The organism is Melioribacter sp. Ez-97 (assembly GCF_051488665.1).
Lineage (GTDB): Bacteria > Bacteroidota > Ignavibacteria > Ignavibacteriales > Melioribacteraceae > Melioribacter.
Genome location: NZ_JBPSEG010000005.1, coordinates 1 through 57,671 on the forward strand (window position 1 = coordinate 1; position 57,671 = coordinate 57,671).

The 57,671-nt window shown below is 41.8% G+C and carries 51 protein-coding genes and 1 tRNA gene (1 of these 52 running past the window's edge); 13 read left to right on the plus strand and 39 right to left on the minus strand.

The annotated features are described in order from the left end of the window. Window positions 1-70: 70 nt before the first annotated feature. The 3 genes from hemW to recN form a co-directional block, all read right to left on the minus strand. Window positions 71-1,204 carry a radical SAM family heme chaperone HemW gene (gene hemW, locus ACSSWA_RS07435; protein ID WP_437355932.1) on the minus strand — a complete coding sequence of 378 codons (1,134 nt, stop codon included), beginning with the start codon at window positions 1,202-1,204 and terminating at the stop codon, window positions 71-73. A gap of 13 nt (window positions 1,205-1,217) precedes the next feature. After that, window positions 1,218-2,291 (minus strand): DUF6588 family protein, encoded by a 1,074-nt coding sequence (locus tag ACSSWA_RS07440; protein ID WP_437355933.1) that lies wholly within the window; start codon window positions 2,289-2,291, stop codon window positions 1,218-1,220. 67 nt (window positions 2,292-2,358) lie between these two features. Further along, a complete protein-coding gene (gene recN / locus ACSSWA_RS07445) occupies window positions 2,359-4,065 on the minus strand; it encodes a DNA repair protein RecN (protein WP_437355934.1) in 1,707 nt (568 codons plus the stop codon). Window positions 4,066-4,227: 162 nt separating this feature from the next. On the opposite strand from recN, the gene ACSSWA_RS07450 reads away from it, so the two are divergent. Then, window positions 4,228-4,300 (plus strand) — tRNA-Met (locus tag ACSSWA_RS07450). 257 nt (window positions 4,301-4,557) lie between these two features. Here ACSSWA_RS07450 and tnpA read toward each other — a convergent pair. Continuing rightward, entirely contained in the window at window positions 4,558-4,965 is a 408-nt protein-coding gene (tnpA, locus tag ACSSWA_RS07455) for an IS200/IS605 family transposase (RefSeq protein WP_437355935.1), read from the minus strand. A gap of 1,034 nt (window positions 4,966-5,999) precedes the next feature. Then, window positions 6,000-8,441: a GH36-type glycosyl hydrolase domain-containing protein gene (locus ACSSWA_RS07460; RefSeq protein ID WP_437355936.1), complete on the minus strand. Its 2,442-nt coding sequence runs from the start codon at window positions 8,439-8,441 to the stop codon at window positions 6,000-6,002. A gap of 238 nt (window positions 8,442-8,679) precedes the next feature. Between ACSSWA_RS07460 and ACSSWA_RS07465 the strand changes: the two genes are divergently transcribed. The 3 genes from ACSSWA_RS07465 to ACSSWA_RS07475 all read left to right on the plus strand — a co-directional run bounded on the left by ACSSWA_RS07465 (window position 8,680) and on the right by ACSSWA_RS07475 (window position 14,151). Then, window positions 8,680-10,071 carry an alpha-L-fucosidase gene (locus ACSSWA_RS07465; protein ID WP_437355937.1) on the plus strand — a complete coding sequence of 464 codons (1,392 nt, stop codon included), beginning with the start codon at window positions 8,680-8,682 and terminating at the stop codon, window positions 10,069-10,071. A 49-nt stretch (window positions 10,072-10,120) separates the two neighbouring features. Continuing rightward, the gene (locus tag ACSSWA_RS07470; protein WP_437355938.1) at window positions 10,121-12,907 is read left to right on the plus strand and encodes a TIM-barrel domain-containing protein; all 2,787 of its coding nucleotides are present in this window, start codon (window positions 10,121-10,123) and stop codon (window positions 12,905-12,907) included. Between the two features lie 83 nt (window positions 12,908-12,990). Then, a complete protein-coding gene (locus ACSSWA_RS07475; protein WP_437355939.1) occupies window positions 12,991-14,151 on the plus strand; it encodes an MFS transporter in 1,161 nt (386 codons plus the stop codon). Here ACSSWA_RS07475 and ACSSWA_RS07480 read toward each other — a convergent pair. After that, entirely contained in the window at window positions 14,138-15,307 is a 1,170-nt protein-coding gene (locus ACSSWA_RS07480) for a class I SAM-dependent rRNA methyltransferase (protein ID WP_437355940.1), read from the minus strand. The genes ACSSWA_RS07475 and ACSSWA_RS07480 overlap by 14 nt on opposite strands. A 101-nt stretch (window positions 15,308-15,408) precedes the next feature. Here ACSSWA_RS07480 and ACSSWA_RS07485 point away from each other — a divergent pair, with 101 nt between their 5' ends. Next, window positions 15,409-16,104 carry a GW dipeptide domain-containing protein gene (locus tag ACSSWA_RS07485; RefSeq protein WP_437355941.1) on the plus strand — a complete coding sequence of 232 codons (696 nt, stop codon included), beginning with the start codon at window positions 15,409-15,411 and terminating at the stop codon, window positions 16,102-16,104. Window positions 16,105-16,189: 85 nt separating this feature from the next. Here ACSSWA_RS07485 and ACSSWA_RS07490 read toward each other — a convergent pair whose 3' ends face one another. The 6 genes from ACSSWA_RS07490 to bshB1 are packed head-to-tail and all read right to left on the minus strand — an operon-like array spanning window position 16,190 to window position 22,256. Further along, complete coding sequence (locus ACSSWA_RS07490) at window positions 16,190-17,719, minus strand: alpha-N-arabinofuranosidase (protein WP_437355942.1); 1,530 nt, start codon at window positions 17,717-17,719, stop codon at window positions 16,190-16,192. A gap of 18 nt (window positions 17,720-17,737) precedes the next feature. Further along, entirely contained in the window at window positions 17,738-18,742 is a 1,005-nt protein-coding gene (locus tag ACSSWA_RS07495) for a J domain-containing protein (RefSeq protein ID WP_437355943.1), read from the minus strand. 57 nt (window positions 18,743-18,799) lie between these two features. Continuing rightward, entirely contained in the window at window positions 18,800-19,186 is a 387-nt protein-coding gene (locus tag ACSSWA_RS07500; protein WP_437355944.1) for a DUF302 domain-containing protein, read from the minus strand. Between the two features lie 18 nt (window positions 19,187-19,204). Next, complete coding sequence (locus ACSSWA_RS07505) at window positions 19,205-20,677, minus strand: SLC13 family permease (RefSeq protein WP_437355945.1); 1,473 nt, start codon at window positions 20,675-20,677, stop codon at window positions 19,205-19,207. Between the two features lie 11 nt (window positions 20,678-20,688). Beyond that, window positions 20,689-21,543, minus strand: coding sequence for an NAD(P)-dependent oxidoreductase (locus ACSSWA_RS07510; RefSeq protein ID WP_437355946.1), 855 nt, complete (start codon window positions 21,541-21,543; stop codon window positions 20,689-20,691). 11 nt (window positions 21,544-21,554) lie between these two features. Next, window positions 21,555-22,256, minus strand: a complete 702-nt coding sequence (gene bshB1 / locus ACSSWA_RS07515) for a bacillithiol biosynthesis deacetylase BshB1 (RefSeq protein WP_437355947.1) — start codon at window positions 22,254-22,256, stop codon at window positions 21,555-21,557. A gap of 113 nt (window positions 22,257-22,369) precedes the next feature. On the opposite strand from bshB1, the gene gatB reads away from it, so the two are divergent. Continuing rightward, window positions 22,370-23,812 (plus strand): Asp-tRNA(Asn)/Glu-tRNA(Gln) amidotransferase subunit GatB, encoded by a 1,443-nt coding sequence (gene gatB, locus ACSSWA_RS07520; protein ID WP_437355948.1) that lies wholly within the window; start codon window positions 22,370-22,372, stop codon window positions 23,810-23,812. Window positions 23,813-23,816: 4 nt separating this feature from the next. Here the strand turns inward: gatB and ACSSWA_RS07525 are convergent, their stop codons facing one another. Both ACSSWA_RS07525 and ACSSWA_RS07530 read right to left on the minus strand, forming a co-directional pair. Then, entirely contained in the window at window positions 23,817-24,083 is a 267-nt protein-coding gene (locus tag ACSSWA_RS07525) for a hypothetical protein (RefSeq protein ID WP_437355949.1), read from the minus strand. A 71-nt stretch (window positions 24,084-24,154) separates the two neighbouring features. Beyond that, window positions 24,155-24,697 carry an SDR family oxidoreductase gene (locus ACSSWA_RS07530; RefSeq protein ID WP_437355950.1) on the minus strand — a complete coding sequence of 181 codons (543 nt, stop codon included), beginning with the start codon at window positions 24,695-24,697 and terminating at the stop codon, window positions 24,155-24,157. Between the two features lie 74 nt (window positions 24,698-24,771). Between ACSSWA_RS07530 and ACSSWA_RS07535 the strand changes: the two genes are divergently transcribed. Continuing rightward, on the plus strand, window positions 24,772-25,623 hold the full coding sequence (locus tag ACSSWA_RS07535; RefSeq protein ID WP_437355951.1) for a deoxyribonuclease IV: 852 nt from the start codon (window positions 24,772-24,774) through the stop codon (window positions 25,621-25,623). A gap of 1 nt (window position 25,624) precedes the next feature. Here ACSSWA_RS07535 and ACSSWA_RS07540 read toward each other — a convergent pair whose 3' ends face one another. From ACSSWA_RS07540 to rplM, 16 genes are all read right to left on the minus strand, one after another. After that, a complete protein-coding gene (locus ACSSWA_RS07540; RefSeq protein WP_437355952.1) occupies window positions 25,625-26,479 on the minus strand; it encodes an N-acetylmuramoyl-L-alanine amidase-like domain-containing protein in 855 nt (284 codons plus the stop codon). Between the two features lie 17 nt (window positions 26,480-26,496). Continuing rightward, a complete protein-coding gene (gene dnaB, locus ACSSWA_RS07545; protein ID WP_437355953.1) occupies window positions 26,497-27,957 on the minus strand; it encodes a replicative DNA helicase in 1,461 nt (486 codons plus the stop codon). A gap of 4 nt (window positions 27,958-27,961) precedes the next feature. After that, complete coding sequence (locus tag ACSSWA_RS07550; protein WP_437355954.1) at window positions 27,962-28,696, minus strand: uracil-DNA glycosylase; 735 nt, start codon at window positions 28,694-28,696, stop codon at window positions 27,962-27,964. A 73-nt stretch (window positions 28,697-28,769) separates the two neighbouring features. Continuing rightward, the gene (gene rpoZ, locus ACSSWA_RS07555) at window positions 28,770-29,060 is read right to left on the minus strand and encodes a DNA-directed RNA polymerase subunit omega (protein ID WP_437355955.1); all 291 of its coding nucleotides are present in this window, start codon (window positions 29,058-29,060) and stop codon (window positions 28,770-28,772) included. Beyond that, a complete protein-coding gene (gmk, locus tag ACSSWA_RS07560) occupies window positions 29,041-29,631 on the minus strand; it encodes a guanylate kinase (protein ID WP_437355956.1) in 591 nt (196 codons plus the stop codon). The genes rpoZ and gmk overlap by 20 nt, the downstream gene beginning before the upstream one ends. Before the next feature lie 7 nt (window positions 29,632-29,638). Next, complete coding sequence (locus tag ACSSWA_RS07565) at window positions 29,639-30,514, minus strand: YicC/YloC family endoribonuclease (protein ID WP_437355957.1); 876 nt, start codon at window positions 30,512-30,514, stop codon at window positions 29,639-29,641. Window positions 30,515-30,813: 299 nt separating this feature from the next. Continuing rightward, a complete protein-coding gene (locus ACSSWA_RS07570) occupies window positions 30,814-32,985 on the minus strand; it encodes an Ig-like domain-containing protein (protein WP_437355958.1) in 2,172 nt (723 codons plus the stop codon). A 144-nt stretch (window positions 32,986-33,129) separates the two neighbouring features. Beyond that, the gene (locus tag ACSSWA_RS07575) at window positions 33,130-35,250 is read right to left on the minus strand and encodes a BamA/OMP85 family outer membrane protein (protein WP_437355959.1); all 2,121 of its coding nucleotides are present in this window, start codon (window positions 35,248-35,250) and stop codon (window positions 33,130-33,132) included. Window positions 35,251-35,258: 8 nt separating this feature from the next. Continuing rightward, window positions 35,259-35,885 carry a L,D-transpeptidase family protein gene (locus tag ACSSWA_RS07580; RefSeq protein ID WP_437355960.1) on the minus strand — a complete coding sequence of 209 codons (627 nt, stop codon included), beginning with the start codon at window positions 35,883-35,885 and terminating at the stop codon, window positions 35,259-35,261. Window positions 35,886-35,936: 51 nt separating this feature from the next. After that, on the minus strand, window positions 35,937-38,189 hold the full coding sequence (gene pta / locus ACSSWA_RS07585; protein WP_437355961.1) for a phosphate acetyltransferase: 2,253 nt from the start codon (window positions 38,187-38,189) through the stop codon (window positions 35,937-35,939). 162 nt (window positions 38,190-38,351) lie between these two features. Further along, window positions 38,352-38,912 (minus strand): ribosome recycling factor, encoded by a 561-nt coding sequence (gene frr, locus ACSSWA_RS07590; protein WP_437355962.1) that lies wholly within the window; start codon window positions 38,910-38,912, stop codon window positions 38,352-38,354. A 24-nt stretch (window positions 38,913-38,936) separates the two neighbouring features. Then, on the minus strand, window positions 38,937-39,656 hold the full coding sequence (gene pyrH, locus ACSSWA_RS07595; RefSeq protein WP_437355963.1) for a UMP kinase: 720 nt from the start codon (window positions 39,654-39,656) through the stop codon (window positions 38,937-38,939). Window positions 39,657-39,738: 82 nt separating this feature from the next. Next, the gene (tsf, locus tag ACSSWA_RS07600) at window positions 39,739-40,608 is read right to left on the minus strand and encodes a translation elongation factor Ts (protein ID WP_437355964.1); all 870 of its coding nucleotides are present in this window, start codon (window positions 40,606-40,608) and stop codon (window positions 39,739-39,741) included. A 60-nt stretch (window positions 40,609-40,668) separates the two neighbouring features. After that, complete coding sequence (gene rpsB, locus ACSSWA_RS07605) at window positions 40,669-41,580, minus strand: 30S ribosomal protein S2 (protein WP_437355965.1); 912 nt, start codon at window positions 41,578-41,580, stop codon at window positions 40,669-40,671. Between the two features lie 114 nt (window positions 41,581-41,694). Next, a complete protein-coding gene (gene rpsI, locus ACSSWA_RS07610; protein WP_014856353.1) occupies window positions 41,695-42,081 on the minus strand; it encodes a 30S ribosomal protein S9 in 387 nt (128 codons plus the stop codon). 12 nt (window positions 42,082-42,093) lie between these two features. Next, window positions 42,094-42,534 (minus strand): 50S ribosomal protein L13, encoded by a 441-nt coding sequence (rplM, locus tag ACSSWA_RS07615; RefSeq protein ID WP_437355966.1) that lies wholly within the window; start codon window positions 42,532-42,534, stop codon window positions 42,094-42,096. A gap of 249 nt (window positions 42,535-42,783) precedes the next feature. Here rplM and ACSSWA_RS07620 point away from each other — a divergent pair, with 249 nt between their 5' ends. After that, complete coding sequence (locus ACSSWA_RS07620) at window positions 42,784-43,830, plus strand: 1,9-bis(guanidino)-5-aza-nonane synthase (RefSeq protein ID WP_437355967.1); 1,047 nt, start codon at window positions 42,784-42,786, stop codon at window positions 43,828-43,830. 41 nt (window positions 43,831-43,871) lie between these two features. Here ACSSWA_RS07620 and ACSSWA_RS07625 read toward each other — a convergent pair whose 3' ends face one another. Genes ACSSWA_RS07625 through metH form a run of 6 tightly spaced genes read right to left on the minus strand, consistent with a single transcriptional unit; the run spans window position 43,872 to window position 52,617 of the window. Next, window positions 43,872-44,327 (minus strand): YhcH/YjgK/YiaL family protein, encoded by a 456-nt coding sequence (locus ACSSWA_RS07625; protein ID WP_437355968.1) that lies wholly within the window; start codon window positions 44,325-44,327, stop codon window positions 43,872-43,874. Between the two features lie 26 nt (window positions 44,328-44,353). Then, window positions 44,354-44,890, minus strand: a complete 537-nt coding sequence (locus ACSSWA_RS07630) for an outer membrane protein (protein ID WP_437355969.1) — start codon at window positions 44,888-44,890, stop codon at window positions 44,354-44,356. 10 nt (window positions 44,891-44,900) lie between these two features. After that, window positions 44,901-46,760 (minus strand): CocE/NonD family hydrolase, encoded by a 1,860-nt coding sequence (locus ACSSWA_RS07635; RefSeq protein ID WP_437355970.1) that lies wholly within the window; start codon window positions 46,758-46,760, stop codon window positions 44,901-44,903. A 14-nt stretch (window positions 46,761-46,774) separates the two neighbouring features. After that, on the minus strand, window positions 46,775-47,509 hold the full coding sequence (locus ACSSWA_RS07640; RefSeq protein WP_437355971.1) for a nucleotidyltransferase family protein: 735 nt from the start codon (window positions 47,507-47,509) through the stop codon (window positions 46,775-46,777). After that, entirely contained in the window at window positions 47,509-48,936 is a 1,428-nt protein-coding gene (locus tag ACSSWA_RS07645; protein WP_437355972.1) for a RapZ C-terminal domain-containing protein, read from the minus strand. Before ACSSWA_RS07645 ends, ACSSWA_RS07640 begins: the two co-directional genes overlap by 1 nt. Before the next feature lie 9 nt (window positions 48,937-48,945). Next, window positions 48,946-52,617: a methionine synthase gene (gene metH / locus ACSSWA_RS07650; protein ID WP_437355973.1), complete on the minus strand. Its 3,672-nt coding sequence runs from the start codon at window positions 52,615-52,617 to the stop codon at window positions 48,946-48,948. Between the two features lie 118 nt (window positions 52,618-52,735). Between metH and rfaD the strand changes: the two genes are divergently transcribed. From rfaD to ACSSWA_RS07675, 5 genes are all read left to right on the plus strand, one after another. Further along, a complete protein-coding gene (gene rfaD, locus ACSSWA_RS07655) occupies window positions 52,736-53,710 on the plus strand; it encodes an ADP-glyceromanno-heptose 6-epimerase (protein WP_437355974.1) in 975 nt (324 codons plus the stop codon). Window positions 53,711-53,727: 17 nt separating this feature from the next. Continuing rightward, window positions 53,728-54,078, plus strand: a complete 351-nt coding sequence (locus tag ACSSWA_RS07660) for a four helix bundle protein (protein WP_437355975.1) — start codon at window positions 53,728-53,730, stop codon at window positions 54,076-54,078. A 17-nt stretch (window positions 54,079-54,095) separates the two neighbouring features. Beyond that, complete coding sequence (locus ACSSWA_RS07665; RefSeq protein WP_437355976.1) at window positions 54,096-54,554, plus strand: NUDIX hydrolase; 459 nt, start codon at window positions 54,096-54,098, stop codon at window positions 54,552-54,554. Window positions 54,555-54,641: 87 nt separating this feature from the next. Continuing rightward, window positions 54,642-55,175 carry a hypothetical protein gene (locus tag ACSSWA_RS07670; RefSeq protein WP_437355977.1) on the plus strand — a complete coding sequence of 178 codons (534 nt, stop codon included), beginning with the start codon at window positions 54,642-54,644 and terminating at the stop codon, window positions 55,173-55,175. Between the two features lie 10 nt (window positions 55,176-55,185). Beyond that, window positions 55,186-55,581, plus strand: a complete 396-nt coding sequence (locus ACSSWA_RS07675; RefSeq protein ID WP_437355978.1) for a phosphoribosyltransferase — start codon at window positions 55,186-55,188, stop codon at window positions 55,579-55,581. A gap of 23 nt (window positions 55,582-55,604) precedes the next feature. On the opposite strand, the gene ACSSWA_RS07680 is transcribed toward ACSSWA_RS07675, so the two are convergent. The 3 genes in view from ACSSWA_RS07680 to speD are tightly spaced (at most 52 nt apart) and all read right to left on the minus strand, a layout consistent with a single transcriptional unit that may run on beyond the window. Beyond that, window positions 55,605-56,105, minus strand: a complete 501-nt coding sequence (locus ACSSWA_RS07680) for a DinB family protein (RefSeq protein ID WP_437355979.1) — start codon at window positions 56,103-56,105, stop codon at window positions 55,605-55,607. A 33-nt stretch (window positions 56,106-56,138) separates the two neighbouring features. After that, window positions 56,139-57,443: an NCS2 family permease gene (locus ACSSWA_RS07685; protein ID WP_437355980.1), complete on the minus strand. Its 1,305-nt coding sequence runs from the start codon at window positions 57,441-57,443 to the stop codon at window positions 56,139-56,141. Window positions 57,444-57,495: 52 nt separating this feature from the next. Further along, a protein-coding gene (gene speD, locus ACSSWA_RS07690) for an adenosylmethionine decarboxylase (RefSeq protein ID WP_437355981.1) crosses the window boundary here: on the minus strand, window positions 57,496-57,671 show its 3' end. It continues 892 nt past the right edge of the window; the window shows 176 of its 1,068 coding nt (coding positions 893-1,068); its start codon lies beyond the right edge, outside the window; the stop codon is at window positions 57,496-57,498.

Consider the following 57,671-nt stretch of genomic DNA (forward strand, 5'->3'; position numbering starts at 1 on the left):
ATCTTTTTGTCTTTTAACGACTTATAGCTATTTTATCAACCGATAACTGGGACGCCTATCAAATTTCGTTTCAGTATTCGAACTTAATTAAGAGCTCGTCGCAAAGCAGGTATCCTTTTTTAGTAAGACGGATAATACCGTTTTCGATTTTAAGAAAGCCCTCCGTATTCAGTTTTTCCAGAATAGGCAGATTCTCGGAAAGCCATTTGTCTCCGAATCTGTTCTTCAGATTTTCAATATCGATACCGCCGCTTCTGAGAGCCAGCATCACGTATTCTTCCAGCATCATTTCCGTAGTCAGAATTTCGCTGCCTGCAACTCCGTGTCCGCGTTCGTTGATTGCTCTGTTATAAAATTCGAGACTAGAATAGTTCCACCATCTTTTGTTTTTAACAAAAGAGTGAGCCGAAGTTCCGAAACCGAGATAATCGCAGTATTGCCAGTACGCCCTGTTGTGGACTGATTCGTAACCCGGTTTGGCAAAGTTGGAAACTTCATATTGAATGAATCCCTTCGATTCAAGAAAATCGATTGTCGTTTCGTAAAGGTCGGCGTCGTAATCTTCGTCCTGAATCGTAACTTTGCCGTCGAGAACCATTTTATTCAATACGGTTCCTTTTTCGAGAATAAGACTGTATGCCGAGATGTGTTTAACCGGCAGCTCAACCGCTTCGTTCAAGTTTGTCAGCCATTTTTCTTTGCTCTGACCGGGCAGGTTAAAAATCAAATCGACGCTGATATTTTCGAAGCCCGATTTGAAAGCGTCCCACACGCACTTTTTAGCAGTTTCGGCGTCGTGTATCCTGGTTAGAAAATCGAGGTCGTCTTTGTCGAACGATTGAATTCCTACGCTCAAGCGGTTAATGCCGGCTCTGAGGAATTTTGTGAGTTTCTCGACGTCGACGGTGCCCGGATTTGTTTCGAGCGTAATCTCGGCATTTGCCGAGATGTGAAAAGAATTTTTAATTTCCTCAAGTATAGACGAAATATATTCGGGCGTCATGAAAGAAGGAGTGCCGCCTCCGAAATAGACGGAAACAGCTTCGTACTCCTCCGAATATAAGTTTGCGTAATGAGCGATTTCTTTCTTTAAACTTTCTAAGTAGCTCGCTTTGTTTTTATAATTCGTAATCGAATAAAAATCGCAATAAATACATTTATGGTCGCAAAACGGAATATGAACATAGATCGCTAATTTGTTCACGACGAATTATCTCTTAAAATCCGATTACCAATCCCAATGTAGCCGTATTGGTTTTTGCCATTTTATAGTCGGCTACGATGTCGAAAATCAAAAGGTTAAGATTAAAGCCGACGGTAAACGCGCTCGAGTTATCTCCTTCGAGGTCGAATGAGATTCTCGTCGGAGGAACTGGTACGCCGTTGACAGTCTCGTTCGACTGATAGTCGTAATTTACGGTAGTTTTCGACGACTCGAATGTCAGACCGGCATAGGGAGTAATCGAGACAAGGACGCCAAACTGCTTGCTAGCAAATACGCCGAACTGAGTGGCTTTTGTCTCGAAGACGTCGCCCACTTTCAGCTGTTGATAAAACGCGCCGACGGATAAATCGAGGGGAAGCGGATTGTTCAGGAAAACATTCAGATTGTGCATTGCGCCCAAACCCCAGAAAGTAAACTTACCTAAATCCTTGATGTCGACTGAGGGCAAATATCTTACGGATAAATTCGTACCGAGTACAGTTCCTACATTCAACTGAACTGCAGCTGTCGGCAGCGCCGGAAGTTCGTCCAGAAAACCTTTTACTTCCTCTATTGCCATTTCATACGGTTGAAGTTCGTAACGTCCTTCGTAAAAACTGCCGCCTTCGAATTTCACCTTCAGAAATTCGTTTTTGCTCCCCACAATTGTGGGGCCGGAAAATTTCACATTGAATTTTCTGCTTTTAATTTCCTGCTTCAAATTTTCATAGTCCGGATTAGACGGATCGATACCCGAATTTGCAAGAATTTGTCCGGCTTGTTTATCGTTAAAATAAAAGTCTCCTGTAGCTGAAAATTTTTTTACATCGTCCGAGAACAACGAACCCATGCCGACTACTTTCAAAGTAAGATCGAATCCCAGAATTTTAGCGTCGGGAATTTCCGAAATCCAGCCGGAATTCAAATTCGATCCGAAAGCCGAAGTAACCGGCGCAACATAGGCTTCGCCCACAGTCGAAGATAAATTCGAAAGAGTTTCTTTGAGCGACTGCGCTTTTATTTGAACCGTAAACAAAAATAAAATGGATAGAAATACAGAAAAATATTTGCTGATGCGGATGCCCATCTGACTGTCTCCTCTTAATTGATATTTCAATTTAACCAAAATTTTTTACTTAGCGATGTGAGTCAAATCAATTTTTAATTTTCATCAGTTCTCTGGCGCCGTCGAGAGCGGCTTCGGTAATTTCTTCGCCGCTGATTAGTTTGGCTACTTCTCTCACTTTTTCTTCGTCGTTCAGGATTCTGATTGTACTGATAATTCTGTTGCCCGATTTCTTCTTTTCGACGGCATAGTGATAATCCGCAAGTCCTGCAATTTGTGGAAGGTGAGTAATTGCAATAATCTGGTGAGAAGAAGCCAGTTCTTTGAGAGCGAGCCCTACTTTTTGCGCAACCGAACCGCTAATGCCGGTGTCGATTTCGTCGAAAATAAGTATCGGAAGCCGTTCCGATTTAGCGAGAATCGATTTTAGAGCCAGCATAATTCTTGAGATCTCACCGCCCGAAGCCACTTTGGTTAGCGGTTTTGGGTCTTCTCCCAAATTAGTTGAAATGTAGAATTCAATTTTATCAATTCCTCGTTCGTTATATCCCGTTTTCTTACTGTCTATCAAAAGATAGTCCTCTTTATCTTGAGTTTCTTCCCTCTCGATTTTTACCTGAAAATTGCTGTTTGGAATGCCGAGGTATTTGAGCGCGCGCTCGATTTCTTTTTTAACGCCAGGAACAACTTTTTTACGCGACTCCGACAATTCGAGCGCCAGTTTGCCGCATTCAATTCGGAGCGCTTCGATTTTTTTCAGGAGTTCTTCTTTCCTGGCGGAAAAATTCTCGGTAGTTTCAATTTCGGCTCCTATTTTATCTCTGTATTCCAAAACCGTTTGGATTGAACCGCCGTATTTTTTCTTCAGTAATTTAAATGCGCTCAGTCTCTGCCGGACTTCCTCGAGTCTTTCCGGATCGATATCGATTTTATCTTTATAGCTCCGGAAGAAATTCGAAATTTCGCCGATGATAATGGACGCCGATTCGATTTCGTTCAGTTTATCTGCGACAGAAGGATCGATTTTCGTCAGTTCGCCGATTCGATTTTTTATATAATTAATCCGGTCGTGAACGGAATTTTCTTCTTCGTAGAGTTGATTGTAAATTTCTTCGGAGAGCTCTATCAATTGTTCGCTGTTTTCGAGCAGATTCAATTCTTTTTCCAGAGCTTCTTCTTCATCGGGCTGAGGATCGACTTCGTTAATTTCCTTCAACTGAAAGCTGTAGAGTTCATATTTTTCTTTCAGAGCGTCTTCTTTCGAAACAAGTTCTTTGTAATTCGAAATTTCGCTTTTAAGAAGGGTCAATTTTTGTTTGTAATTATTGAGCAAAGTTTCGTTGCCCGCAAATTCATCGATCAATTCTATATGAGTTGAAACTCTAAGAAGGGATTGATGTTCGTGCTGACCGTGCAAATCGACGAGATAATTTCCTACATCCTTAATAAGGGCAAGCGAAACCGGAGTATCGTTCAAAAAACATCTGTTTGTGCCTTTAACGGAAATTTCCCTGCGAACTATCAAATCGTCATTGGAATCGATATCGTTTTCAATCAGCAGATCGATCACCTTTTGATGTCCCTTGACATCGAATATCCCTTCGACGATCGATTTAGCGGCTCCTTTTCTGACAACCTCGGAAGAAGCCCTGTCGCCCAATAAAAGACCCATAGCGTCGATAAGAATCGATTTTCCGGCGCCCGTCTCTCCAGTAATAATATTCAACCCGCCGTGAAATTCGATTTCGATTTCCTCGATAAGCGCATAATCTTTTATGTATAAACTCTTCAGCATAATTTGCCCGATTATTAAACTCAAAATTATTACAATAAACAAAACTATCAAGTATTTGAACAAAATAAGAACAAAAAAGAGATTTTTTTCGATAAAATTGACAACTAACCGACAGTTTATTATATTGGGAGTCCGAAAATTGAAACGACTCCAAGATTACATCGCGGGGTGGAGCAATTGGTAGCTCGTCGGGCTCATAACCCGAAGGTTGCAGGTTCAAGTCCTGTCCCCGCTACAAATAAAAAAGCCTCAGTTATCTGCTGAGGCTTTTTTTAATATTTTCTATAAAAGTTGCAGGTTCTCCGTTAACTAACGGACGTTGGCTAACGGACTGTCCCCGCTACAAATAAAAAAGCCTCAGTTATGCACTGGGGCTTTTTTTTAATTTTTTCAAATGCAGTTGGCTTTAGCCAACTGTTAAATGATGAATAAACGGCAATAGCTAAAGTATCCTTTATACTAAAACCGATCGGCTAATTTCCATTCATAATTTTATATAAATTCCTCAACCTCTTCTGTGAATGATTTTATCCTATGATGCTCTTGTTGTTTTGCAATATACTCTCTTACACTCTCAACTTTATTTTCACTTACGCTTACCGCCCAGTAATCGTCTTGCCAAATAAATTTCATTCTGGTTAGTTTGTGTTTATTAATCCAATATGAAGATTCTCCTTTTATCAGTTGAGCTACTTTGCTGATTGATTGTTCTTTGTTGAGTGAAATAAGACAATGAACATGTTCTTTATAGCCATTTATTGAATCGAGCCAAATTCTTTTTTCTTTGGCATTTTCTTTAATATGCTGAAAAACTCTTTCTCTCAGTTCTTTTGTGTTTAAGTATTGTTCTCTGTTCTTTGTTGAAAATACAAGATGTACCCATATCCTTACCCAACTCATAGATTTACTCCTTATTTATGCGGCTAAAGCCAATGCCCCATCTTTTCTTTTCAGTTAACTAAAGTGAACTGTAATTTTATATTCACTTTCCAATTTCAACTGGCTTTAGCCTCATTCATTATATTAGTCTTCTCCCAAGCCTATAATCACATAATTATTTCTTACCTGGAAGAACTCTGCATAAAATCAGTCCCAATTGACAGCTCTTATAATCGCCGGAATTGCCCGTCCTTCAGTTTTTTACTACTCTAATTACAACTGGAATATGATAGGAAATATTTAGAAGCTAAAAATTAAAATAAATCTTTTTTCTGTTTTTCTTCAAACCTTTCCCGCGCTATTAGCCCAAAATTGCATTAAAACCGAATTTTAAAGATTTACTAATACTTCGGCAATTATATAAAAAAAGCTTGAATTACGCCCGGATTCGAAAGAATACGGATTTTTCGAACAAAACTATTTAAATTTAACTTTAATCCGTATCACATAATCTAATTATTCGGGAACTTAATCGATGCGCAATCCGTTATGTGTGTAAGATGTACAAATGCGGTAATTTCCGCCTGACCTCATTAATTCCATGGCTTCCTGAATTTTAGAAATTACATCTAAACTAATAAACGAATCTTACGATAATAAGAGTGAATAAAACTTTCATTTTATTGTTGTTCCAGATCACTCTGTTGATTCTCGACACAAATTCGATTGTAAGATTGTGATATTTTGAAATGTAAAAAAGGCGATAAAATGAATTTATTTATTGTAATACTTGCACTGATGTTGTTGTTCATTGTGATAAATTTTCGGAAAGCTGTCGGAATCTTTCGCGAGTTACGTTCCGAATAAAAGAGAAAAATTTACCCCCGATGAAACTTATTTAGTTTTAAGGGAGTCTAACGCATAGAAATTACACAACACACACCCCTCAAAACACACCAAGTCCGATTAGTTCGCCCTAGCTAATCGGACTTTTTTTATTCCCCTATTGAAAACAATCTGAGGGAATGATTGTTCATTCCCTCAATAATTTTTAATCACTTCTCCAGCACGACCGTCACATCGTGTTCCATTCCGTCGTTTAGAACCGGCAATTTATTTCCCCGGATTTCTTTTCCGTCCAAAATAATTTTTTGAACGCCTTTATTGATTCCGGAAGGATTTTTAATTGTAATGTTATATACGGCATTTCTGAACTTTCTTTGTACTCTCAGTTCTTTCCATTCAGACGGTATACACGGGTCAATAACCAGTCCGTCGAAGTCCGGCCGGATGCCCAGGATGTACTGAGAAATTGATACGAAAGACCATGCGGCTGTTCCGGTTAACCACGAATTTTTTGCTTCGCCGTATGTCGGAGCGTCTTTTCCTGCGGTCATCTGGCTATAAACATAAGGCTCGGAGCGGTAAGTGTCGATCTGTTCTTCTTTTTTGGAAGGACAGATACTCAGATAGTATTCAAAAGCCCGATCGCCTCTTCCGACTATTGTTTCCGCTATTTGAATCCATGTGTTGTTGTGAGTAAAAATACCGGCGTTCTCTTTATAGCCAGGGGGATACGAACTAATTTCTCCCAGATGCGGATAGTACGTCGAATATGCGGGCTGCTGCAGAATTATTCCGTTCGGAGTCGCAAGATATTTCTTAACGCTGTCGAGCGCTTTCAACGCATATCCGTTTTCCAGACCGGCTCCGCCTAAAACAGACCAGCCCTGGCTTTCTATAAATATTTTACCTTCTTTATTTTCTTTCGAGCCGACTTTTTCACCGAATGAATCGTAAGCGCGAAGGAACCATTCGCCGTCCCATCCGTGTTCGTATATAACATTTCTCATATCTGCGGCTTTATTTTTATAGTCGTCGGCTTCGTCGTTCTTACCGATAAAATTAAGAATCCCCGCCATCTCCTCGCATGCCCTGCAAAATAATCCTGCAATCATAACCGATTCGGCTATGCGATCGTTTTCGATGTGTCCTGCAAGCTGAAAGCTTTCACCCGGTGTAGTCGAAAAACAATTAAGATTAAGGCAGTCGTTCCAGTCGGCATGCCCGATCAGAGGCAATCCGTGAGGGCCTCTGTTGTTCAATGTATAGTTTAATGAGAGACGGAGATGCTCCATCAAATCAGCATCCGAATCCGGCTTATCTGCGTATCCGATTTTTTCATCGAGGATTGTCGTATCGCCCGTTTCTCTGATGTAGGCTGAAGTAGACAGGATTAGCCATAGCGGGTCGTCGTTGAATCCTCCTCCGATATCCGCATTCCCTTTCTTAGTCAAAGGCTGGTATTGATGATAACAAGTTCCGTCGGAAAGTTGGGTTGAGGCAATATCGAGAATTCTCTGTCGCGCCCGCTCGGGAATCATATGGACAAATCCCAGTACGTCCTGATTGCTGTCGCGGTATCCCATGCCTCTTCCGATTCCCGACTCGTAAAGCGACGCCGACCTCGACATATTAAACGTAACCATACACTGGTATTGATTCCAGACGTTTACCATTCTGTTAACGTGTTCGTTTGCAGTTTCGGCGTGATAAACCGAAAGAAGTTTATCCCAGTATGATTTCAGTTCTTCGAAAGATTTTTCAACATTTTCCGACATTAAATATTTCTTTTTTACAGTCAAGAATTCGTCTTTTCTAATTTTGCCGTCGGGCAGATATTTTTCTTCGGGCGGATTTTCGGCGTAGCCCAGTATGAAATTGATTTTTTTCGATTCGCCCGGTTTTAATTCGATATCGATTTGATGCGCGCCAATCGGCAGCCAGCCGTAAGCGATACTGTTTTTGCATTCGCCTTCGATCACAGCGCGAGGCGCGTCGAGTCCGTAATGGAGTCCCACGAATGCGTCTCTGCTCGAATCATAACCCGATACTTTTTCGCTGCACGCAAAATAACCGTAATGATTGCGTCTCTCTCTGTATTCGGTAATATGAAAGATTGCGCCGTCTTCTATTTCCACCTGACCGGTTGAATAATTTCTCTGGAAGTTTGTCATATCGTCATAGGCTTCCCACAAGCACCATTCGACAAAGCTCCACATTCGTATATTTTTATTTTCCTTCGATTTATTTTTTACTTCCACATGCCATACTTCGTTACGCGCGCCAATAGGCACAAAATATAGTACGGATACTTCGAGTCCGTTTTTCTCTCCGTTTATTTTCGTATAACCGAGCCCGTGGCGGCATTCGTAGTTGTCGAGAGGAACTCTCATCGGTTTCCACATCGGATTCCAAATCGTGTCGCCGTCTTTGATATAAATATATCTGCCGTTGCTGTCCATCGGAATATTATTGTAGCGATATCTTGTCAATCTTCTCAACCGGGCATCCTGATAAAAACTGTAACCGCCCGCAGTATTCGATATTATACCGAAGTAATGCTCTGTCCCGAGATAATTAATCCAAGGTAAAGGCGTATCGGGACGAGTTATTACATATTCTCTTTTTTGATCGTCGAAGTGTCCGTATTTCATTTTATCCCCTGATTATTATTAATGCCCTGATAGATTGATAATTTATACCCGCAAAAAATAAAAATAATTTTCGTTATTGCTTTTATCATTTTGATAAACAACAATCTTTTTTTTGATTTTATTTTCGTCGAATTTATTTGTATCGACGCTATTATTTTATTAATATTTTCAACCGCAATTTCATTGAAGAAGCAATAAATAAATTTCATAAGTTAATCATATTTTTCGGAGATAACTGATGAGGGATATCCGCCTTTTTGTTTTCATTCTATTCACTTCTACTTCAATATTATCTTCGCAATCGCTTTACGAACTTCAGAAAGAATTTATCGACTTGCGGTTCGGCGTATTTTTTCACTTCGGTATAATGACATTTACGGGCGACCCGTGGGCGACGCCGCATCAGGATATTTCAAAATTTAATCCTGCCGACCTGGATTGTAATCAATGGGCTGATGCCGCTTCGAAAGCAAAAATGAAATTTGCAATATTGACGACAAAGCATCACGACGGTTTTTGTTTATGGGACAGCAAGTACACCGAATACGACGTGGCGTCAACGCCCTGGAAGAACGGCAAAGGCGACGCACTGCGGGAATTCGTAGACGCGTTCCGCAAAAAGGGGATTGAACCGTGCTTTTATTACTCGGTTTGGGATAATACTCACGGAATCGGGAACAAAGAAATTAATCGAGATGATATCGAATTTATCAAAGGTCAATTGACCGAACTGCTTACAAATTACGGAAAAATTAAATTACTTTTTATTGACGGATGGTCCTGGAAGATGGGACACCGCGCCGTTCCCTATGACGAAATAAGAGAGCTTGTTAAGAAATTGCAGCCCGAATGTTTATTGATTGACAATACGCACATACCCGAATTGTATCATAATGACTTAATACATTTCGAGACGGCTGTTAAATGTCCTGCGGACAACAGACTGCCGGGAATGCAAAGCATGTTGATCAACAAAAGCGGCGGGAACGATTGGTTCTGGTCGCCTGACGTTGCCACAGCTCCTTTGCTTACCGCAGACGAAATTCTCGAATCGCTCGATTATCTGGAAAAAAGATGGTCGGTTTTTGTTTTAAATTGTCCTCCGAATAACAAAGGACTTATCGATTCTAGCATAGTTGAAAGATTATCGGAGATCGGAGAGAAATGGGAACCCGATTTCAACCGCCCTCCGCTGCCTGAAACAAATACTGTTATTGAACATCCTGTCGTAATTAAAAGCGCTGAAGCAGAAAGCGGAAACGCAGACTTTGCAGTCGACGGTATTAACGACCGATATTATTATTCCTATTGGGAATCCGATTCAACTCTTCCGCAATCAATTATATTTGACCTCGGCAAGAATTACGATCTTATTCAGTTCGGGTATTTGCCCAAATACACTCCGGTTGTTCAACCGGATAACGACGGCAGCATTACTTCTTACGTTCTTTACGCGAGCAAAGACAAAATTGATTTCGATAAAATTGCCGAAGGAAATTGGATGGGCGACCACCGAATGAAAGTAATTCGATTCCCGGCGGTAAGCGCACGATATTTAAAATTAGTCGTCAATTCAGCCGTCAACAATCGGGCGATTATTACGGAAGCGCTGGCAGGTAAAAAGAAATAAATCGCGATTTCGGATATAATACTTTTTTTAACATTCAAGAGGTTAATTCATGAAACGATCGACTTTAATATTACTCTTATTTTTAACGTCTGCGTTATACCCGCAGACAAACAACGGCGTTCAAATTAAAGCCGGGGATATTTATGTCAAAGCTGTCTTCTATTCCGAAAATATAGTAAGGGTTTTGAAATGGCACGAATCGGGAAGCGAAAACAAACTGAGTCTTTCCGTAATATTTAAAAACATTCCCACGCTTGAAATCAAAAAGACGTCCGACGCCGATGGAACGATTATATCTTCCTCCAAGCTGAAGATTGTTATCTCTCATAAAGACGGAAGCGTCATTTTTAAGGATCCTTCTGACAACATTCTCCTTAAAGAAACCGGGAAAGCCGAATTCATTCCTGAGGTTTATCACAACGACAGCGGTTTTACAATCAAGCAAAATTTTGAATTTTCAAAAGACGAGGGGATTTACGGTTTGGGACAGCACCAATACGGATATTTTAATTACAGGGGCAAAAAAGCAGTTCTGGTACAATCGAATACGGACGCCGTAAATCCTTTCCTGATTTCAACAAACGGATACGGTATTTTGTGGGATAATTATTCCAAGACAATTTTCGACGACACTCGCAATACTCCGTACTTATGGTCGGGCATGGGCGATAATATCGATTATTATTTTATAACCGGAGAGAACATGGATAAAATAATTGCCGGTTATCGATTGCTTACAGGCAAAGCTCCTCTCTACGGGAAATGGGCATACGGCTACTGGCAAAGCAAAGAGCATTACGACACGCAAGCAGAATTGATGGGAGTTGCAAAAAAATATCGCAAGCTCGGAATTCCGATCGACAATATTATACAGGATTGGGATTACTGGAACGGGGCGGCTAATTGGAGCGGAATGTTTTTCGACAAAACATTATTCCCTTCTCCAAAAGAAATGTGCGATTCGTTACACAACATGAATTATCACATTATAATTTCAATTTGGCCTGCATTGGGACCCAATACTGAAATATATGCGGATATGGCAAAACACGGATTTCTTTACAGACCGGTAGGATGGGCGGGCTTCAAATATTACGACGCTTTTAACCCGGCTGCAAACGATTTATATTGGAAATATCTGAAAGCAGGACTCTATTCAAAAGGACTGGACGGTTGGTGGATCGACTCGACCGAGCCAGATGTTGTAAATGCAATGACAAAAGAATCGAGCGAATACGAATTAAAGAAAATGGGCGGCAATTATCTGGGTTCCTGGGCTCGATACCTTAACGCATTTTCGCTGGCAATGACAAGCGACATTCATAAATACTGGCGACGGGAAACATCCGACAGAAGAGCTTATATTTTAACCCGTTCAACTTATGCTGGTCAACAACGGAACGCAGCCACTACATGGTCAGGCGATATCGGCGCAAGCTGGGACGTTTACAAACGTCAGATAGCTGCGGGATTAAATCATTCGATGTCGGGAATTCCATACTGGACGTTTGACATAGGAGCGTTTGTGCTGGGCGCATACGAAGGAGTTTTTATGAACGGCGGCAAAGACCCTGCATACCAGGAATTGTACACCCGCATGTTTCAACTGGGAACTTTCACACCGATTTTCCGTTCGCATGGCTCGGAAACTCCTCGTGAAATCTGGGAGTTCGGGGAATTCACGCCTGTCCTCATCAAATTCGATAATCTGAGGTATCGGCTTCTGCCTTATATTTATTCTCTTGCCTGGCAGGTTACCAACAATGACTACACTATCATGAGGGGACTGCCGATGGATTTTCAAAACGACAAATCCACATATAATATCGACGATCAATTCATATTCGGCCCTTCGATGATGATTTGTCCTGTAACCGAGGCGATGTACTATCGTCCTCCGGAAAAAAGCGTTCCGATAAAAAAAGATCATTTCAGAACGATCGATGGGAAAGCCGGTTTGAACGCTCAATATTTCAAGGACCCCGATTTCAAAAATTTATCGAAAGAAAAAATCGATACAACAATTGATTTCATCTGGTACACGGGACGACCGGATTATGTTACCGACTCCGCTTATTCTGTCAGATGGCGGGGGAAATTAATTCCGGACGAATCCGGAAAGCATCAATTCCATTTAATCAGTTATGACCGCAAGCGGGTAATATTAAACGGCGACACGCTTAAAATGGTTTACACAAGCGTTGAACAATATACGGAACCTGTTGAACTGACTGCCGGCAAAGAATATGATTTAATAGTGGAGGTTCAGAACAATTCCACCGGCGCCGCCAAGATGAGATTATTCTGGAAAACACCTTCGGCTTTTGCAAAAGAGGATTCTAAAATTGCAACCTCAAAAGAAAGAAAAGTTTATTTGCCTAAAGGCGCGGTATGGTTTGATTTCTGGAACGGCAAAAAATACGAAGGCGGCGCGGCGCGCTTATTCGAATCCCCGATAGATAAAATCCCCATTTTGATTAAAGCGGGTTCGATAATTCCGATGGGCCCGTTCGTTCAATACTCGTCAGAAAAACCCGCCGATCCTCTCGAAATAAGAATATATCCGGGAGCCGACGGCGCTTTTACGCTTTATGAAGACGAGGGCGATAATTACAATTACGAAAAAGGAATCTATTCGACAATCGATTTCCGATGGAACGATAAAACAAAAACATTGACAATAGGCAAAAGAAACGGAGAGTTCCCCGGAATGTTAAAAGAGCGCGCATTTAATATTGCAATTGTTAAAGAAAATCACGGAACCGGTATCGACATTACCGCAGCACCCGACAAATCTGTTACATACAAAGGCGACGAAATCACTCTGCAATTTTAATTTATGCCGCCCGTGCAAAGCGGGCGGCTCTTTATAATCTCTCAATTTTATTATGTTTGTATTTTAGTTTATTCGGTTATTGAATGAAATTATACCTTAATAAAAATCTGAGAATAATTTACGCCGTAACTCTTATCTCTGTAATGGGGGTCGCCAGCATTACTCCTGCCTTTCCCGATATAGCAAGTCATTTCAAATTAAACGGCAAAGAAATAGGACTGCTTATAGTTTTCTTTACATTGCCGGGCGTACTTTTAACTCCCATGCTCGGAATTCTGGCAGACCGCTACGGCAGAAAGAAAGTTCTTGTTCCCTCTTTGCTTTTATTCGGCATAGCGGGATTTTCTTGCGCGTTTGTAAGTAAATTCGAATACCTGCTGGTATTAAGATTCATACAGGGAGCGGGCGCAGCTTCATTGGGATCGTTAAACGTCACGTTAATAGGAGATTTATTTGAAGGCGGTCAACGAGCCGCGGCTATGGGTTATAACGCCAGCGTACTCAGCATTGCAACTTCCGTATATCCGTTTATCGGCGGATTGCTCGCCAGTATAAGCTGGCATTATGTTTTTCTTCTTCCGGCGTTTGCAATTCCCGTGGCGGCAATTGTACTAATCTATCTAAAAAACCCGGAAACCTCCCGTAAGCAAACCTTGAAAGAATATCTATCCAACGCATTGCACAGCATTAAATCCCGCGACGCGGTAATTTTATTTTCAATCAGTCTTGTAACGTTTATTCTCCTGTACGGTTCATATCTTACATATCTCCCATTTTTGCTAAATAAAACTTATAAATTTAATTCCGCGCATATCGGAATCGTAATGTCGATTATGTCATTTACAACCGCTCTTGTTTCGTCGCGTTTAGGCAAGCTATCCGCCATTTTATCTTATAAAAAAATTATGTCGCTCTCTTTCCTTTTATACGGAATAGCGCTGCTCGGTCTCTCCTTGAGCAATACCATATGGCTTCTTTTAACATCGATAATAATTTACGGTTTCGGACAGGGATTAAATCTACCGACAATCCAGACTTTGTTAAGCGGGATAGCTCCGTTTGAATACCGGGCGGCATTTATGTCGGTTAACGGAATGGTTCTCAGAACCGGTCAAACAATCGGTCCGGCTTTGATGGGAATTGCATTTAGTTTAGGCGGACTTCACGCGGTTTTTTATTCAGGCGCGTTTCTTGCTTTTTTGGCATTAATACCTATCTCATTAATCAGCGTCAATCAAGTATAACGCCTGCAAATTTCAGATAAACAGTTTCTTCCATCGATGTAAGACGGGGATGATCGAGCGAGGCATGATTGAAATAAATTATTCTTGCATACCGTCCGGAACTATTTGCAGCATTGTTAATTACGTTAATAAATTCATTATCTTTAAGGTGATGCGAACACGAAGACGTAAACAAAATTCCCCGGTTTTTCAATACTTTCATTGCCAGCCTGTTTAATTTTTCGTAGCCCTTAATTGCGGCGGGCAGGCTTTTTTTGTTTTTTGCAAACGCCGGCGGATCGATTATTACAACGTCGTATTTTTTGCCTTCTTTAATTTTCTTTGTCAGGAAATCGAAAACGTCGTCCACTGCGAACGAAGCGTCGACCGTAAAGGAATTTAATTCGAAATTGCGCTCCGCCCTTTGAATTTCTCTTGCCGATGAATCTACGAAGGTAATACTGTTGCACTTGTTGAAAGCCGCGTGCAGACCGAAACCGCCCGAATTGCAAAAGCAGTCGAGCGTATCGGCGCCTCCGCAGAATTGACCCGCATATTTCCTGTTGTCGCACTGGTCAAAATAAAATCCCGTCTTATGACTGTCGCTGAAATCGATTTCGTATTTTATCAAACCGTCGTCAATAACTTCTTTGCTCATTCCACCCGCATAAACATAGTCTTCAACAGGCAGACCTTCCAGGCTTCTGAAATATTCTTCGTTTTTTGTAAAAATGTTTTGAGCGCCGAGTTCGTTTTTCAATATATCGACAATCATATTTATATTTTTTTCTACGCCCGCAGAATAGACCTGCAGCGCGTAAGAATCATTATACTTGTCTATTATCAATCCGGGCAGCAAATCGGCTTCGCTGAAAATCAATCTGAAAGAGTCCCTGTCCGGATATACTTTTTTTCTGTAGGCGAAAGCGGTCAATATCCTGGATTTGAACAGCTCCGCTAGTTCGAAATCTTTTTGTCCAGATATAATTCTTACGCTTATCAGCGAATTCTTATTATAAAAACCCGTTCCGAGATAATTTTTATTACTATCCATCACTTGAACAAGCTCGCCGTTTTCCGGGTCTCCTTCTATTGACTTTATTTCATTGCTGAATATCCAGAGATGACCTTTTTTAATTCTTCTTTCTTCATTCTTACCGAGAATTACGCTTTTCATTTTTTTTCTATGACGATTAATAGTAGAATATTATGCACGTGAAGATAAGCAAAATTTATCGTAAGATTTTATATATTCGTAACAACAAACAAAAGGGAATTATGAAATCGCATAAATTATTAATTGCATTATTGTTAGTCGTTGCTATCGGGTGCGGAAAAAACGATCAATCCGAACAAACGGCGAACAAATCTAAAGAATTTGCCCATACGGTCAAAGTAGAAGACGTAGTGCAGGTGAGCAGTTACACTTATCTCAACGTCGACGAAAACGGCAAAAAATACTGGATTGCCGTTCCCAAAGCCGAATTCAATAAAGGCGAAATTCTTTATTTCAACAATTACATGGAAATGAAAAATTTCAAGAGTTCCGAACTGGATAAGGTGTTCGATTCAATTTACTTTGTCGATTATGTCGAGAAACAACTCGGCGCGGGTTCTCTTACGAAACCTCAGAAACCAAAAATAGATAAACTCGACGTTAAAGTAGACCCCGTACCGGGCGGCGTTACTATTGCAGAACTTTATTCGAAGCCCGATAAATTCAAAAACAAGACAATCAAAATTCGAGGCAAGGTTATAAAAGTTAATTCCGGAATAATGGGTAAAAACTGGGTTCATATTCAGGACGGAACAAACAAAGACGGCAATTTCGATTTAACGATTACGACGGACGAGAATGTAAACCCGGGCGACATTGTAACGTTTGAGGGAAAAATTAGTCTCGACAAAGATTTCGGTTACGGCTATTCATACAAAGTTTTAATGGAAGAAGCCAAAACTCATAAGACATTATAATAATCTGCAATTGAACATCCCGTTTTAGAAATACGCTCACACCCTGTTCAATACGGGTGTGAGCATATTCAAAGATTTCAAACCGTTATTCCAATTCGAGAACGACAACCGAAGTTGCCGGAAGTTCTACCTGAAGCTTATTTCCGCTTAGTTTGAATCCATTGAAAGATGCGGGTTTAATTTTTTCCGGATTCTCGAAAGTATTGTGATCCTGCACTTTTTCGGAGGTCAGAATTCTGCCCGAGCATTTGTTTACTTCAGTTCCCCTTAGGTCGATTTCCACATTTTGTTTTTTGTTGATATCGATATTTACTAGCGAAATATGAATTTTGCCGTTTTCATCTTTCGAAGCGGAACATGAAATCGCATCGAGCGCTTTTCCGTCGACGGTATATTGTTCGGAAGTTACATCGACCGGCAGCATGGTGGCGTCGTGATGAACATTATACATTTCCATTACATGATAGGTCGGCGTGAGAATTATTTTTTCTTCTTTAGTCAGGATTACCGCTTGAAGCACGTTTACCGTTTGAGCCAGGTTAGCCATTTTAACGCGCCTGCAGTAATTGTTGAAAATGTTCAAGGTAGCTCCGGCAAGCAACGCATCCCTCATTGTATTTTGTTGATATAAAAAGCCGGGATTGGTGCCGGGTTCCACGTCGTACCAGCCGCCCCATTCGTCAACAGCAAGCGCCACGCGATTTTGCGGATCGTATTTATCCATAATATTAATATGACCTTTTACGATCTTTTCCATTCTGAGCGCCTGCTGCATTGTTTTGAAATATTGATCTTCCGTAAAATCGGTGGCAGAACCTTTAGCGCTCCAATCAATTACTGCATAATGATGAACGCCGATGCCTTCGATCAGATTCAGCGGGATATTTTTAAGCAGCGTTTCCGTCCAGTTATAATCCTCGCCGGCTGCGCCGGAGGCAATTCTGAATAATTTAACGTTGGAATTGCCCGGCAAATAAGTAGCAAAAGCTCTGTAGATATCGGCATAATATTCGGGTCTCATATGACCGCCGCAGCCCCATGTTTCGTTACCTATGCCCCAATATTTAACGTTCCACGGTTTTTCTCTGCCGTTTTTTCTGCGAAGGTCGCTCATAGGACTTCTGCCGTCGAAATTCGTATATTGAACCCACTCAGCCATTTCCCGTACAGTTCCGCTTCCCACATTGCCGGAAATATACGGTTCAGCTCCGAGCTGCTCGCAAAGGTCCATGAATTCGTGAGTTCCGAAACTGTTGTCTTCCGTAACTCCGCCCCACCAGGTATTGACTATAGTCGGTCTTTCGGATTTAGGTCCGATACCGTCTTTCCAGTGATAAGTATCGGCAAAGCAACCGCCTGGCCATCTCAAAACGGGCACCTTCATTTTTCTGAGAGCTTTTACAATGTCGTTTCTTATACCTCTTGTATTTGGAATAATTTTGTTTGTATCGCCGACGTAAAATCCATCGTAAATACATCTGCCCAGATGTTCGGAAAAGTGACCGTAAATGTTTTTATCGATTTTGTATTTCCCCAGATCGGCGTTGATTACAATTTTGTTTTGAGCGTTAAGACTTACGAAAAGGATTAAGAAAAAGATTATAAATCGTCGCATTCATTCCCCCTTTTTTAGTTATAGTTTATATTTTTGCTTGAACCATTCGTAGGCTGCATTGATTTGTTTTGTCTTTTGCTCTGCCAGCGCTTTAAGCTCGTCTCCAAGATCGCTCACCCTGTCGGGATGATATTTCGATATTAAATCGAGATAACGCTTGCGTATGTAAGATTTGGTAACCTTTCCGGAAAGCCCCAATAACTTCCCGTAATATTTGGCTTTTTCAAAATCGGTGGCTTTTGTGGGGTCGAAATCATCGGCTTCAAACGACGTTCTTTTTTCATACTTTTCGAATCGTTCGTACTTCTCGTACTTTTCATATTTTTCATATTGCGTATAAGTTCTTTCTTCTTTTCTGGAAGACTTTCTGTGAGTTCTTTGCCGGAAATAAAAACCGACTATGTCGTTTACTGAAGTGAAAAGTTCCGAGCTGTTATCGCCTATATTGAAGAGATAATCGAGCATAAATAAATTGACGTTATACCAGTCGGTATCTTTTATTCGGACCGAATTCTCTATGATATTTTTCTTTACCGTATCAATCTTCAGATTAGGTCTCAGCTTAATCAGTTTATTGTTTTCGACAACCGGAGTTACAATTTTCAGCAGCGAATTTATCCAGCCGTCCGAACCCATTTCGAGCACCAAAGTATGAAGCACAAGGAATTCGCTGTATACTTCGTCGGAAGGAATTGTCATTGAAAGTTCAGGAGAATAACTGATGCATTGAAGATGACCGTAAGTGGTAAAAGCTAATTCGTTGAGAGTTTGGTCGGTATCCATATCGAACCACTTTTTACAAACGCTTTCTACAGCCTGAGGCACAAACAGATTCTTGAATTCATAAGAGGCTTTGAAGCTGGAATTCAGAAAGTTCTGCGAAAATCCCGACAGAGCGGAATGCGTTGTGCCGATAGCCGTCCATACGTTTTTATAAATGGCGTCGTATATATAAAACGCGTCGTCGTATCTTTTTTGTTCGAACACAAAATCCGCGGCTTCTCTCAACTTACGTATGTTCATATAACCATTCTGTTTTTATTAATATTACAAGTATACAAAAACCGCCAAATAATTCTACTATAAAGTGGCAAGGAATCTTTCCAGCTTTTTAGACACTTCGGTAGCTACTTCTGACAGAGCGGAATTTTTTACAGCCTGCATCGACTCCATCGGATTGACGGCGCTTACCTGAACAGTGCCGTCGTGTTTTTCCTGGAGTATTACGTTACATGGAAGCAGCACTCCGATATTTTCTTCCATCAACAGAGCTTTATATGCAAGAGGAGGATTGCATGCGCCGAATATCTTATAATTTCTGAAATCGACATCGAGCTTTTTTTTCAAAGTATCTTTAACGTTGATTTCCGTCAATACTCCGAAACCTTCTTTTTGCAAAGCTTCTTTAATTTTATTCTCCGCTTCCTCAAACGAGTAATTTACAACCTTCGAATTAAAATAAGCCATTTTCCCTCCTTTCGTTTTTTATAAAAAATTTATCATCACAATTATAGTAATTACAGCGGCGCCGGTAAAATTAATTATAACGCCCGGTAGAGCCATGTTTTTTATTTTCAGCTTACGGCTGCCGAACACAATAGCGTTCGGAGGCGTGGCTACGGGCAGCATAAAAGCGCAAGAAGCCGAAAACGCAGCCGGCGCCATTAACAAGATCGGATTAATATTCAATTCCAGAGACAAAGATGCAAGTATGGGCAATAAAATTTGCGCCGTAGCAGTGTTGGATGTTAATTCCGTTAAAAAGGTAACAATCAAGCAAATCGATAAGATAATGTAAAACGGATTGAGTTCTTTCAACGATACAAATTGCCTGCCGATCATTTCCGACAATCCCGAATCGACGAATCCGTACGCCAGAGCAAATCCGCCTCCGAAAAGGAGCACAATGTCCCACGGTATTTTATTAATCGCATCGCTTTCGAGAACGAATCCCGTTTCGCCTTTGGATTTATTAACGGGTATCATAAATAACAAAAGAGCCAATGTAATTGCGACCGTACCGTCGTCAATAAAATCGCTCGCAGGCATCAGGTCCGACCATCCCGGAACTACAAACAAGCCCGTATTGATATCGCTGCGGAATATCCAGAGCAAAGAAGCGGCAATAAATACAAAGAGGACGGATTTTTCGCCGCTTTTTAATTTGCCGAGCTCTAATTTCTCTTTTTTTATTATTTGCCGGTCAATACTAATTGCAGGAGGAGTTCTGTAAATTATTTTGTTGAGCAGCAACCACACGAAAGCAAGCAGTATAATTGTAATTGACAACGCCAGCGTCATCCATCCGGCAAATGTAATCTGTTCGTAGTTTGGAAAATTAATCTTAAATACTCGTTGAAAAACCAGATTCGGCGGAGTTCCGATCGGCGTAGCCAAGCCCCCGATAGAACACGAGTACGCAATTGCAAGCATTAATGATATCGAAAAATTTTTTACGTCTTTATTTTGGTTTTCTTCTTCGACTTTTTTTATAACAGACAATCCGATCGGTAGCAGCATTACCGCCGTGGCTGTATTCGAAATCCACATCGAAATAAACGCCGAAGCGATCATAAAACCCAGGATAATTTTGCCGGGCGAATTTCCCAGAAAATAGATTATGTTCACTGCCATTCTCTTATGCAGGTTCCACTTTTCCATAGCGACCGCAATAATGAAACCGCCGACAAACAAAAAGATAGTAGAATTAATGTAAGCCTGAGAAATTGACCTGGACGAGACCGCGCCGGTCAAAGGAAAAACAACAAGCGGTATAAGCGATGTGGCTGCCAGCGGAATCGATTCGGTTATCCATAACATCGCCATCAACAGACCTGTGGCGGCAACTATTTCAGCTTTTTCATTGCCGGCGCCAAAATCCAGAAGCAAATAAACAGCTGTCGAAAAAACAATACTAATGATTACAGTAACTTGTTTTCCCGGAAAAGCTTTTTTCATTTATACTATTCTTATTTTGGATAAATCACATTGAACAGAGCCGAATAATCTTTATCCGCCATATTCATATCGATTCCCTGCTGCAGTATAATTTTCACTTTTTCTATTATTTCCGTATTTACTTTTTTACCGGCAAATTCTTCCTGGATTAGATTTACATCCTTCAACAAATGCTTCAGAGGAAAATTCGCTTTGTCGAAATCTCTCTTCAGCATTCCGTTCAGCTTTTTGTCGAACGTAGGAGCATAAAGAGCGCTCTTCCTGAGTATTTCCATAAACTGATTTACGTCCACATTGCTCGACAAAATATATCCGAGACTCATTGAAAAGACCGAAGTGAGCGAGGCAATCAATTGATTCAGCGCCAGTTTCATTGCCGAAGCGCTTCCGATATCCCCGACGTGATAAACGTTGTCTCCGAAATTCTTCAATAATTTTTTCCACTTATTGTAATTATCTTTCGAAGCGCCAACCATAACTATCAGCTGACCTTCTTCGACCTGTGGGATGCTTCCGAGAACGGGAGCTTCGATATATTCTCCTCCGTTTTCTTCTATTCTGTTTTTCAACAAAAGACTTTCATTGGGCGAAATAGTGCTCATCTGAATCAAGGTTTTACCTTTGAAAGATATTTTTTCGGAAAACAAGGTTTCGCTTATTGCATTAAAATCCGTCAGCATTGTAATTATCACCGGCGTTTCTTTAACGGCGTCAGCCGGCGAATCAAATATTTTAGCCTGATGCTTTTTCAGGCGTTCGGTTTTCGATTTGGTTCTATTAAATACGAATAAATTATACCCCGCTTTCAACAATCTGAAAGCCATTGGTTCTCCCATTAATCCGGTACCGATAAAAGCTACCTTCATTAATTTACCCCTTATTTAATTAGTTGTACTAAATCAAGTTCAATTTCTTCCTCGCAGAAAAAAGGCTCGCCGTAATCCTTTCCGATTTTAAATCCGTAAACTTTTGCCCGGGCTTCGAGAAACTTGAGGAAATTAGGCTGGCTTATAAACGTTTCGGGCTCGTCGCTTTCGGGATTGTAAAACTGAGATTTATAAGCGCGGACTGCGTTCATTTTTGTTTCAAACGTTTTGCTTATGTCAACCACAAAAGAAGGCTTGAATTCGTAAGTCTGCATAAAATAGAAAAGGCGTTTGGGTCGATAAGCTTCCTGGTCTGTAATAATTTTGGGCAGACCCGAAAAAAAGAACGCTTCTTTAACAAGGTTTCCTACGCCGATATGGTCTGGATGGCGGTCGTTAAAATAAGGCGCAAAGAGTATCTTAGGGCGAAACTCCCGTATCTTGCGTATCAATGCATGCAGATGCTCTTCATTGTATTTAAGATTGCCGTCTTTGAATCCGAGATTTTCTCTGTGCGTCAACTTCAGAATTCGAGAAGCTTCTTCCGCTTCTTTCAGTCTTAATTCCGGCGTGCCTCTCGTGCCGAGTTCCCCGCGTGACAAATCAACAAGACCGACTTTATAGCCGCCGTCGGTTAATCCGGCTATTGTACCGCCCATTGATAATTCGGCGTCGTCGGGATGAGCGGCAAATATCAGTATATCGAGCTCCATAAAAATCCGTTTTTATTTTGGTGTTTAATATGTATAAAATTTTTGTGACAGCAAAATAGTTCATTAACCGGGAAAATAATTATATTCGTAAAACAAATTTTTCTGATCTGATTATGAACGACAAATACGAAGCGGTTATCGGACTCGAAGTCCACGCACAATTATTAACCGACACAAAAATTTTCTGCGGATGCTCGACTCAATTCGGGTCGGCTCCGAACACGAACGTATGTCCCGTTTGTTTGGGACAGCCCGGCGTTCTTCCCGTATTGAATAAGAAAGTCGTCGAATACACGGTTCTAATGGGACTCGCAACAAACTGCAGAATAAATCGTAAATCGATTTTTGCAAGGAAGCATTACTTTTATCCTGATTTACCAAAGAATTATCAGATTTCGCAATACGAAGAGCCGATATGCGAACACGGTCATATAACCGTCGAATTGAAGGACGGGACTAAGAAAAAGATAGGCATTACCAGAATTCACATGGAAGAAGACGCCGGCAAATCGATTCACGACCAGGATTTCGATACTCTGATTGATTTGAACAGAACCGGAACGCCTTTAATGGAAATAGTAAGCGAACCCGACATCAGGACTCCCGAAGAAGCTTATTTGTACCTTACAAAATTAAAACAGATACTGACATACCTCGGCATATGCGACGGCAATATGGAAGAAGGCTCGCTCAGATGCGACGCCAACATTTCTGTCCGTCTTAAAGGAGAAACAAAATTCGGCAAAAAGACGGAAGTTAAAAACATGAACTCGTTCCGCAACGTGGAGCGCGCGCTGGCATACGAAATTGAACGGCAAATCGATTTACTCGAAGACGGCAAGGAAGTTATTCAACAAACCCTTTTGTGGGACGCCGACGCCAACGTCGCTCAACCGATGCGCTCTAAAGAAGAGGCTCACGATTATCGTTACTTCCCGGATCCCGACCTCATGCCCGTTGTAATAGAAGACGAGATGCTTAACGATATCAAAAGCCGGATGCCCGAACTACCCGACGAAAAGAAAAACCGTTTTATCGAAAAATTCGGTTTGCCCGCTTACGACGCCGATATTCTTACGTCTTCCCGCGAGCTTGCGGACTATTACGAAAAAATTCTGACTGTGACAAACGACTATAAATCCGCCAGCAACTGGGTAATGACCGAAGTCTTGAAAGTAGTAAACGAGGAAAAAATCGACATCTCCGATTTTCCCGTCAGTCCTGAAAATTTAGGCAAGTTGATTGAATTGATAAACAACAATACGATCAGCGGCAAAATCGCGAAAGACATTTTTCCCGAAATGCTGAAAACAAATAAAGACCCGGAAACCATCGTAAAAGAAAAAAATCTCGTTCAGATAACCGACACTTCGGCAATCGAATCGATCGTGGAAAAAGTTTTGTCCGCCAATCAAAAACAAGTGGAAGAATTTCTGTCGGGCAAAGAAAAAGTCCTCGGTTTTCTCGTAGGACAAATAATGCGCGAGACTAAGGGAAAAGCGAATCCGCAAATAGTAAACGAAATACTGAGGAATAAACTGAACTCGCTGAAATAATTGATTATTGCCGGAATATATCGGCAATCGCCTTATCCAAAGTAGCCGGTACGATTCCATATGATTTCAATTTATCTGTATTGAGCGAGACGTCATAAACTTTATACGGATAATTTTCTTCGTCCATTGTAGTCTTTATCAACAAATCGTTTCTTAGTCCCGCAATTTTACAGGCAAAGTCAATTAAATCGTATCTCGATAATCTTTCATTTCCCCCGAAATTAATTGTTTCGCTTTTCAGGTCTTTAATTTCAATCAAGCTTGCGATCATTCGAGCGGCTTCTTTCAATGAAAGAGGCGAACGGAATTGATCGGTAAACTGTTTTACCCGCTCGTTATTTTTTATTTTTTCAGAGTCTCCTGAAAAAAATTGGTCGAATGATTCAATCCGAAACCGTAAAGCAAGGCTTCTCTAAGAATGACGTAATTTTCCGTAGCTTCTTTGATTTTTTGTTCGCCCATCAATTTTGTTTCGGCATAGAGCGAAGCCGGAATCAGTTTAGCGTTTTCGTCGAGATACGAACCTCTGTAGCCGGCATAAACCAGGTCGGTCGACAAATAAATAATTTTAGAATTATAAAGTTCGCACAGAGCTGCAATTTTTCCTGCGGCGTTTACGTTAATTTCGTAGACGTAACTCCGCGGCAGCGAATCCGCTTTCGCGCTGTTTGATACTGCCGCAGTATGAACAACCACATCCGGCTTGAAATTTTCGAATACTTCTTTGAGTTTATTATAATCTTCCAGTTGCAGTTGTACGGAATTGTATTCGCAACAGTTGCCTCTGTTTTTATTATAATGCGTTAAGATATCATGTTTTTCCGAAAGAACAATATTAAGATATTGCCCGAGCAGTCCGCTGCCGCCTGTTATGAAAATTTTCATATTTTCTTTTATTTCATTTATTATTAAACTTAGTTTACAATTTAATATAATTTTCAAACAAAGCAGAAGGCTAAATGAAACAATTAATCGGCGCTCATACATTCGTCAAAGGCGGACCGGCTTCGGCTATCGAAACCGCAGAGAAGCTGGGATTTACAGCCATTCAAATTTTCACCAAAAACAACAATCGTTATTTCGAGAGAGATTTAAGAGAAGACGAAATTAACGACTATAAAGAGAAGCTGAAAAACTCGCGAATAAAATTTGTAGTGTCGCACGATTCTTATTTGATAAATCTTTGCTCGAAGAATCCCGAGGGATTAAAAAAGTCGCGCGCGGCATTCATAAAAGAACTCGAAAGATGCGAACAACTCGGAATACCGCACTTGAATTTTCACCCCGGAGCTCACGGCGGACAGGGCGAAGAAGACGGGCTTAAATTGATCGCCGAATCGCTCAATTACGCTCACGAAAAGACAAAAGGCTTCAAAGTCAAAAGCATGCTCGAAGCTACAGCGGGACAGGGAACCGCGCTCGGATACAAATTCGAACATCTTCGTAAAATTATCGATATGGTAGACGAACCGGAGAGAATGACCGTATGCATCGACACTTGCCATATTTTTGCCGCCGGTTATAACATACGAGATCCGAAGGAATATAAAAAAGTGATGAAGGAATTTGACGAAATCGTGGGCTTGGATTTACTGAAATGCATTCACATGAACGACAGCAAGAAAGAGTTAGGCAGCAAGTTGGACAGGCACGAACATATCGGCAAAGGATTTATCGGGCTGGAAGGCTTTTCAAATATAATGAACGACAAAAAAATTGAACATGTGCCGAAAATTCTGGAGACCCCAAAAGGAAAAGATCAAAAAGAAGACCTTGAAAATATCGAGACGCTTCTGAGCTTAATAAAATAAATTAATTGATACGAAGAACCATAATTCCTGTTTGTTTTGAATGCGATTGGATATATTCGCTCAAAGGCAGTTTAGTTATTTCCACTTTCTTCCCGACATCCGGAGCGTGAAGCAAATGTATTCTTCCGTCTTTCCCTTTAACGGCAATGCCCGTATGAGAAATATCGAGTCCCGGAATATTCGTTGTAATTCCGATTATGTCTCCGCTGCGCAGTTTGCTTTCAATTTTTTGAATCGTCTTTTCAGGAATGTAAAAATATTTTCTCGACGAAATTTCTTTTTCGATTACGGCAATCGAATCCGTCAATTCCCGATTGTTTGCCAGTTGTTTATAGCTTTTGGTATGAGTCGACATAAAATTAATTATTTTATTGTACGGAACTCCTCCGATTTCTTCGGTAATGTCTTTGCCTATTCCCCTTTTTTGCATTTCATAAATCCAATCGGAAAAATAGTGGAGACGCGAAGCATAACCTTTCATAATTCCGTTTCGATATCTTAGATTTTCAATTTCTTCAAGAAACGAATTGAAGGACGTGTCGTTATTTTTGATGCATCTTGCCAGAGCCACAGTCGCTTCCACAAACGTATAACAATCGAGACCTTTAAGATTAATTATCAGCGATTCGTCTTCGGTCGCCTCGAGAGTATGAGCTTTATAATCGGCGCCGATAAAACTTAACCCGATCTGCTCGATTATCTTATTAACCGGTTCAACTCTTAGATTGTTTTTATATGCCAGCTCGAATTTATTGCGGCATACGGTTACGTCTTCCGGGCTGTAGACCTGCGCGTTTGTAATAAAGGTAATTAAAAGGAGAAACAGGAAAAGTAAAAGGAAATTTAGTTTATTCATAGTCAATATTCCGTTAATCAGAACGGCTCCTGGTCTTCCATCGATTCGACGTCGCCTTCAGGCAAAGCTTGTCGGAATTTTTCAAGGTTTTCGAACCGGGCGTATTCTTTGACAAATTTTAATTTAATTTCGCCGATCGGACCGTTACGTTGTTTACCGATAATAATTTCAGCAATACCGTCTGTGCTTTCACCGCCGGCTTCTCCGTTAGTATAAGTCGTAATGCCGTAAACTTCGGGTCTGTACAAAAATATTACAACGTCGGCGTCCTGTTCGATCGAGCCTGATTCTCGCAAGTCGGAAAGCATCGGTTTTTTATCCGACCTTTGTTCTACCGCGCGGTTTAACTGCGACAGGGCTATAACCGGAACATTCAATTCCTTCGCAAGAGCTTTTAAAGAGCGGGATATTGTCGAAATTTCTCTTTCGCGGCTTTCGAGCATAGTAGACGGATTAACCAACTGAAGATAATCGACTACTATCATTCCGATGTTTTTTTCATTCTTAAGCCGTCTGGCTTTTGCGCGAAGTTCCAGTACGGTTATACCGGGAGTATCGTCAATATAAATCGGCGCTTTGCTCAATTTATGCACCGTTCTGCTGATACGCGCATAATCTTCGGCTTTGAATTTACCCGTTCTCAAACTATGAGCGTTAATTTTAGCTTCGGCGGATATTAAACGTGTGGCTAATTGTATGGTCGACATTTCGAGCGAAAAGACCGCTATCGGCACCTGATGGTCTACCGCGGCATTTCGTGCAATCGACATAGCAAAGGCGGTTTTCCCCATCGAAGGACGAGCGGCGATAATAATTAAATCAGATTTTTGAAAGCCGCCCAGCATTGTGTCGAGTTCGTAGTAACCGGAAGGAACGGCGTTGAACGAAGTCTTTTTGGAATGGATCGCTTCGATCAGTTCGAGCGATTCCTTAACGGCTCTGTCCATCGAAGTGAATGATTCTTTAATTCCTTCTTCGGAAATTCTGAAAATTTTCGATTCCGCCGTATCCAGCAAGTCGAAAACATCTTCTTTCCCTTCGAAGGCCATTTCGGCAATTTCGCTCGAAGTCGAAATCAACTGGCGCAGTATCCATTTTTCGAGCACAATGCGCGAGTGATAATCGATATTTGCCGCAGAGGTGGTATCTTCAGTCAATTGACTGATATAAGCGGCGCCTCCTGCTCTTTCGAATTTACCCGACTTTTTCAATTCTTCATAAAGCGTTACGAGATCGATCGGCTCGTCGGATTCATAGAGCGAAAGCATAACCTCAAAAATCGTTTTGTTGCGCGGGTCATAAAAAGCGTCCGGCTTAAGCACTTCGACGGCTTTCGGAACGGCATTGTTGTCCAAAAGCATTGCGCCCAAAACTGCGCGTTCGACTTCGACAGCCGCGGGCGGCTGACGCAACGCGCCGTCTTTTGAAAATTTACCTGATTCTTCCGGTCTATCGCTATCTTTTTTTGTTCTCGCCATTTTCTCAGTTTAGTTCGTCGTATAATTTTTTGAATTTCTTTACGTCTTCCCAGCAGCCTTTTTTCCAGCCGGGATTTCTAAGCAGAGCCGCCGGGTGATATGTGACGACCACTTTAATTCCGTTGAACTCGTAGACATTTCCTCTCAAAGCCGAAAGCGAAAGTTTTTTATTCAAAAGACCGTTTGCCGCTACCCTGCCGAGGCAAAGTATAATTTTCGGATTAATCAGCTCGATTTGTTTATAGAGGTACGGCATGCAAGTTTCCATTTCCGACGGCAGCGGGTCTCTGTTGCCCGGCGGACGGCATTTCAAAATATTCGCAATGAAGACGTCGTCCCGTGTCAAATTAATGGCTTTCAAAATATCGTTCAACAATTTTCCGGCTCTGCCGACGAAAGGTTCGCCCTGTTTGTCCTCGTCGGCGCCCGGAGCTTCGCCAATTAACATTGCTCGCGCCTCAGGATTTCCGACTCCGAACACAAATTTTGTGCGCGATTTCGACAAGTCGCATTTTGTACACGTATTAATAAGACTGTCGAGTTCTTCGAGCGTCTCCGCTTTTTGAAAACCTTCTTCGAACAGGTTCTTGTTCAAATCTTTCTCGATCTTTTCTGTAGTTTTGATTTCGGGCTCCGGAATCGTTTCTTCTTTTTCCTCTTTTAAAATAAAAAGGTCGTCGCCGAAAATCTCTTTTTGAAGTTTTAAAGCTTCCATTAAATTCTTTTCCAGCGACGACATAAATTTACCTTTGAGAATTAAATAATTCGGACTGCCGAAAAGACAGCCTTAAAACGTAACAGGCAAAGATTTATTATTGATCTTTATAACGGTATTCGATGCCTTCGTTGAGCAGTTCGTTAATGGCGCGAATCTGCGGTTTTTCTCTTTTGTCGAACTCGAGCGCCAGTTTAAGCTGCTCGGGATTTTCTTTGTCTTCGAATTCCTCGTCGTTGCTCGTCACAATAGTATTCAAAAGGGTATTGAATTCGAGTTTATATTCGTCGTTAATCTGACGCGCTCTGCGCGCTGCGACGACCACGGCTTCGTAGAGATTCGGAATTTTCGACTTGATCTGCCTTAAATCAACCGGTCTGAGTGTCATGATAATTTACCTCCGATATTTCTTTATTTATTATTTTTTTTACTTCTTCAATTGCGCGTTGCAAATCGCTGTTTTCAACCACATAATCGAACTTGTCTTTATATCCGAGTTCCATTTCCGCGCGTTCGATTCTTTTTTTCAAGTCCTCTTCAGTTTCAGTTTTGCGATTCAGCAACCTTTTTTTCAAAGCTTCGATATCCGGCGGAACGATAAAAATCAAAACGGCGTCGGGAAATATCTTTTTAATGTTCAAGGCTCCTTTAACGTCCACCTCGAAAACTGTATTATACCCATTTGCGAGATTATCGTCAACAGATTTTTTAAGAGTGCCGTAATAGTAATCGTAGAATTTTTCCCATTCGACGAATTCGCCGTTTTCAATTTTCTTTTTGAATTCTTCTTCTGTAAGGAAATAATAATCGACTCCGTCGATTTCGCCGGGACGTTTTTTGCGGGTCGTGGCGGAAACCGAATATTTAAGCTCGGGAAAAGTTTTCAACAATTCCTTAACTATTGTAGTTTTACCTGCGCCGCTCGGAGCGGAGAACACAAAAAGCTTGGGCTTGGTCACTTTAATCTCACTCGATATTTTGGATTTGTTCTCTTATCTTTTCAATTTCTTCTTTAATTTCGATGCCTAAATGCGATATATGCTCCGAAACCGATTTGCTGTTTATCGTATTTGCTTCCCGATTCATTTCCTGAAGAATAAAATTAAGTTTTCTTCCGGCGTCGTCCGAATTTTTCATCGTATCGAGGAATAATTTGAGATGACTTCTGAGCCGCGTGCACTCTTCCGTAATATCGTATCTTTCGGATAATATCGCAAGTTCATTAATTAATCTCTGTTGGTCGTCAATCAAATCGCCTATCAACTGCGCTGCTTTTTCTTTGAATTTTTCAAAATACTCTTTAAGATCCGTCTCTCTTCTATTTTCTATTTTCGTTAAAGATTCTTCAATATTGTTTATTCTGGAAAGAATATCTTTTTCGAGCTCTTTTCCTTCGGCTTTTTTCATCTTGTTCATTTCTTTGATAGCCGCTTCAATCGAAGCCAGGACATACTTCATCTCTTCTTCGATTTGGTCGTCGCTGCCGTCGAAAAAGGCGTCCTGAAAAATGAACAAATCAGTCAATTTTATTTTATCCCGCAGACCGGCGGATTTGCGTATTTTTTTCAAAACATTGTAAGCGTCCTTAACGGCTTCCGTATTGAGCTCCCCGTATTTATCCTCCAGCCCGTCTTTTTTAAGAGAAATGCTCAGATAAACTTTTCCGCGTTTAATGCTTTTTTTAATCTTCTCGCGGATTTCGAGTTCCTTACTCGATAATGCCTTGGGCAGCCGGACCGATAAATCGAGGTATCGGCTGTTAAGACTTTTTATCTCCGTTTCGATAGTATAATTTCCGAAATGGGTCTCGTTTTTCCCATATCCGGTCATACTGACGAGCATTTAAAATCTCCGAAAAAATTGACTTTAAATTTAGGCAAAAATTGGCTCTTTACAAAATGATACATCTTATCCTTATTTTTCCGGTTTCTTAGTACTATCGGTACACGGAATTAATCAGAAATGAACTTGGCTCAATGGCAGGATTCGTTCCGGGATTATGCAACACGACCGAATAATTAACCGTAATTATCCAAAAAAGTATCCGGGAAACGGTTTCCCGGAGTTTTTGAATAAAGACATCGGGAGAATCGGTTCCCGTATTTCCGAGGGAACCGTTTTCAATCTATGCAAAGGATTCTCTACTTCATCAAAAGCATACTCTTTACATCGCTCCAGCCTTCGGCTTCCAGCCTGTAAAAATAGACCCCGCTCGGCAGTCCGCTTCCGTCAAATTCAACCGTATAACTGCCCGGCGTTTTTAATTCATTAAACAATTCCTTTACTTCCCTGCCAAGAACGTCGTAGACTGCCATTCGAACTTTCGAACTCTTCGATATTTTATAGCTTATTTTCGTCGTCGGATTAAACGGATTAGGATAATTTTGCAAAAGCGCATACCCGGAGGGTAGTTCCTGCGTCATATCGATATCGGTGGCTACGTCGCGCGGAACTGCAAGATAATCGACCTGCATCCAACCCCACGACATCCTCATTTCAACTTTATTTTCTCCTTCTTTAAGAGGTACTGTAAGAGGAAACTCTTTCCATTCCGATTGTCCGCCTGTAAATTCGTACTGTGTTATCAGCTCGTCGTTCACATAGATAAACTGGCTTTTGGGGCTGTCGTACGCCAATCGTGCTGCAAAACGAATTTCGTAGTCGCCTTCCTGAAGATAGTTTTGAAATGTCCAGGTAATTTTTGCATTCGGGTCGTTAGTTTTAATATCGACGTATGCAAAACTGCTGGCGTTCGGATCGCTTACAATAGTCATTCCCGGTCCCGAGCGTTGAGCTCTTTCCGCTTCCAATCGAATAAAAGGCGGTTCGCCTACGGTGATATAAACCGGTTCGGATTCCCTTTTCAAGCCTTTGTCGTCCGTGGCAACGGCAGTTAGTTTATAATGGTCGGGCTCTATATTGGTCCATACAAATCGATAAGGAGCTTGATTTACTTCGCCTATTTTCATCGTATCGTTTGCAAAAAATTCCACGCTTACCACTTCGCCGTCGGGGTCGCTTGCATCCGCTTCGATAGTTACATCCGAGCCTTCTTCAAAAACCGATTTATCCGCCGGAGCCACAATCGATACTAACGGCCAATCGCCGCTTATGCCGTTTACGTCTACTTCGGTTCTGTACGAGTCCCAAATCGATTTAATGCCGGCAAGTATCTGTTCTTTTTTCGACACTTGATTATCTGTCCACGACCAGGCGAGCGCGCCGGCATACCCGTTGAAAAAAAGGGTTTTATACAAATCGGCAGTTGCCACTCCCAATGTATTTTTCATATGGAATTCCGCCACAACCAGAGGTTTGGACAAGCCCCATTTGGATGCGGGATTATGAAAAGGCGATACTGCAGTTCCTTCCCCGTGATCGTAATAGTGAACGGTATAAAAATCGAGAACCCCGTCGGAATCCCCTCCCGCTTCAATTAATCTGTCGTCGGCATAATAATTATAATTCATGATACTCGAAATTCGATTGAGATAGTCCGCCATCTGGTCGCCGGTCAACGACAAATTATGAGCGGCATTGAATTCTCCGGTAATTTCTTTCAGCCGGTTTTCTGGCAGCTGTCTGTAATCTATTTTAACCATTTTAGCCGTCGGCACGTCTGTGAGAGCTATTATATGCCATGTTCCGTTGGTAACCTGAGCGGTCGAATCGGCGCGATGAATTGCGCCGGCGCATAAATTAACGAACCTCTGGATAGCCGACATCGGCACGTGTTTAATATCCGCCCATCCGAACTCGTCGCTCATGCCTTCCGGCTCATTAAAGATTTCCCACGCAATAATTGCGGGATGACCTTTCAAAGAGTCGACCATCGGAATCAATGCGTTTTCGATATAAGCTTTTGTATATACCGTATCGGTTAACAGCATCATATTTCTGTCGACGACAGTATTGCCGTTGCTCGTTCGCAGCATGTCGAACGACCAGAGGCATAGAATAACTCCGATTTCACGTTCCCACGCTATATCCAGAGCTTTCTTTAGGTCTTCTATAGTTCCTTCTCCGGGCCCTATCACAAACCCGTTTTGGTCAAATTCAGGCGTATTCGTCCCGTTCGTATGAAGCCACCATCGAAGAGCATTTCCCCCGTTATCGTGAAGTTTAAGGAGAACATCCCCGAATGTTTTGAAATCCGTATCGCCGGGACCTATATCGTTTGCAAAATTGAGCCAGGCTAAATTCGATCCGTTTAAAAACAAATTTTGATTATTGTATCTAATTCTGTTCTGCTGCGAATAAGTCAAATTACAAAGTAAAAACAAGATCAAAATTATCGGAAACTTGTTTTTCATTTTCTCCCTCATATCAATTATTGTTTGTTCTAATTCTTAACATAATAAATGCCAACAAAATAGAATGGATTTTTTAATAAAAAGAAGCGCGCGGGGACAAAATAAAAGGTTGCCGGATTATCATTTTAATAAAATTTATTAATATCAGAAAGCTTCGCCGATGCCAACGTGGAACTGCAATAATTCATTCCAAAATTGTTTGCGGAAGAAATTGCGTCTGTCGTTCGGATCGTAAATCTTAAATCCGAAGTCGATTCTCAAAGGAGCGAATTCAGAATAGTACCGGAACCCGAATCCTGCAGCCACGGCAATACGATCGAACCGAAAATCCGTTGCGCTGTTCAAAGTATTTCCGAAATCGACAAATGCAACGCCGCCGAAATTCCCGATTATTCTGTTTCTCGTTTCGAGCGAGCCTTCTAACAGAAAAAATCCTCCGGAGGGCGCTCCTTTTGCCAGTATTGCCTCCAAATCTTCGAGCGTCAATTGACTCAATTTTTCAAAAGGCAACAAAATCTGCGGCGGTACAAGTTGGCGCGTGCTCCAACCTCTAACTGAATTACTGCCGCCCGAATAAAAACGTTGATTGATCGAAATGCCCGATTTGTCCCCGTAATAGTTAAATATATTGCCGGCTTTTAATTTCATTCCCAGCGAATTTTCAGGCGAATTGTAGACGGGAATAAAAAACGTTGAAGTAAAAGACGCTTTAAAGAAAAGAGGTCTGTCGAATCCGTCCCCGAAGGCGCGGCTCAGTAGATACGGTATCGAATTGCCTTCCTCAAGAAGAAGATTCAAAGCGTAGCCCCTTGTCGGAAAAAAAACATCGTTTGTTTGATTTGTTCCGAAAGAGACGCCGATCAATGCGTTTGTTCCGCTGCGCACTAATTCGCCGCCCAGAACATTATAGATATAATACCTCGAGAGCGAATCGGCTTCCCGTTTCGGATAATTCAGACGCTGGTAATCAAGGCTCAGTAAATTTATCAGATACAAATCTTTGTATTTATACTCCGCTCTCTCAATATTCAAATAAGCGCTCAATGAATTGAAATAAGTATACTGGGGTAATTCAAAATCGAAGCTTAACTTGGCGCCGTAAATAAACGAATTATATTCCTCTTTCCTTTTTTGAGTCGTAAAATAAGTTTCGTATTTGGTATTGACCGGCTTACCGAAAAGAAACGGCTGTTCGATTACAACACGCGTGTCGAAATAACCGAAGATTGAAGAGTCGGCAAATGAAGGATGTTTAATAAATTCGGTAAAGTTCTGAGCTGCCGCCGAAGAAGAAACTGTAAATTTTCTGGCGTCTCCGAAAAAATTCTTCTTCGTAAAACTGAGTCCCAAACCCATATTAAACGTATTATCTTCGTTATTCATAATCAGTTCGGGCGAGAGCTCGTTTAACTTCCCGACGTCCGCGCTTATAACAAGCGGCACGTAATTATTAGCCGTATCGGAAATTACGCTGTTGATAATAGCCGAGGTAAAGAGTTCCGTTCTGTAGAGGCGCACCTGCCCCCTTTGTATCTGATAGTTGCTGTAATAATCGCCGGGTGTAATTCCGACAATCTGTTTCAAAAGTTCATCTGTTATGTTATCTTTGCCGACTCCGGTTATCGACGTGCGCACTTCGCTTATACGGTATCTGTCGCCGGGCGAAAAAGTAATATTGGCGACAACGGTATTCCTGACAGTATCCACCAGAATTTCGGGCGGTTCGTTCGAAGCGAGCATATAACCGTTATCTCTTAAAAATCCGATTACGTAATTCTTATTGTTCTCGATGATATCGTCCCGGTAAATTTTCCCGGTGTCCCTGGAAACCCGGTTGTACAATAATTCCCTGAACGATTCGGGTATGGAGCTCAATCCGTTTAGATTCAGTTCTTTTATAATTGCCGGTTCCGACTCGTTTATATAATAATTGAGCGTCGCTTCTCCATCGGAGAGCTTGTAATCATACGAAACCCTCGCTTTGAAAAAGCCGTTGGAGTGATAATAATCTTTAATGGATTGAACGTCCGCCGATATTAGCAAAGAGTCAAAATAGACCGGCGATTTTCCGAAATCCGATATTGAATTCAGGAATTGCGAAAACCAGCCAGGAGTTTCCCTTGAAACGATTACTCTGCGTAATTCTCCGTCCGATATCGAGTTGTTGCCTTCAAAATTTATTTTGACCAGTTCGTATTTCTCCTGCTGAGCGTTCGCAAAAGATACGATTAGAATCAGATTTAATATGATATAAAATCTTTTCACTTTATCCGTCAATGAATAATGGTTACCGGAGTTCCGATTTTTACAACGGAACAAAGCTCGTCGATGTCTCTGTTGCTTACTGCAGCAGAGCCGTTTGTCCAATTAAATGCAAAAGGAAGATTTCTGAAAATATAATCGTATTTGCCGATCCCGTGAATACCGATTCCCGAACCCAGGGGCGTATCTTCGGGCGGACAAATTCTTTTTTCGCCCGCTTCAATTATTCGCGCACAATCTTCTTCGTTTATATATCCTTTACGAAGAGCTTCCGCCGCATCGTGAGCGTTGGGATAATTTATATGAATAAACTTATAATATTTGTGCGTCGAGTCAATCTCGCAAACGAAATATTTTCCCGCGGGCGTAACAAGGTCGTTTGCGGATTTTTTTACGCTGCCGTTATTTTGTCCGAATACCACTTTATAAGTTTTTATTAAATTATTCTCCGAGTATAATTCCAGTTTATAATTTTTTCTGTCAATTAAAATCGATACGTTGTCCAGGCGATCCAATCCTTTACGGGACATTATATCGGCAAGACTTTCCTGATTCATATTCAGAAACACGCCGTAGAGAACAAGTCCCAGAAAAAAAACTACAATACTTGCAGATATATAAATAATATTACGTAGCATCGGTTAATTTCAGGGCAAATAAGAGGGGCGGGATTAACCGCCCCGGTTTGCTTACTTTTTGTTTTCGGCTTCTACAGCCGCAATAGCCGTCATATTGATTATATCTCTTACTGTATCGCCTCTTTGCAGTACGTGGACGGGTTTTTTCATACCCATCAAAATAGGACCGATTACAGTAGCGTCGGTTAATCGCTGAAGCAATTTATACGATATATTCCCCGCGTCGAGATTCGGAAATATCAGCACATTGGCGCCGCCTTTTAATTCCGAAAACGGAAATTCGGATTCGAGGCGTTCGGGAACGACGGCAGTATCCGCCTGCATTTCACCGTCGATTATCAAGTCGGGTCTTTTTTCTTTGACTATGCGAACCGCCTCGGCAACTTTACGGGATTGGGGGCTCTGAGCGCTTCCGAAATTACTGAACGAAAGCATTGCGATTTTCGGAACAAGGTCGAATACTTTAACGGTCTCGGCTGCGCTGATCGCAATTTCTGCCAATTGTTCCGCTGTCGGGTCGACGTTTACTGTAGTGTCGGCAAAGAAAAAGATTTTACGCTTAATAATAACAATATACATTCCCGAAACAATCTTAAATCCTTCCTTAACGCCGATGCACTGAAGCGCGGGTCTTATAGTCTGCGGATAGTGAGAAGTCAATCCGCTCAGCAACGCGTCCGCGTCTCCCATTTCGACCATCATAGCTCCGAAATAATTCGGTTGTTTCATCATTTGTCTGGCGTCTCTCGGTGTAACTCCTTTACGCTGACGTTTCTTATAAAAAGCTTCGGCGTATTTTTCGAGTTTGTCGGAATTTGCAGGATCGATAATTTCAAAAATCTTTTCGTCGTATTCGAGTTCTTTTATTTTATTTTTAATAACCGATTCGTCTCCGAGGAGAACCGGCAGTCCGATATTTTCCTCGTAAACCGAATGAGCGGCTCTGATAATTTTTTCTTCTTCGCCTTCCGCGTAAACAATTTTCTTGGGATTCTTTCTTGCCTTATGGAGCATAACTCGTACGATCTCAGTCGAGAATCCGAGACGTTCCTGCAATTGTTCTTTATACGCTTCGAAATCTTCGATCGGTTTTCGCGCCACTCCCGTATCCATGGCGGCTTTTGCAACCGCCGGAGCCACATACCATAAAACGCGCGGGTCAAACGGTTTCGGAATAATGTATTCCGGACCGAAAGAAAATTCCTTTCCTCCGTATGCGTGTAAAACGACTTCCGGCACTTTTTCCTTTGCTAATTTAGCCAGCGCTCTGACGGCAGCCATTTTCATTTCCTGATTAATCTTGCGAGCTCTAACGTCAAGCGCGCCTCTGAAAATAAACGGGAATCCCAGCACGTTATTCACCTGATTCGGATAGTCGCTTCTTCCCGTAGCCATAATAACGTCGCTTCTTGCGTCGGTGGCGTCTTCATAAGTAATCTCCGGGTCGGGATTAGCCATTGCCAGTACAATCGGGTTCTTTGCCATCGATCGCACCATCTCTTTGCTAACGACATTTCCTTTCGACAGACCGATAAAAACATCGGCGCCTTTCAATGCATCCGCCAAATCTTTATAGACGACATCCTGCGCAAACTGTTCTTTGTACTTGTTCAGGTCGCTCCTTTTCTTATTAATGTGTCCTTTTGAATCGAACATCGAAATATTTTCTCTCGAGGCGCCCGCCGCTATATACATGTTGCAGCACGAGATAGCTGCCGCACCCGCGCCGGAGACAACTATTCTCAAATCTTTCATTTCTTTTCCGGCAATTTCTGCCGCGTTAATTAATGCGGCGCAGGATATAATTGCCGTGCCGTGCTGGTCGTCGTGAAAGACAGGAATATTCATTGTCTTTATCAATTCTTCTTCGATCTCAAAACATTCCGGAGCTTTAATATCTTCCAGATTAATGCCTCCGAAGGTAGGTTCGAGCAGTTGAACGGCTTTGATTAATTCTTTCGGGTCTTTGGTATTAATTTCGATATCGAAAACGTCGATGTCGGCAAACCTTTTGAACAATACTCCCTTACCTTCCATGACAGGTTTGCCGGCGTGCGGCCCGATATCCCCGAGTCCCAGTACCGCCGTGCCGTTCGAAACAACCGCCACCAGATTACCCTTGGCGGTATAATTATAAACGTCGTCGTCGTTTTTGGCTATTTCCCTGCACGGTTCGGCTACGCCCGGTGTATAAGCCAGCGAAAGTTCGCGCGCAGTATAGCACGGTTTGGTAGGCACAACTTCTATTTTACCTTTTCTGCCCTCGCTGTGATAACGAAGAGCTTCTTCTTTAAGTGTTGACATAGACGCCTCGAAAACTTGTTTGATTTATTTATTTGTATACTAAAATATGGATTATAGTTTTAAACTGCTCGGAGATTTTGACGATTTTACTTAAGAAAAGATTCAAGGTAGGAAGACGAAAAAGTTGCCCCGCATATCATAAATACGGGGCAGCTTTACTCATTAAACCTGCATAATTTCATGTTCTTTATGCTTGATCATCTCGTCAATTTTTGCGATGTGTTCGTCTATAACTTTCTGTACTTCTTTTTCGAGGTCTTTTAATTGGTCTTCTGTAATTTCTTTGTTCTTTTCCATCTTTTTCAGATTGTCGTTAGCGTCGCGTCTTACGTTTCGAAGGGCAATTTTAGCGTCTTCACCGAATTTTTTTACGAGTTTCACCAATTCTTTTCTTCTTTCTTCGGTCAAAGGCGGAATCGGAACTTTGATATTCGTTCCGTCGTTAACGGGATTCAATCCGAGGTCGGCGGTCATAATAGCTTTTTCGATTGCACCGATAACGGACTTGTCCCAGGGCGTAATCGAAAGCGTATGAGCGTCCAGGACAGTAACGTTTGCCACCTGATTGAGCGGAGACATGGAGCCGTAATATTCAACTTTAATGCCGTCGAGGAGCGCCGTGGTAGCTTTGCCCGTACGTATTTTGGCTATCTCGCTTCTGAACGCTTCTATACTTTTATCCATTCTGTTTTTGGCGTCTTTAATAACTGGATGTGTATTCATAACAGCCCCGTTTTTATTGTAAGATTAATAATTTCCGACAGAAGTCCCTATTTGTTCGCCTGTAATAATCTTATAAAGATTATCGGCTTTGTCCATATTAAATACAATAATAGGCAAATTATTTTCCCTGCACAAACTGATGGCGGTTAGATCCATTACTCTCAGATTATTCTGCAAAACATCCATATAAGAAATTTTGTCGAACATATTTGCATCCGGATTTTTTTCAGGGTCGGAATCGAAAACGCCGTCGACACGAGTGCCTTTGAATATAGCGTCGGCTTCAATTTCGACCGCTCGAAGAGTAGCTGCCGTGTCGGTGCTGAAATACGGATGTCCCGTCCCTGCGCCGAAGATAACAATTCTTCCTTTTTCCAGATGACGTATTGCCCGGCGTCTGATATAAGGCTCGGCAATTTCTTCCATTTTAATAGCGCTCATCAGTCGTGTGTAAACGCCTTTTTTTTCGAGCGTATTCTGGAGCGCAAGCGAATTTATAATCGTAGCAAGCATACCCATCTGATCTCCGGTTACGCGGTCGATCCCCTGGGAAGATGCGTTCAAACCTCGGTAGATATTGCCTCCTCCGATTACGAGTCCCACTTGCACGCCGAGTTTATGCACTTTTATAATTTCATCTGCAAAATAATTTAGTATTTCCGGGTCGATTCCGTACGAATGAGAGCCCATGAGGGATTCGCCGCTGAGCTTCAGTAGAATTCTTTTGTATTTTAATTCCGCCATCAAAAACTCGAATTAATTAAAAGGGGTAAGTCAATATAAAAAAAAAGGTCTTATTTGAAAATAAGACCTTTTTCTTATCGGATTATTTTTTTTCGTCGCTTGTATGATATCTTCTGAAAGTCTTCAGTTTTACCTGCGCCCCGTTGGCTTTGTTGAATTCGTCGATCAAGGCGCCGACTTTCTTTGTATTGTCTTTAACAAATACCTGTTCGACAAGACAATTTTCTTCGTAGAATTTATTCAATTTACCCGTGGCAATTTTTTCGAGCACCTGCTCGGGCTTGCCTTCTTTACGGGCAACTTCTTTGTAAATTTCGAGTTCTTTTTCGATAACGTCTTTATCCACTTCTTCGCGGTAAATTGTCAAAGGTTTCATAGCCGCAATTTGCATTGCAATATCTTTCAGAATAACGGCGAGGTCGTCTTTCTTGTCTTCGGGAACATTTTCGGCGGCTAACAAAACGCCCAATTTCGAGCCGTGATGAATATAGTCGACAATCAAACCGTTATCGACGTTAATAATATCGAATCTCGAAATTTCGATTTTCTCACCGATTTTTCCCGTAATATCGTTAAGCGCGTCTTTAAGAGTTTTTCCGTCTTTCGACAGATTCAATAACGCTTCTACGTTTTCGGGCTTGTTTTCGAGCAACAGTTCGAGGGCTGTTTCAGCGAAGTTCACAAAATCGTCGCTTTTGGCGACGAAATCGGTTTCACAATTAACTTCAAGAATAGCGGCTGATTTACCGTTGTCGAATACCTTGGTAAGAATCAAACCTTCACTGGCGGTTCTTTCCGCTCTTTTAGCGGCTACAGCCGCTCCTTTTTTACGCAATATTTCGATAGCCTTTTCAAAATCGCCGTTGGATTCTTCGAGAGCCTTTTTGCAATCGAGCATACCGGCGCCGGTTTTTTCTCTTAACTCTTTAACTTGTGCAGCGCTAATAGCCATTATAAACATTCCTCCATATTTACATTTAACACAAAAGACCGACTTGAAAAACGTCGGACATTAATTTTCGGTTTCTTCGTTTGACGATTCTTCAGATTTTTCTTCTTTGGCGTCGTCTTCTTTTTGAGTATCGGAAGTTTTTACGGTATCGGATTTCTTTTCGTTTTTATTGTCGAATTTTACTTTTCTGATACGCGGTTTTTTCGGTTTTTCGTCTTTTTCTTCTTCGGTTTCGGTAACTTTCTTTTCGCGTTCTTTTTCCGCAGCTTCCTGAGCCTTCAGCTCTTTAGCTTTCGCATTGCCTTCAATTACGGCGTCGGCAATTGCTTTCGTAATAATCTCGATAGCGCGCGACGCGTCGTCGTTAGCCGGAATGACATAATCGATCGGATCCGGATCGCAATTCGTATCGACAATGGCAAACACAGGAATATTGAGTCTGTTTGCTTCCTTAACGGCAATATCTTCTTTCTTAACGTCGACTACAAAGAGAGCTCCGGGCAGTCGAGTCATTGTTTCGACGCCGTCCAGTACTTTGCGGAGTTTGTCTCTTTCGCGCGACAGTTTAAGACGTTCTTTCTTAGTGATTTTTTCGAACGTGCCGTCGCTTTCCATTTTGTCGATATTCTGAAGCCGTTTAACGCTTTTGCGAATTGTAGCAAAGTTAGTCAACATTCCGCCGAGCCATCTTTCGCTTACCCAATTGGCGTCGCATCTTTTTGCTTCTTCGGCAATAATTCCTTTCGCTTGCTTTTTGGTGCCAACGAAAAGAACTCTTTTGCCCTGGGATACAAGCTCGAGCATCGCCTGTTTGGCTTGTTCGATTGCCGCCTGCGTTTTTTTCAAATCGATAATATGAATCCCGTTCTTCTCCATGAAGATGTAGGGTTTCATTTTGGGATTCCAGCGGCGGGTTAAGTGCCCGAAATGGGCGCCTGCTTCAATTAAATCGGTAAGACCAATCTTAGACATAGTAATTCTCCTGTTTTTCTTCTACTCCCTTCTTTCCTTTTCGTGTGGAAAGTTTGCTCTTCATCCCGATGTTCGGGACACAGGAAGCAAAACGGGAGTATGAATGTTAATAAATTATCTCTTAGAAAATTGAAATCTTTTACGAGCTTTCTTCTGACCGTATTTCTTGCGTTCGACCATTCTGGGGTCTCTTTTGAGAAGACCTTCGGCTTTGAGCAACGGTCTGAAATCGGGATTAATCGCTTCGAGAGCGCGAGCAATTCCGAGACGGATTGCTTCGGACTGTCCCGAAATTCCGCCTCCGTTAGTATTTGCAAAAACGTCGTATTTACCGAGAGTTTCGGTCACTACAAACGGAAGGAGGATATTGTCTCTGTGTTCTTTTTGCGGGAAATAATTTTCGAATTCCCTCTCGTTAACCGTTACTTTTCCGGAGCCGCTTCTCAGAAATACTCTGGCAACTGAATTTTTTCTGCGTCCTACGAAAATTTTATCTGCCATCAAATCTCTCCATTATAAGCTTATTACTTCTGGTTTTTGTGCTTTATGAGGATGCTCTTCGCCGGCATAAACTTTTAATTTCTTAGCCAGTTTTCTGCCCAGGCGATTTTTGGGAAGCATTCCCTTGACCGCATGTTCAATAACATATTCCGGTTTCTTTGCCAACAAATCGGAAAAGCTGGTAATTTTGGCGCCGCCGGGATACAACGAGTGACGGAAATATGTTTTGAGTTGTTCTCTTTTACCGGTCACTTTAATCTTGTCGGCGTTAATAACAATCACGAAATCGCCCGTGTCCATATTCGGCGTATATACCGGTTTGTGCTTACCGCGGATAATGCTTGCAACTTTAGCTGCCAATCTACCAAGCACCTGGTCTTTGGCGTCGACTATATACCACTTTTTCTCCGCATCCTCGGATTTAATAAATTTTGTTATTTTCTCCTGCTTCAAAATATCCTCCGAACATAAAATGCTATTTTTCAAAGGCTTCAAATATATTTCTATATTCCAAGAATGTCAAGAAAAGATTAGTTAAAATTTTCAGTTCTTGCGCCTAAATCTGGCAATTAATGCCAAATTTTGCCCGTTTTGCTCGAAATTGCCCGATAATTCAGCCGAAAATTTTTGAGACGATTTGGTAAATAAAAGGGAAAATTATTTATTATATTTCCGGTTCAAATTTAACGGGAAAGGAAAATTATGGCACAGAAAAAAGATTATTTGAAAGAAATAATCAAACACATCGACATTAAGCAACATAATGTCGTACCGTTGGTAGAAGCAATGGAGTCGATGGCATTCAGCGCCAGAGACCTCAACCGCGCGGCGAAAATCTACGAAAAAATGCTCACCGATAAAGATTGTACCGTCATCCTCACACTCGCCGGCAGTTTATTCAGCGCCGGTCTGAAAAAAGTGGTTTACGATCTGATTGCAAATAACATGGTCGACGTAATCGTATCGACCGGAGCCATTATGGTCGATCAGGACTTTTTCGAAGCGCTCGGATTTAAACATTATATCGGTTCTCCGTATGTAGACGATAACGAACTGCGCGAGCTCCATATCGACAGAATTTACGATACGTTCATCGACGAAGACGAACTCAGAATTTGCGACGATACGACCGCAAAAATATTCGACAGTCTGGAACCGCGTCCCTATTCTTCGCGCGAATTGTTGTGGCACTTCGGCAAATATTTGGAAGAAAACGGCGGTCCAAAAGTTGACGACAGCGTAATCTATGCGGCTTATAAGAACAACGTGCCGATTTTCGTGCCCGCATTTTCCGATTGTTCCGCAGGATTCGGAATAGTTATGCATCAACATAACAATCCGGAAAATCACGTATCGTTCGATTCCGGAAAAGATTTTTACGAATTGACGCAGATAAAACTGAAAAGCAAGGAAACCGGCATATTTATGATCGGCGGCGGAGTGCCTAAAAACTTTACTCAGGATATCGTCGTAGCAGCTGACATTCTTCAGGAAGACGCCCCGATGCATAAATACGCAATTCAAATTACCGTAGCAGACGTAAGAGACGGAGCTTTATCCAGTTCGACTCTCAAAGAAGCAAGTTCCTGGGGCAAAGTGGAAACTACTTACGAACAGATGGTTTATTCGGAAGCTACGCTTGCAATGCCTCTTATCGCAGGGTACGCATATCACAAGGGCGTATGGAAAAACAGAGAGAAGAAAGAATGGCAGAAATTGTTCCTCAAGGAAAACGTGTCTGTTAAATAAAATAATTAGCGGCCCCTTCCGTAAGCGGAAAGGGGCTTTTTTTATTCCCCGACTTTAACTTTTACAACAACTTTTTTTACAGGAGTCGAAAGATTTACCGCAATCCCCGGCATGTGAATATCGGTGGGGAAAAAGACGGCAAAATAACCGCTTTCCAGAATCAAGAATTCGCCTTCGCCTTTCAGAAACATCAAATCTTTATCGGGATTGTAGTCCTCTGTAACTATCATTTTAGTAGGGAAAGAAAACCCGATTTTTTCTTTGCCCGAAACAATAAACTGTATGTCCGCATATTTTTTATGCGCTTCCCATTTGCCTGCGGTTCTGGGTTTTGTGTCGTAATTTTGGACTACGGCAAACACATTATCGCCGTCTATTTCGTATTTACCTTCATCGATATTTTCAAGATCGCTGCTTTTTAGGAATTCAAAAGCTTTTCGAAAATTTTCTCCCAGCGGGTAATAGATTTCTGTGTGTTTAATTTGATCGAGTATCATATCTCTCCCCTTTTAGTATTTCAGTCTTAGAGTTCGAAAAGAACTCCAGCCGTAATAATATAAAAATTATTTTTAAATTCGTTTATGCCCGGAAGCCGGTCGAGTTTCAAATCCAGAAAAACGTATCGTACGTCGCCCGTAAGAATTAAATTTCCGAAACCCAGTTCGGCTCCGATACCGATATGATAACCGAATTCGCTCTTCGTTTCGTCCTTCAGTCCCAATAAATTTAATTCCTCCGCATAATCGATTTTAGTATTGTACCATCCGGCTCCGACCGTGCCGTACAAAAGAGGAAAGAAATAGAGCATGCCGCTTACCATCACGGGATACATCGTGGTTTTCAGCGCGCCGCCGTCGTATTCTTCGGTACGGTAATTAATAGACGCCTCGAGAGCCAAAGAACGCGCCAGATAGAATCTTCCCGCGGCTCCCAGCATAACCGAACCTTCAGCGTCTTCCGACTTGTGAAAACCGAGTTGCGGACCGACCGCAATGGTTTGAGCGTAAATTCCAGACGTCATAATAATAACAAAAAATAATGCGATTAATTTCCGAAACATGGCGCCTCCGCTATTTTATTGTGTGAAATTTAATATTCGAGGGATACCGCTTGCCGAAATAAACCCTGTGCACGGCTTTTTGAAAATCTTCTTCGGACGCATTATAGATATCCACGAATTTTTGCGGGTTCCTGTCGAAAAACGGAAAGAAGCTGCTCTGGATTTGAACCATTATCCGGTGACCTTTTCGGAATGTATGGTCGATATCGTTCAGCCGGAATTTAACGTTTGTAATTTCATCGGGGACAAACGGTTCGGGTTCTTCGTAACTGTTTCTGAATTTTCCTCTCATTATTTCATAACGAATCAAGCGCTGATAACCTCCGTATTCGATTTCGGAGTCACGGCTGTCTTCCGAGTCGTAAGGATAAACGTCGATTACTTTTAATACCCAGTCCGCGTCCGTCCCGCTGGTTGAAACATAAATATCGACGTCAACGGGACCAGAAATAGTATAGTCTTCATCCAGAGGCTCCGTCGAATAAGTTAGCACGTCGGGTCGCGCGTCGGCAAAACGCTGGTCTTCGCTCATATAAGTCCTGTTATACATTCTCCGCGAATCGTAAAATTTAGAAGTATACGGAACGGGATTAAAAGGGTCGCTCACATATTCATCGCAGAGTAAAACCTCTTCCGTCGGCTTTTCCCATAAAAGACTTCCGTTCTTACCAAGATAAAGTTTTGATAGCCGGGATTCGTCAGGCGGAAATTTTTTATAACCGATCCATTCGTCGCTGCCGGTTCTGTACGTCAAAACTTCCGGCATTTCGAACCGGCCTTTATTTTTCAAATAATAATTGAAGAAAGGAAAGATTATCGAGTCGTTATAATATTTACTTGCGCTGTCGGGAAAAATAAAATCGCCGAACGAATTTCCGTCCGAACGAGCCCACCCTCCGTGGCTCCAGGGACCCATAATCAGACGGCAATCGTTAGCAGGATTTTTTTCTTCGATTGACCTGTAGATATTCAAAGGTCCGTAAAGGTCTTCCGAATCGTACCATCCTCCCACAATCAAAACGGCAGGTTTTGTATTTTTAAAATGGGGCAGATTATTGCGCGCTTGCCAGAATTCGTCGTACGCGCCGTGTTCCATTATTTCATTCCAGAAAGGCAAAGAGCCGCGGAAAAATTTTTCGTTAATATTTTTTAACGGTCCCAAATTGAGGAAAAAAGTATACATATCCGGCGAATCGTACGGCTCGATAGTTTTCCATGCAGTTGTAAGTGAATCCCTCGGTTGATCAAAAGTCTTAAAGAAATTAAACGACATCGAGAGCGAAAACGCTCCGTTGTGGTGCATATCGTCTCCTACGAACCAATCGGCAATCGGAGCCTGAGGCGACACCGCTTTCAAAGCCGGATGCGAATCGATTAGACTCATTGCCGCATAAAATCCCGGATATGAAATACCCCAGATTCCTACCCTGCCGTTATTATGTTTTATATTTTTTATCAACCATTCAATCGTGTCGTAAGTATCCGTGGTTTCGTCGACGTCTTTATTGCTTTTTTTATCCGGAATATAAGGGCGCATATTTACGAATTCGCCCTCGCTCATAAATTTTCCACGCACATCCTGAAAAACGAAGATGTACCCCTCTTCTGCGAAAGCTTTATTGGGTCCGAGCGCATTCGGATAATTATCCTCGCCGTAAGGAGCCGCTCTGTAAGGCGTGCGCACCATTAAGATCGGATACTCTTTAGTCGTATCCACGGGAGTATAAACCGCCGTAAACAATTTTATACCGTCCCGCATCGGTATTCGATATTCTTTTTTTGTATAATGTTCTTTAATCCACTCTTTGCCTTGAGCGGAAATAAAATTGAAGGACAGAAGAAACAATAAGATTAATGTTAATCTCTTCATAGAATAATCCCGATTTATAAATAATGTTCCGCTTTCTTCAGGTTTTCAATTTTGCCCAAATCCATGAAAAGAGAATCGGTATGTTCAATATAGCTAATTTTATTTCTTCCGGGTAAATTTTTTTGAGATGCGAGTTCAAGATAGAATTCAACGAGCGAGAAAATTTCCCTTTCCGGGAAAAGGTTAAAAACCTCGGGCTGAACCGCTTGAATACCGCTAAAAGCGAATGGCTCGATTTTGCCTTCCGCCCGGCGCACAATTTTTTTTTCGCCTGTCTTTTCATTCATCCAGCCGCATAAATTTTTCGCTTCGTCGAAAAGAAAATACCTGCTCGATTTTCTCTTCTGAACCGCAAGCGTTATTAAATTACCGTTCCCGATATGAAGTCGATAAAATTCATTCAGATCAATATCCGTAAGGATGTCGACGTTATGAATTAAGACGGGATTTTTCCGCGTGAAATGGACAGCGGCTTTTTTCAACGCTCCGCCGGTATCGAGTAATTTATCGGATTCATCTGAAATTATGATGTCAATACCGTAATTCTTTTTCGAATTAAGAAAACTTATTATTTGTTCCGCATAATGGTGTACGTTAATTACAATTCTCGTAAAACCCGAACCGATTAATTTACGGATAACTATATCGATCAAAGGAACGCCTTTAACCTCGACGAGCGCCTTCGGTTTAGTATCCGTAATAGGACGCAGTCTCGTGCCCAAACCCGCGGCAAGAACAAACGCTTCCATTATAATGGCAACCGTGTATGTTTAAGAATAACTTTTACTTTATATTTTTTTTTCAGATGGCGGGCAAGGCTCTCGGCGCAAAAGACAGACCTGTGCTGACCCCCTGTGCATCCGTAGCAGACCATCAAATCGCGCCAGCCGCGTTCGATATAATTCTCCACAATCTGTTCTACCATATTAATCGATTCGTTTAAGAATTTAACTGCCTCTGGCTGCGACTTCAGGAATTCGGCAACCTTTTTATTGCGCCCCGTAAGGTGTTTGTACTTTTCAATTTTGCCGGGATTCGGTATAGCTCTGCAGTCGAATACAAATCCTCCGCCGTTGCCGCTTATGTCGTAGGGCATTTTATATCTGTACGAAAAACTGTAAACGCGAACAATCAGGTCTTTGTGCTCCGCATTCCACTTATATTCCCGGAGTTTTTTATCGCGCGTAATTTCATTCAATACCCGGAACAGTTCGGGAATTTTACGTGAGATTTTAATTTTCTTCAAAATCGATTCGAGATTTTTTACCGCATAAGGAATGCTTTGCAAAAAGTGGGCTTTGCCTTCGAAAAATCCGCGGTTGCCGTAAGCTCCGAACATTTGAATGAGACGTAAAAGAACGAACTCGTAATAATATTTCATAAATTCCGAGCGTCGAATTCTTTCCAATTTCCCGACCGATTTGAGATAATGGTTTAACAATTCCGTTCTCAAATCATCGTTCAGGTCGGCTTTCGAATCGTACAGCAGAGACGCAATATCGTATTGTAACGGTCCTTTTCTTCCACCCTGATAATCGATAAAAGAGAGGTTTCCGTTATTTACCATAATATTTCGAGAATTAAAATCTCTGTACATAAAAAAGCCGCTGCCGGCGCCGGAAAGGTATTTTACAAGATTATTGAAATCCGCTTCGAGTCTGTCTTCGTCGAATGCGACGCCGCCCGGTTTAAGGAAGTAATATTTAAAATAATTCAAATCCCACTTCATCGATAATTCGTCGAACGATTTGCGCGGGTAACATTTATTGAAATCAATTTTATCTTTTGACAGAACCTGAAACTTCGAGAGCTCTTCAACCGCCCTTTTATATAATTCGATAATATCCTGCGGTATGGTTTTACCTTTTCTTTTCCTGTTCAACAAAGAGTATAAAGTTTCATCGCCCAGGTCGTTAAGCAAGTAATATTGTTTATTTTTTTCGACGGCGTAAATTTCAGGAACATTCAAACCGAGTTTTTTAAATTTTCCGGTTAAATAAAAAAACGCATTATTCTCTGCAACGTCTTCGTTATATACTCCGATTAACGTTTTATTACCGTCGTTCAATCTGTAATATTTTCTTGAGGAGCCGGAAGGAGGCAAAGGAGTAATTTGCACGCGATTGTTTCCGAATTCTTTTCGATATAAGTCTTTCAATATTTTTTCTGTATTCATGAAAAAGCCTCATTCGTAATTCAGAATAGTACGAAGCCACTTTTCGGCTTCCGATTTGCTCATGCCTTTTCTTTTTCTGTAGTCTTCAAGCTGATCGATTCCTATTTTGCCCACATTAAAATACTTAGCGTCGGGATGCGCAATATACCAGCCCGATACAGACGCCGCTGGCATCATAGCCATGCTTTCCGTCAGCGTAATACCGGAATTTTCATCGGGCTTTAATACGTTCCAGATAGTAATTTTTTCCGTATGATCCGGCAAGGCAGGATAGCCCGGAGCCGGTCGTATGCCTCTGTATTTTTCCGAGATTAATTCTTCATTCGTAAGATTTTCATCCGAAGCGTAACCCCACAATTCTTTTCTCACTTTTTGATGCAGCAGCTCGGCGAAAGCCTCGGCAAGCCTGTCGGCAATCGCCTTTACCATAATTGCATTATAGTCGTCGTGCTTCGATTCGTAACTTTTAACCAGCTCATCGACTCCAATTCCTGCGGTAACGGCGAAGAGTCCGACGTAATCGTTCGCTCCAAAGTCTTTGGGCATAACAAAATCCGCAAGCGCGTAATTCGGCTGACCTTTAACTTTTTTGATTTGCTGCCTCAGCGTATGGAGCACAGCCAACAATCCGGAACAAGATTCATCGCAATAAATTTCGATATCGTCGCCAGTAGAATTAGCGGGGAACAAACCGACGACAGCATTTGCTTTGAGCAGCTTGTTGTTTATTATTTCCTTTAGGATTTTCAGTCCGTCGTCGTATAATTTTTCGGCTTCTTTGCCGTAAACTTCATTATTAAAAATATCGGGATATTTTCCTTTCATTTCCCAGGCGTGAAAGAACGGAGTCCAGTCGATATAACGGCTAATTTCTTCCAGCGGATAATCATTAAGAACCGTAATCCCTATTTTATTCGGTTTAACAGGTCTGTAATTTTCCCAATCCGCATGAAATTTGTTTTTACGGGCTTCTTCCAGCGTGACAAAGTTTTTCTCGGAAATTTTTCTAATATGATTCTTCCTTAATTCTTCGTATTCGCTTTTTATTTTGGCTCCGTAATTTTTGTCGGAAAGAAGGCTGCTTGCCACGTTAACGCTTTTTGAAGCGTCGAGCACATGTATAACAGAACCGCTGTATTCGGGATCGATTTTAACGGCGGTATGAATTCTCGAAGTAGTCGCGCCTCCGATCAAAAGCGGAAGATTCATTTTTCTTCTTTCCATCTCTTTAGCCACATGAACCATTTCGTCGAGCGAAGGAGTAATCAGTCCGCTCAGTCCGACAATGTCCGCTTTTTCATCTATTGCAGTTTGAATAATTTTATCCGCGGGAACCATCACTCCCAGGTCGATAATTTTATAATTATTGCAACCGAGCACAACGCCCACAATATTCTTTCCGATATCGTGAACGTCGCCTTTGACAGTTGCGAGCAATATTGTTCCCGCATTACTCGATTCAGCGTTTTTTCTGTCCGCTTCGATGTATGGTATTAAAAACGCAACGGCTTTTTTCATTACTCTAGCGCTTTTAACAACCTGAGGCAGGAACATTTTTCCGGCTCCGAAAAGGTCGCCTACGATATTCATTCCGTCCATCAAAGGACCTTCGATTATCGAGAGAGGATTTTTATATTTTTTGAGAGCTTCGTTTATGTCCTCTTCCAGAAAATCGACGATGCCTTTGACCAAAGAATGTTTCAATCGTTCTTCCACGGATTCTTTTCGCCACTGTTCGTCCTTGACTTCTTTTTGTTTTGTTTTATCGACGCCGTTGGCGTATTCGGTCAATCTTTCGGTAGCGTCGGGTCTTCTGTTCAAAAGGACGTCTTCAACGAGCGTCAGCAATTGCGGTTCAATTTCTTCGTAAACGGCAAGCTGTCCTGCATTGACTATGCCCATATCCATTCCCGCTTCGATAGCATGGTAGAGAAAAGCCGAGTGCATTGCTTCCCTTACCGTGTCATTGCCCCGAAAAGCAAACGAAACGTTGCTGACGCCTCCGCTTACTTTAGCCAGCGGCAAATTATTTTTAATCCACCTTACCGCCTCGATGTAAGCCAATGCATATTGATTATGTTCTTCTATCCCCGTGGCAACCGCAAAAATATTCGGATCGAAGATTATATCCTGCGGCGGGAATCCGACTTCTTTTGTCAAAATATCATATGCCCGTTTGCATATCGATATTTTTCTTTCGTATGTGTCCGCCTGTCCTTCTTCGTCGAAAGCCATAACAATAACCGCCGCGCCGTATTTCAAAATTTTTCTTGCATGCTCTTTGAATGCTTCCTCTCCTTCCTTGAGCGAAATCGAATTGACAATTCCTTTGCCCTGCAGGCATTTAAGTCCGGCTTCTATAACGCTCCATTTGGAAGAATCGATCATAACCGGAACGCGAGCGATATCCGGTTCCGAAGAGATTAAATTCAAAAATTTTGTCATCGCCTCTTCGGAATTTATCATTGCCTCGTCCATATTAACGTCGATAATCTGCGCTCCGTTTTCCACCTGCTCCCTGGCTACGGATAAAGCTTCTTCATATTTTCCTTCCCTAATTAATCGCGCAAATTTTCTGGAACCCGCCACATTTGTTCTTTCGCCGATATTTACAAAATTCGTATTAGGTCGGAATACAAGCGGCTCCAGACCGCTCAGTCTGAGATACGGCTCGACATGCGGTATTTTTCTGGGCGGATATTTGTCGGCTATTTCAGCAAACGCTTTTATATGCTCGGGCGTTGTCCCGCAGCATCCGCCGACTATATTGAATAAACCTTCGGCTGCATACTCTTCCAGGACTTTCAGCATAGTTTCGGGCGATTCGTCGTATTGACCGAATTCATTTGGCAGACCGGCATTCGGATAAATGCTCACAAAAACATCTGCTATCTCGGACAATTCCGAAATGAAAGGACGCATTTGCGCCGGACCGAGCGAACAGTTCAAACCGACGCTCAGTAAATTTTTCGTATGCGAAATCGAAATCCAGAACGCCTCGGTCGTTTGTCCGGATAAAGTCCTTCCGCTCATATCGATTACAGTACCGGAAATCATAATCGGCAATTCGACGCCGGTTTCTTCGAAGAGCTCCATAATTCCGAACAATGCCGCCTTTGCATTGAGCGTATCGAACACCGTTTCAAGCAGCAAAATATCGGCGCCGCCTTCAATCAAGCCTTTTGCCTGTTCCTTGTACGCTTCTTTCATTTTGTCGAATGTAATCGCCCTGTAACCCGGATCGTTCACGTCCGGAGAGACGGAAAGCGTTTTGTTTGTAGGTCCCAATGCGCCGGCTACGAATCTCGGCTTCGAAGGCGTCTTGGCGGTAAACTCGTCGGCAGCTTCGCGGGCAATCCGAGCCGCCCGATAATTCAATTCGTAAACGTAGTCTTCGGCGCCGTAATCTGCTTGCGAAATCGAAGTTGAATTAAACGTATTTGTTTCAATAATGTCCGCGCCCGCTTCGAGATATTCGCGATGAATCGATTTTATAATTTCCGGCTGAGTGATAACCAGAATATCGTTATTGCCCTTCAGCGGCAATTTATGGTCCCGAAATTTATCGCCTCTGAAGTCTTCTTCGCTCAATTTATGGCGCTGGATCATCGTGCCCATTGCGCCGTCGAGTATCATTATCCGCTGATTTAATATATCTTTCAACAAGTTGAATTTATTCATAAAATTACGCCCGTATTAAGATGAACGGAAAAATTATTAGTTTTGAAGTCGACTTTTATTTTATTTATTGCTTAGAATAATTAATTTTATTTCAAATATAATAATAAATGGGAAGATTATGATAGTTGTAACAGGCGGCGCGGGCTTTATAGGCAGCGCGGTAGTATGGAAATTAAATCGGTCGGGACGTAACGATATAATTATCGTCGACGAACTCGGCTCCGAAAACAAATGGAAAAACTTAAACGGACTTTCGTTTGAAGATTTCTATCACAAAGAAGATTTCATAAATTATATAATCAGCGACAGCGTTCCTTTCGAAACCGAAGCAATCATTCACCTCGGAGCTTGTTCTTCGACGACGGAAAAAGACGCAGATTATCTGATGGACAACAACGTTCACTATTCGCAGGAATTGGCAAAATACGCGCTCGAAAACGACGCCCGCTTTATCTACGCTTCCTCGGCGGCTACATACGGCGACGGTTCGAATGGTTACGACGACGACGAATCGCGACTGGAGGAGTTAAGACCTTTGAACATGTACGGCTACTCGAAACACCTATTCGATCTCTGGGTCAAAAGAAACGGTCTGCTCGACAAAGTAGTAGGATTGAAATACTTTAATGTCTACGGTCCGAACGAATATCATAAAGGAGATATGAGAAGCGTCGTTCACAAAGCGTTTCAGCAAATTATGTCTGACGGCAAAGTAAGATTATTCAAATCGTACAATCCCGAATATAAAGACGGCGGGCAAAAGAGAGATTTTGTGTACGTTAAAGACGCCGTTGACATGACTCTCTTTTTTCTGGAGAACCGCGACAAGAACGGAATTTATAACGTAGGCACGGGCAATGCGCAAACGTGGATCGAACTTGTTACCGCTATTTTCAAAGCACTCGACAAACCGGTCAACATTGAATTTATCGACATGCCCGAGGATATAAGGGACAAATATCAATATTTTACGCAGGCAAATCTTAATAAAATACGCTCTGCCGGCTACGGAAAAAAAATTATGAACGTTGAAGAAGGTGTAAAAGACTACGTGCAAAACTATTTAATGAAAAAGGAATATCTCGCTTTATAATTCGAACGGAGTAAAAATTGGCAAAAGATCCTTCGAGAGGCGAATTCAGAAAACGCCTCTACTTTTTTACATTGAAACTGATTGAATTCATCGACCAGCTTCCCAAAGACAACGTGTCGCAAAGAATCGGGGACGAACTTTTCGGAAGCGGAACAAGCGTTATAAGCAGTTATATCGAAGCCAGCGCGGCGACCACCACAAAAGAAATTAACATCCATACGATCGCCTCTCTTAAATACGCCAACGAATGCAAACTGTGGCTTGCCCTCGTTAGAGACAGCAAACGCGCCAAACCCGAAAAAGTTAAATGGTTTCTCGACGAGCTCGACGATATTTCCAAAATTTTAGCCGATTCGATAAAAAAATAATTGAAAGGAATCATAAGATGCAGCTGGCTACTCTCTGTTACGTAATCGACGACAATAAAATATTAATGATGCATCGCGTCAAAAAAGAAAACGACATGCACGAAGGAAAATGGAACGGACTCGGAGGTAAATTCGAAGCGGGAGAATCCCCCGAAGAATGCGTCGTCAGAGAAGTTAAAGAAGAATCGGGATTAACAATTACATCTCCCAAACTGAAAGGCTTTATAACATTCCCGTTATTTGACGGGAAAAAAGATTGGTACGTGTTTGTCTATACAGCAAATAAGTTTAAAGGCGATCTGATAAATTCGCCGGAAGGTCATCTCGAATGGATTCCGTATGAAGAATTCGGAAATTTAAACTTATGGGAAGGCGATAAGATTTTCATACCGTGGCTGTTTCAGGAAAAATTCTTCAGCGCAAAATTTATCTACAAAGAAAAAAAACTAGCGGATTATTCTGTGACTTTTTATTGATAAGCTTCCGACAATATCGCCGGTTTATTTTTGTTTATATTACTAATGACGTATATTTGTAGAAATTTTCTTAAAGGGGAAAAGCTCATGGGGACTTCAAATATAATTTCAGCAAAAGCACGATTGGCGGAGAAAATACAAATTAAAGAAACAATAGCCGTCTTCGGCGCGGCAGTTATTCTGCCGATTATTTTTCATCTTTTGCCGAACATTAACGGTACGCCGCTCGGGAAATACGCGCTGCCTATTTTTTATGCGCCTTTCATCGCAGTTTTATTTTTCAGATTTCACACTGCTCTTATCGCTTCCCTGTTGGCTCCCCTAGCAAATTACCTTATCACCGGCAATCCGGCTTTCGAGATCGTTCAATTAATCACGCTCGAACTGACATTATTTGTAGCGGCTGCGTATCTGCTCAAACGCTTGAACCGCGTAAAATATGCCGTCGCCCCTCTTAGTTATCTTCTTTCGACAGTTGCCGTTTATATTCTTACTTCTACCGGGGTAATCGGCTGGCAAATAAAGAGCGGTTATTTAATAAATTCGGTTACGACGGCGCTTCCCGGAATTCTCATCCTGACTTTGTTAAACGTTGTAATGATTAAAAGTAAACAGGTTTAAGAAAATCCGGATGAAAAATCTCGGTTTCGCCGAAATCTCGGAAAGGATAAGATTATTCGAACTCCCGGACTACGATATTGTAGTAGGAATTCGCGAAGGAGGAATTGTACCTGCATCACTGATCGCTTATAAATTAAATGCGGAATTGATTACACTAAGAATCAACTACAGAGACGACGACAACCGACCGATTTACGAAGCTCCTAAAATTTTATCTGAGATAAACAGAAATTTCGAAGGCAAAAAGATATTAATTGTCGACGACGTGTCAGTCACGGGCAAAACCCTTCAAACCGCCAAGTCGTACTTGAAGCTGCAGGAAGCCGACACTTTGGTACTTAAAGGAAAAGCCGATTACGTAGTTTTTCCGGAAATCGACGTTTGCGTAAATTGGCCTTGGAAATAAGCTCTCAACAATAAATTACTTGATTATTCCTGCGGTTCCATTCCGTAATCCGCCCATTCTTCTTTAGCGGGGCCGTAGACCCCCGGACCTTTCAAGCCCGCAAGTCTCATTACAACTGTTAATTGCCCGAGATGATGAATATGATGAGCCATCGTTACGGAGAGACTTTTGCCGCGTTTCCAAATTTCCCCGAAAAGCTCGTCTTCTCGCAGCAATGTATCGTCCGTCCAATTTTTTTCAATTTCGGAATAAAGACCCGCAGCAATTTCATTGAATTTATCGATCAGCTCCCGAACGCTTGAGGGAACCGGAGCGTCCTTTTCGATAGAAGTCACTTTGAGCCCCATCAATTGAGCCATCTCAGCTAAAGTCATTGTCATATGCCATGCAATTCTGCCTGCCGATCTGACGTCGTTGTGAAATTTTTTATTGAGGCTTTCGTCCGTTAATCCGGAAAATACTTTAATAGTGGAATCCGTTTCGGATTTCCAGTCTTCAAGAAAATCGCTTACTTTACGATACATTTAGTCTCCTTCCGGTAATAATTAAATAATCATTTAATACGGATAAAAAATATAGAACAATAGAGAGAACGCAAACAATATCCACATCCCCGCAGATATTTGTTTGAATTTACCGCCGAGAGTCATGGTAATCGGGTAGACCGCAAAGCCGGCTGTCATACCGACTCCGAGATTATAAGTAAAACACATCATAATGATAGTAACAAAAGCCGGGATTGCCTCGGTCAAATTACCGAAATCGATATTTTTAACGGGCGACATCATCAAAAAACCTACGATTATTAATGCGGCTCCGTATGCAAAAGGAGGAACGGAAGTAAAAAAAGGAGAAAGAAAAAGGGTCAGTAAAAAAAGGAGCGCGGTAACTACCGCAGAAAAGCCGGAACGTCCTCCCGCTTCGATTCCCGCCGCCGATTCGATATAAACTCCCGCCGTTGTAGTTCCGAGCAGAGAAGCTACGACAGTCGACAGGGCGTCGCACAGCATCGGTTTTTCGATATCGGGCAAATTCCCGCTTTCGTCCAACATATCGGCTTTATATGCCAGTCCGAGCAATGTGCCGAGCGTATCGATCAAATCCGTAATAAATATTACGAGTATAACAGCAATAAATCCCCACGTCAACGCGCCCATCCAATCGATTTTCATAAATATCGGCTCAATAGAAGGAGGCATATCAATTATTTTTTGAGGCAACGGAGCCTCGCCTAATATAAACCCCAGTATGGCGACGCTCAGAATTCCGATAATAATTGCTCCGTGTACTTTTTTAATCATCAGCGCCGCAATTATTATAAATCCCAAGACTGCCAGCAGAATCGAAACATCCGATAAATTTCCCACTTTTACCGGAGCGCCCGGCACACCGAGACTAACAATGCCGGTATCGTTCAATCCGATAAAAGTCAAAAACAGACCGATGCCGACGGCAAAGGAAATTTTAAGCGCCTCGGGAATTTCGTTTGCCAGCCAGCTTCTGATTTTGGTTAAAGTGAGAATTGTAAATAAAACGCCGCTAATAAAAATTGCGCCCAATGCAGTCTGCCAACTGTAACCGAGTACTTTTACGACAGTATAAGCAATGAAAGCGTTTTCGCCCATATAGGGCGCTATTGCAAATGGGCGTTTGGCATAAACTCCCATAATAAAAGTGCCGAAAAACGCAGTCAATACCGTAGCAACCATCGAAGGACCGAACGGAATTCCGGCGGCTTCGAGAATTTTGGGATTTACGATGACAATGTATGCCATCGTTACAAAGGTGGTAATTCCTCCGATAATTTCATTACGAAAATTCGTGCGGAGTTGTTCGAAATTGAAGTACTCTTTAAGAGACATAGCTATCCCCCTCTGTTCTTAACTGGAAAAAAAATGCCTGTCGTATCAGATTTTATTTACGCGCCGAAGCGAAAATCCATTCTTCGCAGAAAGAGGGGATGTGTACGGAATAGTACTTAATTTTTTTGTAATATTTTTTAAGAATCGAATCCACAAGCTCGCGCGTTTCGGCGTCGAACTGCGAGCAGCATTGAAGAGTAATTACTCCGCCGGGATTCATGCTCTTAT

Coding starts and splice junctions, on each gene's coding strand:
- ACSSWA_RS07440 (WP_437355933.1), bottom strand. CDS start 2,291: ATGGGCATCCGCATCAGCAAATATTTTTCTGTATTTCTATCCATTTTA.
- recN (WP_437355934.1), bottom strand. CDS start 4,065: ATGCTGAAGAGTTTATACATAAAAGATTATGCGCTTATCGAGGAAATC.
- tnpA (WP_437355935.1), bottom strand. CDS start 4,965: ATGAGTTGGGTAAGGATATGGGTACATCTTGTATTTTCAACAAAGAAC.
- ACSSWA_RS07460 (WP_437355936.1), bottom strand. CDS start 8,441: ATGAAATACGGACACTTCGACGATCAAAAAAGAGAATATGTAATAACT.
- ACSSWA_RS07465 (WP_437355937.1), top strand. CDS start 8,680: ATGAGGGATATCCGCCTTTTTGTTTTCATTCTATTCACTTCTACTTCA.
- ACSSWA_RS07470 (WP_437355938.1), top strand. CDS start 10,121: ATGAAACGATCGACTTTAATATTACTCTTATTTTTAACGTCTGCGTTA.
- ACSSWA_RS07475 (WP_437355939.1), top strand. CDS start 12,991: ATGAAATTATACCTTAATAAAAATCTGAGAATAATTTACGCCGTAACT.
- ACSSWA_RS07480 (WP_437355940.1), bottom strand. CDS start 15,307: ATGAAAAGCGTAATTCTCGGTAAGAATGAAGAAAGAAGAATTAAAAAA.
- ACSSWA_RS07485 (WP_437355941.1), top strand. CDS start 15,409: ATGAAATCGCATAAATTATTAATTGCATTATTGTTAGTCGTTGCTATC.
- ACSSWA_RS07490 (WP_437355942.1), bottom strand. CDS start 17,719: ATGCGACGATTTATAATCTTTTTCTTAATCCTTTTCGTAAGTCTTAAC.
- ACSSWA_RS07495 (WP_437355943.1), bottom strand. CDS start 18,742: ATGAACATACGTAAGTTGAGAGAAGCCGCGGATTTTGTGTTCGAACAA.
- ACSSWA_RS07500 (WP_437355944.1), bottom strand. CDS start 19,186: ATGGCTTATTTTAATTCGAAGGTTGTAAATTACTCGTTTGAGGAAGCG.
- ACSSWA_RS07505 (WP_437355945.1), bottom strand. CDS start 20,677: ATGAAAAAAGCTTTTCCGGGAAAACAAGTTACTGTAATCATTAGTATT.
- ACSSWA_RS07510 (WP_437355946.1), bottom strand. CDS start 21,543: ATGAAGGTAGCTTTTATCGGTACCGGATTAATGGGAGAACCAATGGCT.
- bshB1 (WP_437355947.1), bottom strand. CDS start 22,256: ATGGAGCTCGATATACTGATATTTGCCGCTCATCCCGACGACGCCGAA.
- gatB (WP_437355948.1), top strand. CDS start 22,370: ATGAACGACAAATACGAAGCGGTTATCGGACTCGAAGTCCACGCACAA.
- ACSSWA_RS07525 (WP_437355949.1), bottom strand. CDS start 24,083: ATGATCGCAAGCTTGATTGAAATTAAAGACCTGAAAAGCGAAACAATT.
- ACSSWA_RS07530 (WP_437355950.1), bottom strand. CDS start 24,697: ATGAAAATTTTCATAACAGGCGGCAGCGGACTGCTCGGGCAATATCTT.
- ACSSWA_RS07535 (WP_437355951.1), top strand. CDS start 24,772: ATGAAACAATTAATCGGCGCTCATACATTCGTCAAAGGCGGACCGGCT.
- ACSSWA_RS07540 (WP_437355952.1), bottom strand. CDS start 26,479: ATGAATAAACTAAATTTCCTTTTACTTTTCCTGTTTCTCCTTTTAATT.
- dnaB (WP_437355953.1), bottom strand. CDS start 27,957: ATGGCGAGAACAAAAAAAGATAGCGATAGACCGGAAGAATCAGGTAAA.
- ACSSWA_RS07550 (WP_437355954.1), bottom strand. CDS start 28,696: ATGTCGTCGCTGGAAAAGAATTTAATGGAAGCTTTAAAACTTCAAAAA.
- rpoZ (WP_437355955.1), bottom strand. CDS start 29,060: ATGACACTCAGACCGGTTGATTTAAGGCAGATCAAGTCGAAAATTCCG.
- ACSSWA_RS07565 (WP_437355957.1), bottom strand. CDS start 30,514: ATGCTCGTCAGTATGACCGGATATGGGAAAAACGAGACCCATTTCGGA.
- ACSSWA_RS07570 (WP_437355958.1), bottom strand. CDS start 32,985: ATGAAAAACAAGTTTCCGATAATTTTGATCTTGTTTTTACTTTGTAAT.
- ACSSWA_RS07580 (WP_437355960.1), bottom strand. CDS start 35,885: ATGCTACGTAATATTATTTATATATCTGCAAGTATTGTAGTTTTTTTT.
- pta (WP_437355961.1), bottom strand. CDS start 38,189: ATGTCAACACTTAAAGAAGAAGCTCTTCGTTATCACAGCGAGGGCAGA.
- frr (WP_437355962.1), bottom strand. CDS start 38,912: ATGAATACACATCCAGTTATTAAAGACGCCAAAAACAGAATGGATAAA.
- pyrH (WP_437355963.1), bottom strand. CDS start 39,656: ATGGCGGAATTAAAATACAAAAGAATTCTACTGAAGCTCAGCGGCGAA.
- tsf (WP_437355964.1), bottom strand. CDS start 40,608: ATGGCTATTAGCGCTGCACAAGTTAAAGAGTTAAGAGAAAAAACCGGC.
- rpsB (WP_437355965.1), bottom strand. CDS start 41,580: ATGTCTAAGATTGGTCTTACCGATTTAATTGAAGCAGGCGCCCATTTC.
- rpsI (WP_014856353.1), bottom strand. CDS start 42,081: ATGGCAGATAAAATTTTCGTAGGACGCAGAAAAAATTCAGTTGCCAGA.
- ACSSWA_RS07620 (WP_437355967.1), top strand. CDS start 42,784: ATGGCACAGAAAAAAGATTATTTGAAAGAAATAATCAAACACATCGAC.
- ACSSWA_RS07625 (WP_437355968.1), bottom strand. CDS start 44,327: ATGATACTCGATCAAATTAAACACACAGAAATCTATTACCCGCTGGGA.
- ACSSWA_RS07630 (WP_437355969.1), bottom strand. CDS start 44,890: ATGTTTCGGAAATTAATCGCATTATTTTTTGTTATTATTATGACGTCT.
- ACSSWA_RS07635 (WP_437355970.1), bottom strand. CDS start 46,760: ATGAAGAGATTAACATTAATCTTATTGTTTCTTCTGTCCTTCAATTTT.
- ACSSWA_RS07640 (WP_437355971.1), bottom strand. CDS start 47,509: ATGGAAGCGTTTGTTCTTGCCGCGGGTTTGGGCACGAGACTGCGTCCT.
- ACSSWA_RS07645 (WP_437355972.1), bottom strand. CDS start 48,936: ATGAATACAGAAAAAATATTGAAAGACTTATATCGAAAAGAATTCGGA.
- metH (WP_437355973.1), bottom strand. CDS start 52,617: ATGAATAAATTCAACTTGTTGAAAGATATATTAAATCAGCGGATAATG.
- rfaD (WP_437355974.1), top strand. CDS start 52,736: ATGATAGTTGTAACAGGCGGCGCGGGCTTTATAGGCAGCGCGGTAGTA.
- ACSSWA_RS07665 (WP_437355976.1), top strand. CDS start 54,096: ATGCAGCTGGCTACTCTCTGTTACGTAATCGACGACAATAAAATATTA.
- ACSSWA_RS07670 (WP_437355977.1), top strand. CDS start 54,642: ATGGGGACTTCAAATATAATTTCAGCAAAAGCACGATTGGCGGAGAAA.
- ACSSWA_RS07675 (WP_437355978.1), top strand. CDS start 55,186: ATGAAAAATCTCGGTTTCGCCGAAATCTCGGAAAGGATAAGATTATTC.
- ACSSWA_RS07680 (WP_437355979.1), bottom strand. CDS start 56,105: ATGTATCGTAAAGTAAGCGATTTTCTTGAAGACTGGAAATCCGAAACG.
- ACSSWA_RS07685 (WP_437355980.1), bottom strand. CDS start 57,443: ATGTCTCTTAAAGAGTACTTCAATTTCGAACAACTCCGCACGAATTTT.